This is a genomic window from Bifidobacterium apri (assembly GCF_009299485.1).
GTDB lineage: Bacteria > Actinomycetota > Actinomycetes > Actinomycetales > Bifidobacteriaceae > Bifidobacterium > Bifidobacterium apri.
In genome coordinates this window covers 1-57,671 of record NZ_WBSO01000004.1, presented here as the reverse complement: position 1 = coordinate 57,671, position 57,671 = coordinate 1, and the positions used below count along the sequence as shown (strand labels likewise).

Annotated in this window: 41 protein-coding genes (1 of these 41 running past the window's edge); 17 read left to right on the top strand and 24 right to left on the bottom strand. The window is 59.5% G+C overall.

Annotation, left to right across the window (positions count from 1 at the left end; translation table 11 throughout):
• The 4 genes from DSM100238_RS04080 to DSM100238_RS04065 form a co-directional block, all read right to left on the bottom strand.
• On the bottom strand, positions 1-1,152 hold the 5' portion of the coding sequence (locus DSM100238_RS04080; protein WP_205730687.1) for an ABC transporter ATP-binding protein. 723 nt of this gene lie to the left of the window's left edge; 1,152 of the gene's 1,875 nt are visible here — the first part of the coding sequence; its start codon is at positions 1,150-1,152; the stop codon falls past the left edge of the window.
• 99 nt (positions 1,153-1,251) lie between these two features.
• Positions 1,252-3,156, bottom strand: a complete 1,905-nt coding sequence (locus DSM100238_RS04075) for an ABC transporter ATP-binding protein (protein ID WP_152355435.1) — start codon at positions 3,154-3,156, stop codon at positions 1,252-1,254.
• Positions 3,157-3,679: 523 nt separating this feature from the next.
• Positions 3,680-4,351: a MarR family winged helix-turn-helix transcriptional regulator gene (locus tag DSM100238_RS04070; protein WP_152355434.1), complete on the bottom strand. Its 672-nt coding sequence runs from the start codon at positions 4,349-4,351 to the stop codon at positions 3,680-3,682.
• Between the two features lie 1,412 nt (positions 4,352-5,763).
• Positions 5,764-6,150 carry a winged helix-turn-helix transcriptional regulator gene (locus tag DSM100238_RS04065; protein WP_240812333.1) on the bottom strand — a complete coding sequence of 129 codons (387 nt, stop codon included), beginning with the start codon at positions 6,148-6,150 and terminating at the stop codon, positions 5,764-5,766.
• A gap of 177 nt (positions 6,151-6,327) precedes the next feature.
• Here DSM100238_RS04065 and DSM100238_RS04060 point away from each other — a divergent pair, with 177 nt between their 5' ends.
• Positions 6,328-6,903 (top strand): NADPH-dependent F420 reductase, encoded by a 576-nt coding sequence (locus DSM100238_RS04060; RefSeq protein WP_152355432.1) that lies wholly within the window; start codon positions 6,328-6,330, stop codon positions 6,901-6,903.
• 737 nt (positions 6,904-7,640) lie between these two features.
• Here the strand turns inward: DSM100238_RS04060 and DSM100238_RS04055 are convergent.
• Positions 7,641-8,900, bottom strand: coding sequence for an OFA family MFS transporter (locus DSM100238_RS04055; protein WP_152355527.1), 1,260 nt, complete (start codon positions 8,898-8,900; stop codon positions 7,641-7,643).
• 865 nt (positions 8,901-9,765) lie between these two features.
• On the opposite strand from DSM100238_RS04055, the gene DSM100238_RS04050 reads away from it, so the two are divergent.
• On the top strand, positions 9,766-10,986 hold the full coding sequence (locus DSM100238_RS04050; protein ID WP_240812332.1) for an ATP-binding protein: 1,221 nt from the start codon (positions 9,766-9,768) through the stop codon (positions 10,984-10,986).
• Positions 10,987-11,092: 106 nt separating this feature from the next.
• Here the strand turns inward: DSM100238_RS04050 and DSM100238_RS04045 are convergent, their stop codons facing one another.
• Together DSM100238_RS04045 and DSM100238_RS04040 are read right to left on the bottom strand one after the other, a co-directional pair.
• Positions 11,093-12,139: an aldo/keto reductase gene (locus DSM100238_RS04045; RefSeq protein ID WP_152355431.1), complete on the bottom strand. Its 1,047-nt coding sequence runs from the start codon at positions 12,137-12,139 to the stop codon at positions 11,093-11,095.
• A gap of 68 nt (positions 12,140-12,207) precedes the next feature.
• Positions 12,208-12,690, bottom strand: a complete 483-nt coding sequence (locus tag DSM100238_RS04040; protein ID WP_152355430.1) for a PhzA/PhzB family protein — start codon at positions 12,688-12,690, stop codon at positions 12,208-12,210.
• Between the two features lie 367 nt (positions 12,691-13,057).
• Between DSM100238_RS04040 and DSM100238_RS09750 the strand changes: the two genes are divergently transcribed.
• The 5 genes from DSM100238_RS09750 (at position 13,058) to DSM100238_RS04020 (ending at position 17,437) form a co-directional block, all read left to right on the top strand.
• The gene (locus tag DSM100238_RS09750; protein WP_446680555.1) at positions 13,058-13,330 is read left to right on the top strand and encodes a hypothetical protein; all 273 of its coding nucleotides are present in this window, start codon (positions 13,058-13,060) and stop codon (positions 13,328-13,330) included.
• Positions 13,331-13,483: 153 nt separating this feature from the next.
• Complete coding sequence (gene thiS, locus DSM100238_RS04035) at positions 13,484-13,678, top strand: sulfur carrier protein ThiS (protein WP_152355429.1); 195 nt, start codon at positions 13,484-13,486, stop codon at positions 13,676-13,678.
• A 132-nt stretch (positions 13,679-13,810) separates the two neighbouring features.
• Positions 13,811-14,524: a sulfur carrier protein ThiS adenylyltransferase ThiF gene (gene thiF, locus DSM100238_RS04030; protein ID WP_152355428.1), complete on the top strand. Its 714-nt coding sequence runs from the start codon at positions 13,811-13,813 to the stop codon at positions 14,522-14,524.
• Between the two features lie 113 nt (positions 14,525-14,637).
• Positions 14,638-15,522 (top strand): thiazole synthase, encoded by an 885-nt coding sequence (locus tag DSM100238_RS04025; RefSeq protein ID WP_152355427.1) that lies wholly within the window; start codon positions 14,638-14,640, stop codon positions 15,520-15,522.
• Positions 15,523-16,270: 748 nt separating this feature from the next.
• Positions 16,271-17,437 carry an ATP-binding protein gene (locus DSM100238_RS04020; RefSeq protein WP_152355426.1) on the top strand — a complete coding sequence of 389 codons (1,167 nt, stop codon included), beginning with the start codon at positions 16,271-16,273 and terminating at the stop codon, positions 17,435-17,437.
• A 116-nt stretch (positions 17,438-17,553) separates the two neighbouring features.
• Here the strand turns inward: DSM100238_RS04020 and DSM100238_RS04015 are convergent, their stop codons facing one another.
• Positions 17,554-19,212, bottom strand: a complete 1,659-nt coding sequence (locus tag DSM100238_RS04015) for an amino acid permease (RefSeq protein ID WP_240812331.1) — start codon at positions 19,210-19,212, stop codon at positions 17,554-17,556.
• Between the two features lie 167 nt (positions 19,213-19,379).
• Complete coding sequence (locus DSM100238_RS04010) at positions 19,380-19,670, bottom strand: DivIVA domain-containing protein (protein WP_152355425.1); 291 nt, start codon at positions 19,668-19,670, stop codon at positions 19,380-19,382.
• Between the two features lie 190 nt (positions 19,671-19,860).
• Here DSM100238_RS04010 and DSM100238_RS04005 point away from each other — a divergent pair, with 190 nt between their 5' ends.
• Both DSM100238_RS04005 and DSM100238_RS04000 read left to right on the top strand, forming a co-directional pair.
• Positions 19,861-20,589 carry a helix-turn-helix domain-containing protein gene (locus DSM100238_RS04005; protein ID WP_152355424.1) on the top strand — a complete coding sequence of 243 codons (729 nt, stop codon included), beginning with the start codon at positions 19,861-19,863 and terminating at the stop codon, positions 20,587-20,589.
• Positions 20,590-20,659: 70 nt separating this feature from the next.
• Positions 20,660-21,370: a hypothetical protein gene (locus DSM100238_RS04000; RefSeq protein WP_152355423.1), complete on the top strand. Its 711-nt coding sequence runs from the start codon at positions 20,660-20,662 to the stop codon at positions 21,368-21,370.
• Positions 21,371-21,690: 320 nt separating this feature from the next.
• Here DSM100238_RS04000 and DSM100238_RS03995 read toward each other — a convergent pair whose 3' ends face one another.
• The 3 genes from DSM100238_RS03995 to DSM100238_RS03990 all read right to left on the bottom strand — a co-directional run bounded on the left by DSM100238_RS03995 (position 21,691) and on the right by DSM100238_RS03990 (position 25,096).
• Entirely contained in the window at positions 21,691-22,617 is a 927-nt protein-coding gene (locus DSM100238_RS03995) for an extracellular solute-binding protein (RefSeq protein ID WP_476695618.1), read from the bottom strand.
• 9 nt (positions 22,618-22,626) lie between these two features.
• Entirely contained in the window at positions 22,627-23,046 is a 420-nt protein-coding gene (locus DSM100238_RS09745) for an extracellular solute-binding protein (RefSeq protein ID WP_476695617.1), read from the bottom strand.
• A 244-nt stretch (positions 23,047-23,290) separates the two neighbouring features.
• A complete protein-coding gene (locus DSM100238_RS03990) occupies positions 23,291-25,096 on the bottom strand; it encodes a glycoside hydrolase family 13 protein (RefSeq protein WP_152355422.1) in 1,806 nt (601 codons plus the stop codon).
• 306 nt (positions 25,097-25,402) lie between these two features.
• On the opposite strand from DSM100238_RS03990, the gene DSM100238_RS03985 reads away from it, so the two are divergent.
• The gene (locus DSM100238_RS03985) at positions 25,403-26,446 is read left to right on the top strand and encodes a LacI family DNA-binding transcriptional regulator (RefSeq protein ID WP_101451641.1); all 1,044 of its coding nucleotides are present in this window, start codon (positions 25,403-25,405) and stop codon (positions 26,444-26,446) included.
• A gap of 183 nt (positions 26,447-26,629) precedes the next feature.
• Here DSM100238_RS03985 and DSM100238_RS03980 read toward each other — a convergent pair whose 3' ends face one another.
• Complete coding sequence (locus DSM100238_RS03980) at positions 26,630-28,183, bottom strand: cation:proton antiporter (protein WP_240812330.1); 1,554 nt, start codon at positions 28,181-28,183, stop codon at positions 26,630-26,632.
• A gap of 154 nt (positions 28,184-28,337) precedes the next feature.
• Between DSM100238_RS03980 and DSM100238_RS03975 the strand changes: the two genes are divergently transcribed.
• Together DSM100238_RS03975 and DSM100238_RS03970 are read left to right on the top strand one after the other, a co-directional pair.
• Entirely contained in the window at positions 28,338-28,979 is a 642-nt protein-coding gene (locus DSM100238_RS03975) for a TetR/AcrR family transcriptional regulator (protein WP_152355421.1), read from the top strand.
• A 180-nt stretch (positions 28,980-29,159) separates the two neighbouring features.
• Positions 29,160-30,737 (top strand): amino acid permease, encoded by a 1,578-nt coding sequence (locus DSM100238_RS03970; RefSeq protein ID WP_240812329.1) that lies wholly within the window; start codon positions 29,160-29,162, stop codon positions 30,735-30,737.
• Positions 30,738-31,238: 501 nt separating this feature from the next.
• Here the strand turns inward: DSM100238_RS03970 and DSM100238_RS03965 are convergent.
• The 3 genes from DSM100238_RS03965 to DSM100238_RS03955 form a co-directional block, all read right to left on the bottom strand.
• Positions 31,239-32,483: an AGE family epimerase/isomerase gene (locus DSM100238_RS03965; RefSeq protein WP_152355420.1), complete on the bottom strand. Its 1,245-nt coding sequence runs from the start codon at positions 32,481-32,483 to the stop codon at positions 31,239-31,241.
• 1,062 nt (positions 32,484-33,545) lie between these two features.
• Positions 33,546-35,315 carry an ABC transporter permease gene (locus tag DSM100238_RS03960; RefSeq protein WP_152355419.1) on the bottom strand — a complete coding sequence of 590 codons (1,770 nt, stop codon included), beginning with the start codon at positions 35,313-35,315 and terminating at the stop codon, positions 33,546-33,548.
• Positions 35,312-36,184: an ABC transporter ATP-binding protein gene (locus DSM100238_RS03955; protein ID WP_376831110.1), complete on the bottom strand. Its 873-nt coding sequence runs from the start codon at positions 36,182-36,184 to the stop codon at positions 35,312-35,314. Before DSM100238_RS03955 ends, DSM100238_RS03960 begins: the two co-directional genes overlap by 4 nt.
• Positions 36,185-37,079: 895 nt before the next feature.
• On the opposite strand from DSM100238_RS03955, the gene DSM100238_RS03950 reads away from it, so the two are divergent.
• Both DSM100238_RS03950 and DSM100238_RS03945 read left to right on the top strand, forming a co-directional pair.
• A complete protein-coding gene (locus DSM100238_RS03950; RefSeq protein ID WP_152355417.1) occupies positions 37,080-38,006 on the top strand; it encodes a hypothetical protein in 927 nt (308 codons plus the stop codon).
• 121 nt (positions 38,007-38,127) lie between these two features.
• Entirely contained in the window at positions 38,128-38,823 is a 696-nt protein-coding gene (locus tag DSM100238_RS03945; protein ID WP_152355416.1) for a YesL family protein, read from the top strand.
• Between the two features lie 445 nt (positions 38,824-39,268).
• Here the strand turns inward: DSM100238_RS03945 and DSM100238_RS03940 are convergent, their stop codons facing one another.
• From DSM100238_RS03940 to DSM100238_RS03915, 6 genes are all read right to left on the bottom strand, one after another.
• Positions 39,269-40,300, bottom strand: a complete 1,032-nt coding sequence (locus DSM100238_RS03940) for a LacI family DNA-binding transcriptional regulator (protein ID WP_152355415.1) — start codon at positions 40,298-40,300, stop codon at positions 39,269-39,271.
• Between the two features lie 205 nt (positions 40,301-40,505).
• Complete coding sequence (locus DSM100238_RS03935; RefSeq protein ID WP_152355414.1) at positions 40,506-43,178, bottom strand: glycoside hydrolase family 2 protein; 2,673 nt, start codon at positions 43,176-43,178, stop codon at positions 40,506-40,508.
• A 98-nt stretch (positions 43,179-43,276) separates the two neighbouring features.
• The gene (locus DSM100238_RS03930) at positions 43,277-44,173 is read right to left on the bottom strand and encodes a carbohydrate ABC transporter permease (protein WP_152355413.1); all 897 of its coding nucleotides are present in this window, start codon (positions 44,171-44,173) and stop codon (positions 43,277-43,279) included.
• Entirely contained in the window at positions 44,170-45,234 is a 1,065-nt protein-coding gene (locus DSM100238_RS03925) for a carbohydrate ABC transporter permease (protein ID WP_240812328.1), read from the bottom strand. Before DSM100238_RS03925 ends, DSM100238_RS03930 begins: the two co-directional genes overlap by 4 nt.
• A gap of 144 nt (positions 45,235-45,378) precedes the next feature.
• Positions 45,379-46,770 carry an ABC transporter substrate-binding protein gene (locus DSM100238_RS03920; RefSeq protein WP_152355411.1) on the bottom strand — a complete coding sequence of 464 codons (1,392 nt, stop codon included), beginning with the start codon at positions 46,768-46,770 and terminating at the stop codon, positions 45,379-45,381.
• Between the two features lie 1,153 nt (positions 46,771-47,923).
• Positions 47,924-49,294: a GH1 family beta-glucosidase gene (locus tag DSM100238_RS03915; RefSeq protein ID WP_152355410.1), complete on the bottom strand. Its 1,371-nt coding sequence runs from the start codon at positions 49,292-49,294 to the stop codon at positions 47,924-47,926.
• Positions 49,295-49,467: 173 nt separating this feature from the next.
• On the opposite strand from DSM100238_RS03915, the gene DSM100238_RS03910 reads away from it, so the two are divergent.
• The 3 genes from DSM100238_RS03910 (at position 49,468) to DSM100238_RS03900 (ending at position 53,488) form a co-directional block, all read left to right on the top strand.
• Positions 49,468-50,529 (top strand): SGNH/GDSL hydrolase family protein, encoded by a 1,062-nt coding sequence (locus DSM100238_RS03910; RefSeq protein WP_152355409.1) that lies wholly within the window; start codon positions 49,468-49,470, stop codon positions 50,527-50,529.
• 1 nt (position 50,530) lies between these two features.
• Entirely contained in the window at positions 50,531-52,531 is a 2,001-nt protein-coding gene (locus DSM100238_RS03905; protein ID WP_152355408.1) for a sialate O-acetylesterase family protein, read from the top strand.
• A gap of 225 nt (positions 52,532-52,756) precedes the next feature.
• A complete protein-coding gene (locus DSM100238_RS03900; RefSeq protein WP_205730686.1) occupies positions 52,757-53,488 on the top strand; it encodes an SGNH/GDSL hydrolase family protein in 732 nt (243 codons plus the stop codon).
• Positions 53,489-54,040: 552 nt separating this feature from the next.
• Here DSM100238_RS03900 and ilvC read toward each other — a convergent pair.
• Both ilvC and DSM100238_RS03890 read right to left on the bottom strand, forming a co-directional pair.
• On the bottom strand, positions 54,041-55,093 hold the full coding sequence (gene ilvC / locus DSM100238_RS03895) for a ketol-acid reductoisomerase (protein WP_152355407.1): 1,053 nt from the start codon (positions 55,091-55,093) through the stop codon (positions 54,041-54,043).
• Positions 55,094-55,607: 514 nt separating this feature from the next.
• Positions 55,608-56,963, bottom strand: a complete 1,356-nt coding sequence (locus tag DSM100238_RS03890; protein ID WP_152355406.1) for an MFS transporter — start codon at positions 56,961-56,963, stop codon at positions 55,608-55,610.
• Positions 56,964-57,671 lie beyond the last annotated feature (708 nt).

Here is a 57,671-nt window from a genome sequence, read left to right as displayed (position 1 = left end):
AACATCGCCGCGAGCCCGGTCACCCAGAGCGTCGCTGGCATGCACACGGCCTTGCGCCGCCTCAATCTGGGCACGATGCTCGGCGAAACTCCCAGTCGCGTCAACACCCATCTCCGGCTCCTCGAGGAAGCCAAACACACGCTCGGACGCGGCGGCGCAACGCTGCAGGTTCTGGAAGGCCTGCGCGAACTGGGCGAGCGGCTGCGTGAACAGGCGAATGTACATGATGAACGCCACAATCACACCGAATTCGATGCGCCCGTCCATCGCAAGCGCGGCGCCCACCACGCATACGGCCACGTAGCCGAGATTGCCGACGAAATTCATCAGCGGCATCATCAGGCCAGACAAGAACTGCGACTTCCAACCGGACTCGTACAGGCTGTCGTTATAGCGTTCGAACTGACGGATCGAATCCGCTTCGCCAGAGTAAGCTTTGACGATCACGTGGCCGGCATACATCTCCTCCACATGCCCGTTGGTCTGGCCGAGCGCAAGCTGCTGCTGCGCGAAGAACCGCTGCGAGACCTTCATGATCACCATCATGATGATCAAGCCGATAACGCTGATACCCACCGCGGTGAGCGTCATAGTCACGTTGTTGGCGAACATCATGACGAGCGCGCCGAAAAACAGCGTGATTGAAGTGATCAGCGCGCCGAGGCTCTGCCCGAGCGTCTGCCCGATCGCGTCCACATCGTTCGTGATGCGGCTGAGCACGTCGCCGTAACTGGTGTTGTCGAAGTAGCGCAACGGCAGGCAGTTGATTTTCTTGGAGATGTCATCGCGCAGGCTTTGCGCGGTCCGCTGGCTGATGGTCGCCATGATCCAGCTTTGCACGTAGTTCAACAGCGCGTAGCCGACATACAGCGCAACCAACGTGAAGGCGATGCGGTTCACTGCCGCAAGGTCGATGCTGCCGACGACGGGCTTGCCGTGCACGATGGCCGGCATGCCTTTGGCGATTTCGTTGGTGATGTCCTTGATTTTGTCCGGTCCGACGATCTGGCAGATCGTACCGGCTGCGCCTAGAACAAGCGCGATGATCATCGCAGGCAGGTACCGTTTGCAGTAGTTGGCGAGTTTGCCCATGATGGCGTTGAAATCCTGCGGTTTTTCAACCGCGCCTCGGGCTCCCGGCCCGTGACCCATTGGTCCTGGCATGTGTGTGTCCTTTCGAAAGTATTGAAAACGTGGCGAATGCGGTGACTTCGGTGATTACGGCGAATCAGCGATTCGAGCCGATCGGCGTCAGGAGGCGAGCTCGGCTTCGCTCAGCTGGCTTTCAGCGATCTGCTGATACACCTCGCAGTCGCGCAGCAACTCCTTATGCGTGCCCTGACCCACGACACGCCCCTGATCAAGCACGATGATCCGGTCGGCGTCCATAATCGTGCCGATCCGCTGGGCGACAATGAGTTTCGTCGCATCCCCAGCCTCACGGGCGAGCGCCTCACGCACATCATGATCGGTACGGAAATCAAGCGCCGAGAACGAATCATCGAACACGAGAATCTCAGGGTGACGCCACACTGCACGCGCAATCGACAGGCGCTGCTTCTGCCCGCCGGACACATTCGAGCCGCCTTGCGCGATCGGCGCCTCATACGTGCCCTCCATGCGGGTGACGAACTCGTCGGCCTTCGCCACGGCGGATGACTTGCGCACATCCTCCATCTGCGCGTCGGTCAGACGGCTGATGGTATTGCCCTCGGCATCAGCTTGACGCAGTTCACGCTCATGCGCGCGGCCTTGCGGCGTGGACATGTCGATGAGCCCGACATCGCCGACACGCTCGCCCGCCACGGTTTTGCCGCCCTGGCTTTTATCACCGAACGCGATATTGGACGCGACCGTGCCCTTGAACATCACGGACTGCTGGGGCACGTAGCCGATCTTGTCGCGCAAGGCTTGCAGATTGTAGTCACGCACGTCCACGCCGTCGATCAGCACCTGTCCGTCGGTCGCATCATAGAAGCGCGGCACCAGGTTCACAAGCGTGGTCTTTCCAGAGCCGGTGGACCCGATGAACGCGACCGTCTGCCCTTGCTGCGCGGTGAAGCTGACATGCTCGAGCATCGGTTCGCGCGAATCCGGGTAGGAGAAGCTCACATCACGGAACTCGACGCTGCCGCGCATCGGCGTACCGTCAGCGTTCTTCACACCTTCCATACGCTCGCCGTCGGTGACGCGCGGCTTGGTGTCAAGCACTTCGAGAATACGCTTGGCGGACACGTCCGCTCGCGGCCACAGCACGAACACCATGCTCATCATCAGGAAGCTCATAATGACCTGGACCGCGTAGCTGGAGAACACCACCATGTTCGAGAACAGGGTGAGCTTGTCCATCAGGCCGGCATCGCTGATCAGGTAGGCGCCGATCCAGTAGACGGCAAGCATCAAGCCGTTCATCACCGTGTTCATCAACGGCATCATGATGGACATCGCGCGGTTCGTGAACAACTGGGTTTCCGTCAGGTCGCGGTTTGCCTTGTCGAATTTGCCCTGCTGATAATCCTCGGCGTTATAGGCGCGAACCACACGCAAACCGGTCAGATTCTCGCGGGCGACACGGTTGATATTGTCCGTCAGGGCCTGCATGCTGCGGAATTTCGGCATGACCAGCGACATGATCAGCGCGACCGCCGACATGACAATCACGACGGCGACACCCGTGGCGAGCGTCCAATCCGCCCCCTTGCCGGCGATCTTGCACACCGCCCACACGGCCATAATCGGCGATTTGACCAGCATGATCAGACCCATGGTGATGAACATCTGGATTTGCGTGACATCGTTCGTGGACCGTGTAATCAGGCTCGCCGTGGAGAACTTGTTCAATTCCTCAAGGCCGAAGGATTCCACGCGGCGGAATTCCAGCGAGCGCAAGCGTTGTGTGAAGGACGCGGACACGCGGGCGGCGATGAAGCCGACCGCCACTGTGCATAGCACCGCGCCCAGTGACACGGCGAGCATTTTGCCGCCAGCCACCCAGATGTCGTGCATTTTGCTGCCCGGGGTTTCCACGAGCCTGGTGATATCGGCCATATAGTCCGGGAGCTTGAGCTCGAGGAACACGCCGGCCACGATGAACAGGAGGCCGACGAAGAGTTGGAACCACTCGAATTTCGAGAGGTATTTGCAGATTCGTATCACGATGATCCTTTCAGATGTGCGGGTCTGTGCCCGCTCTGGGCGGGTGTGGGATGGTGGTTGCGGTCGGTTACTGGGACGGGGACGGAGTTGCGGCCGGGGTTGCGCGAGTTGCGCGGATGGTTGCGAGGACGGGGACGCGAACGGGGACGCGACGGAGCGCAACGCCAGAGATGAGGTGGGGTGCGCGCCGGCGATGGAACGGCGGGCGAGAAACGCGGTAGCCGAGCGGCGCAACGGCAAGACGCGGGACAAGACGCGGCGAATCAGCAGCAGATAGCGGCGAGGCAACGGCAATCCGGCGGCGAACCGACTGTAAGTGGCGAACCGACCGTAAGCTGCGGATCGACTGTAAGCTGTGGACCGACTGCAAACGGCGAACCAGCCACCAACGGCGAATCGACTGCCAGCGGCGAACCGGATCACGGCCGCGGCGACAGCCCCAGCAGACCACTCGCAGACGCGGCTAACGTAACTGGAAGCCATACCAGTCCAGTCACCTGCGGCGACAGCCCACGCGCGTCACTCACTCGCAGACGTGTTCTGACTGCCCGTCGGCACGCCCGCTGCGAAAGGTGCCTGCCGCATTGTCTCCTGCATCATCCCCTGCATCACCTCCCGTATCATCTTCCGTGTCATCATGCGAAGCGCACCGGCCAGCGCCTTGCAAAACATCCGCCAACTCGACATTCACACGATCCGCGGCAGGTTCATACGGAATGCCGTTCTTCTCAAAGGTCTTGGCGATAGTCGCATCATCGGGAATCGGAGTGCCCGGAGTGCACAAGCTCAGATATGTCACAAATCGAGCCAGCAAATCAAGAAACTCTTCGGTATTGCGCTCGCCCATCTGTCCGAACACCCAACGCATGCGTTTATCCCGCTCACGTTTATGCAGTTCGACCATGCGGCGGCCTTCAGGAGTGATGGTCACAATCACACGACGGCGATTCTGCGGATCGACGCGCCGCGTAATCATGCCCTTCTTCTCCAACGCCGACAGAATCGCGGAGATGCGGCCGGGACTGTTTCCCGTCGCCTCCACCAGCTGGCCGGGCGTGAGTTCACCGTGATGGTTGAGCTCACGCATGACTGCGGGTTCGCCGCGGTGGACGCGATTCATCTTCTCCATCATCGACGAGCGGCCGTCGGACATGATTTTGTGCATGCGTTCGAACGCTTCGTCTTCAAACGCCACAGCGACACTCCTTTCGGTTGCGGTTGGTTGGGTCTCGGTTGCTTGCGGGTACCGGTTGGTTGCGGTTGCGATTGGTGGGCCCAGTTGCTTGCGGTTTCCGGTTGGTTGGGTCCCAGCTGCCGACTACTTGGTTTCCGGCTACTTGATTCCCGGTCATCTGGCTGCCGACTGACTGATCTCCGACTGCCTGACTTCCGGTCGCCCGGTTCCCAATTGCCTGACCCAGAGCTGATCGACTGGCCGACTTTCGTCTGCCCGACCCCCGGTCACCCGGCTGTCCGATTCCCGACTGCCGGTTTCTAGTGGTCTGATTACCGGTCACCCGGCTACCCGACTTTCGGTTGCCTGATCCCCAGTTGTCCAATCATCAGTTGCCTGGCTTCCGATTATTTGGTTTTGGTTATTTGGTTTCCGACGTGATGGTCATGTAGGTATGACCACCACGCTATCAATCGTGATTGTTTATACTCTTCATATTTTACGGTGTCAAATATTGACGATAGAAAATATGCCTTGCGAGAAGCCAGTCGCGCGATTTGGCCGAGACACAAGCGGGACGCGACGCGCCCCACCATCCCCATACGCCGAACCGTCAAAACCCGCATGCCACGACATACACAACGCGCCAAACACCCCGCGGGAACACCCACAATCAGCGCTATCCGGCAGATTCCGCATGTCACGACATACACGACAGGCAAGGCAGGGCGGAACGAACGAGCTCAAGCGGCTCTGTATGCGAGGATTCACTCACACAACGCGCACCCACGACCACCGGACGGACCCAAAACCGACACGCCAACACCCACTTTGTGAGGATTCACTCACACAACCATGCCCGGCGACCGAAAACCAAACCCACCACGCACCCCTACACCCCGTTTTGCGAGGATTGGCTCACAAAGTGAGTGGTCGGGCGACCGGAACCGACAGTCTGACAGGTGCGGATAGCGTGTCGTGTGAGGATTCACTCACAAAGTGAGTGGTGCAGCTACCCCAAGGCGGCGGTTCGCGGTGGCCCAGGTACCGCTGTGTGAGGATCGGCTCACAAAGCGGGTGGTCGGGCGCCTGGAACCAGCAAGCTGACGGGGGCAGATGACGAGTCGTGTGAGGATTCGCTCACAAAGCGGGTGGTGCAGCTGCCCCAAGGCGGCGATTCGCGGCGGTCCGGGTACCGCTGTGTGAGGATTGACTCACAAAGTGGGTGGTTGAGTGTCTGGAACCGGCAGACCGACGGGTGTGGATGGCGTGTTGTGCGAGGATTCACTCACACAACGCACATCAAAGAGCGCCGGGAAACTCAGAAGGCAGCGTCGAATCGCAGACGACAACCACACAGCACGCAACCCAACAGCACCAAACAAGGAAGACTTATGCGGCTTTGTTCTCCGATGGCACAGCACCATCCGACATCACCCCATCATCCGACGACACGGCATCATCCCCATCGGCCGCCTGTCAACGATTTCGTCGAGCGCCCGATAGAGGCTGTCGAACAAGTCGAGGCTTTGCCGGGCGATTTGACGCCCAGGCTCGGTCAGCGAGTACGTCCCCGCGGCATCATCTTTGACAATCAGCCGGTCCTCCGCAAGCGCGGAAAGCGTTGCAGACAGCATGCGATCGCTGATGCCGTCGACCTTCTCACGGATCTGCCCGAACCTCAAAGAACCGTCAAGCAGCGCGGCGAGCACAAGAATGCTCCAACGCCGCGTCACGTCATTCAACAGCTTGCGTGACGGGCACGCCGAAGCGAAAACGTTGAAATGATGCGGGTTCTTCAGGTTCTCAGATGAAGTCATGCCAACTATTGTACCGGCGACACGCCGGAAGCGCTAACAAAAAGTAAGCGATAGCATCGTCTTAGCGCTAACAAATTGTTAGCAAGCCGCGATACCGCACACACGGGCACGGCAGACCCAGCAGACAACCGACAACCGGGCGGGCGGCAGAACCCCACCCCCACGAAAGGACCCACCATGGCAACCATCACGATCTTCGGCACCGGCAACATGGGCACCGCAATCAAGAGCGTCTTCGAAGACGCCGGCGCAACCGTCCAGTCGCTCGACTCCCACTCCGAAAACCCGACCATCGAAGGCGACATTGTGGTGCTCGCCGTCCCATACCCCGCCCTCGCCTCCATCGCCGAACAGTACGGCGACCAGCTTGAAGGCAAGACCGTCGTCGACATCACCAATCCGCTGGACTTCTCCACCTTCGATTCACTCGTCGTGCCGGCAGACAGCTCCGCAGCCGCCGAGTTGCAAGCGAAACTCCCCAAGTCGCACGTGCTCAAGGCGTTCAACACCGTGTTCGCCGCGAATATCGCCTCCAAGAAGACCGGCGACGCCCAGTCCACCGTGCTTGTCGCCGGCGATGACCATGCCGCTAAGGCCGCATTCATCGACCTGGTGAAGGCTGGCGGCCTCGACGCCATCGACGCCGGCTCTCTGAAGCGCGCACGCGAACTCGAAGCCTTCGGATTCCTGCAGTTGGCTCTCGCCGTGCAGAAGAAAATCAGCTTCACCGCCGGTTTCGCAGTGTACCGCTGACACCACTTGCGGTTTTCGCAGCCCAGACAGCGCACGGAAATCGCGTCACATATTCGACAGACCGTCTGCATCCCGCAAAGTACGGGGTGCAGACGGCCTGTCTGTTATTGCCGGGCGAGCGCCGACGACCGCAAGCGGCCACCGACACCGGTTCGGGGTCATGAGTCGACTTGTGTGTCTGGTGCAGGACGTGCGAGAGTCTTGATCATCGTTCCGGCCTGCGCGTGCACGTCCTGTATGCCGCGGCATGCGAAGCCGAACAGATATCGACGGAATACGGTAGCGCCGGGCCGTGCTCTGCGGGTTGCGCATGACCAGACATACACAACCCGACATACAGGTCTCCAGACAGGGGCAGAAACCCTCCATCCGGCGTGCGGCGCATGACCGGACATACACAACCCGGCATTTTGGTCTCCGGACAGTGCGCGTCACCTCCCATCCGGCAGGAAACGTATGCTGCGGCATACGCAACCCGACATAACGGTTCCCAGACAGGGCAGAGCAACCTGCATCTGATGTGTGACGCGTGCCGTGACATGCGCGGCCCGGCATATTCGAACCGCCAGCACGCCTTGCGCCGCGACGAGCTCGCGCGGGCTCCGAGCACGCATTCCTTCCGGACTCGAACGTGACGGCAGGGATCCAATACCTTGACACGCCCGACGACGCAACCCCTCACACCCGATTCCGGACACACAGGTTGACTAATACCCCCGTTCGGACATTCACGCCATTCACGCCGCGACGTTCACCGAATCGCCGCCATCCGCGGACTTGCGATCACGCATCACCAGCACAATCGCCACCAACGCAACCACATACAACACGGCAAGCACCGGAATCAATCCCGCATACCGGTGCGACTGGTCAGCGGCATGCGTCACCACAAACGACGCCAACTGGTTGCCCGACAAGCCAGCAAAAGCCCAGGCGCTCAACGCAAGTCCGTGCACAGTCGAGACGGAAGACATGCCGAAATGCTGCTCCAACAGCACCGGCAGCGTGGAGAAACCACCGCCGTAGCCCGCATTGACCAAGAACAGCATCATAAGAATCATCCACAATGTGCCGTTGTCAATCGAATGGAACACGACCTGCAGCAGGCAAACAGCGACCGACATCACGAAAATCACCACATAGCTGGTTTCACGGCGACGGCAGTGGTCGGACAGCGTGGAGAATCCCAGTCGGCCGACCGCGTTGAACACCGCGTCAACCGCGAGGACCGTGCTGATCACACCTGCCGTCGCAGCTGCGAAAGTCGTGGCATCAAGCCCGGCGAAGCGCGGCATCACCGCGAGCGCATCATGCAGAATGTCCTTCTCCTGCGAAATCAGCGCAAGACCACACGTGATATTGAGGTAGAAGGCGAGCCAGATCGCCCAGAACACGGGACGGCGCATCACCGTGCGACGCCTGACGCGCGCGGCGGCGGAATACACATAGCCCGCGGGACGGCGGATCAGCAGGAACCCGGCGAACATCATGACCGCATACACCACGGCGAGCACGTAGAACATGTTCACAAGACCAACAGAGGCGATGAGCCAGGTCATCACCGGGCTGGCAATCGCCTTGGCGAGGCCGAAGCCCGCGACCGCGATGCCCGTGGCCAGGCCTTTGTTGTCAGCGAACCAGAGCATCAGGTTTTTCACCGGCGTGAGATATCCGACACCAAGACCGACGCCCATAATCGCGCCATAGCAGATGAACACGCCCGGAAGCCAGCCGGCGGCGATGCTTGCGCCCGTGCCGGCGAATCCGGCGACAAAGCAGACCAGACTGATCAATGCGGAACGGCGGATGTCCTTTTCCACGACCGGGCCGAGGAACGCGGCGGACATGCCGAGGAAGAAGATGGCGAGCGAGAAGCCCCATTCGATGGTGCTTGGCGCAACATGCATCTGGTCGGCGATCAGCTGTTTGAACACGCTCCAGCAGTAGACGGTGCCGATGGAGATGTGGATGAGCAGCGCGGGGACGACCGCGCGCATCCAACGGTTGTCGAGGCGGCTCGGCGTATGGGCCGCCGGGTTCGACGCCGGGTTCGACGCTACGGCAGTGCTGCCTGCTGGGCGGGTGGATGACGGTGAAATCGGCTGGGTGTTGGTTGCCATGTATTCCTCTCCGCAGCGATGGCGGAGATGTTCGGTTAACACCTTCGCATCCCTGCGTGCACGACCATATCAGGCTTTTTCCGCGGGCGCAGGAATGTGAGTGGCGTCACATACGAACAATGGAAATGTTCGTTTTCGTGATGATTTTCGGGCTGATTGTGCGGTGCTGCGCGCTTTGGCCGAGCGATGATGTTCGATTGCGAGCGAGGGTTGCGTTATGGCGCGAACCGTGCAGAGTACGACAGCTTGACACAAAACAGCTCGAGGAGAATACAAACTAGCTACGCCAAGAAACCCACCAACGTAAACAGTTCGAGAAACCACACAAACCAGCCACACCAACAAACCCACCAACGTAAACAGTTCGAGAAACCACACAAACCAGCCACACCAACAAACCCACCAACGTAAACAGTTCGAGAAACCACACAAACCAGCCACACCAACAAACCCACCAACGTAAACAGTTCGGAGAGGGGCCCTAATGCCTAGCTCCGGCGTCGGCAGCCAAACAGACCCCACTCCACCACCCGACTTTTCACAGGCAGATCTACACTACAAGACTGATTTATACGGGCTTATACACCGCTATACACCACTATACAGCACTATACAGCACTATACAGCACTATACTTCGCTATACACCGCTATACAGCACTATACTTCGTTATACATTGCTATAATTTTCTATATTCAACGTCCGCATCGGCACAGACGGACGCCTCAAGGAGAATATGCACGATGACGAAGGAACAGAGCCAGTCAATGCTTCAGGCGCTCAATCCATTCATGCCCGGAGCCGGAATGCGCCCGCCGGAACTCGTCGGACGCGAAAAAGACCTTGAAATTATCGACCGCATGATTGCCCGCGTGAAGCTGCACGCTATGGACCGGGGCATCATCTTCAGCGGCTTGCGAGGCGTAGGAAAAACCGTGCTGCTCGTAGCTTGCCAAGAGCTTGTCGAACGCCAGGGCATGACCACCGCACGAATCGAAGCGACAGGCGATGCCGACACCGATTATGACGCGATGTTCGGCGCACTCAGCAGAGCCATGATCATGTCGGGGCACGGATCACTGTTCAGCTCCATCCAGAACAAACTCGCCAATATTGAATCGATTTCGTTGAATTTTCATGGTATCGGAGCAAGCCTCAATACCAATACACAAGACCGCCCAGGGACCAATTCCATGCGCCTTGAACTGCTCATCGAGTCAATAGCGCAACAATTGCAGAAGAAAGACTCGGGATTGTTCCTTTTCATCGATGAATTCCAAGAGATGGCAAGCGAGCCACTCGGCACGCTCATATCCCTGCAACATCGCATGGGGCAAGACAGTCTGCCGTTCTACATCATCGGAGCAGGTCTGCCGAATCTTCCAGGTGTACTCAGCAGGTCGAAATCCTATGCGGAGCGGCTCTTCGAATACCGCATTATCGGGCAACTCAGCGCAGAAGACACCGCCGAAGGCTTCCAGAAACCTGCGGCACGCGAAGGACGGCCGTTCCAAGACGATGCGCTTGAAGAACTGGTTAAAGTGAGCCAAGGATACCCCTACTTCATCCAGGCATACGGCAAAGCCGCTTGGAACGCGTCAGACTCATCACCTATCGCATTGCGCGCCGTCAAGGAAAGCGAAGCCGATGCACGAGCCGAACTTGACGAGGGACTCCATGCCTCCCGATGGCAACGTGCAACCGTTGCCGGCAGGGAATACCTGGCAGCTATGGCGGCAATCAGTGGAGACGAGCCGAGCTCTACATCCGAGGTAGCCCGCAGCCTCGGGAAAAACACGCAACAGGCTTCATCCATCCGGCAATCGCTCATCGAGCTGGGACTCATCTATTCGCCAGCCCGCGGGAAAGTCGCCTTCACCGTGCCCGACATGGGCGAGTTCATTCTCCGCGCATCTCCAGCATCAGGACAGACATATGACGGGAAGCGGCAGCCCGAGCGGTGACCTATGCGGCAATCACCGCGGGATGCTGCGGATCATCCATCGCCTTGGCGATGCACTCCTGCAACGTCCCGCAACGTCCCGCAACGGTTAACTCCCATGACAAGCGCTACAGCGCGGCGGCCATCGTCTGCCGCCGGACGGCGACCGAGGCGTTAAGACGGGCGAGGTCATCCGGGGCGAGGTCAAGTCGCGCTGCCGCGAAGGAATCGTGGATTTCCTGCGGGTTGCGCGCGCTGGGGATGGTGAACAGGCGCGGATATTGCGCCAGCTCCCAAGCGAGTGTCACCCGCTGGTGCGATACGCCGAGGTTTGCGGCGACCTCGCGGAACGGGTCGTAGGCATGTTGGTCGACCGGATCGAGGAATCCGCCGAGCGGACTCCAGCACACGAACGCCAATCCCAACTGCTCGCAGTATTCCAACGTATGCTCCGGGTCGGGGTGCGACGGCGAGAACTGGTTCTGCACGACGATCAGCTTGTCGCCGAGTATTCCCCGCGCGATATCGATCTGTCCGCGGTTCACCCGCGAAATACCGGCATACCTGATGACTCCCGCATCCAGCAGATCGCGCAGCGCGCCGACCTGATCGGCATAGGGCACCGCCGGATCCGGGCCGTGCGAGTACAGCAGGTCAAGCGCATCCACGCCAAGATGCCGCGCCGATTCCTTCGCATCGCGGATCATGGTTTCCGGCCGTGAATCTGCCATCCAACCGTAGCGGCTGCCCGCGGCCTGAAGATGTTGGCGCCCCGATGCACCGCCGGTCGAGGGTGTTTCATGTGAAACATCAGTGCCGCCGTCATCGGCCTGCCCTGGGACCGCTTCGCACGTGCGCCGATACCCGGTTTTGGTGGCGACCAGAACGTGCTCACGCGGACCATCCCACGAAGCGAGCGCGTCACGGACCAGCTGCTCGCCATAGCCAAGGTCTTCGGGCTCGCCGGTTCCCGGGCGGCTGGGCAGGTAATACGACCACGCAGTGTCCAGATATCGGACACCTTCGTCAAGCGCCGCATGAATCGTCTCAATCGCGGTCTCACGATCCGGACGACCCTCAATGGCGAGCGCCATCGTCCCCATACCGATGCGCGGAATCTCGTATCCTGCAAGCCGTCCGCCGCGGGCCTCGCCCGTCTTCTGCTGATCACTCATGTGCCTTGCCTCTCCTCATCTCCCCGTCTTCCAAGCGGCCGCCGCCAACATACCCGGCGACGCCCCGCTCAAGCACTCGGAAAATCGCCGAGTTCAATCGTCGGGGTCCGCATACCCAGCGCACGCATTTCAACAATCGGGTTCATGAACTCGCGCTCACGGTAAATCAGGCCGTCTCGCATTTCGAACGAGTAGATGAAATGGTTGCGGTAGAACACCGGATCGTGACCAGGAAGGTTGATATTGCCCTCGCCATCACACTCCGCCCACACGCGGTCAGGATCGTCGGTTGTCCAAATAGTGATATTGCTCCATGTCCAGTCGGGGAAATGCTGCGATGACCACACATCATATTTCGCGATATTCTCACGCCCCTGAGCGAAAACCGGCTCGCCGGAATCCGATGTCCACAATCCGGAAATCCCGTCCTCGCAGAACAGTTCATGCCGGTGCAGCAGCGCGTCGCCATGACCGGAATGCAAGTACTTGTCCACCACCGCACGATTGCGCTCGCGCCGGTTGCGCTTCCCCTGATCATCTTCGAAAGCCATACCACCACTGTTCCCACCGCGCCGGACAAGTCCGGCCATCGCCCTAACGCCGCGCATTGGGACAGTTCGCAGCGGCCGTCGCACCGGCCTGCCGATCATGGCGGAATACAGCCGCGACAACGCAAGCGACGACACAACGGCAATCGCCATATACTGCGCCGAACCGACCAGAATATGCACATCGCATCGAAACACCACCAGCTGCAGCCCCAGCAAATGGCCACAACGCCCGGCAGAATCGTCCGCCACGGAACCCGCTTTCACAGCACGCCTTCGTCTCTCAAACACATGCCATCCGCAAGCGGGCACAATCGTCAGCCCGAAATAGCTGAGGTTATTCCAAGCTTGTCCACGGGCGCTGCCTAGGATGACCTCACAACCGAACGGGAGCCCGCAAGGGCTGAGAGGAAGTCACGACTTCGACCGTCAACTTGATGCGGGTAATGCCGCCGTAAGTATGCGATTGTTCAGTTCCGTGATTCCCCTTGGTATTTGCGCAATCCCCGATGATCCGACCGATGGCCGGGCGACGCGCATGCGTCTCCTCTCCCGTCGCGAGGGCGGCGCCAACATCACCGCGCCGACTACGGGTCAGACGGATCCTGTTCGTGACAACAACTCCATAACAGAACAAGCATGACCGGGTCATGAAGGAGCGCACCGCCCAATAGGTACGATTTCTTCACTGACCCGTTTTTTGTTGCCTTCCATGCCATGACACCGGCTTGCGGACGCGCTTGCGACCCGGTCGGCGAGCTGCCACGGATGAGCAACACCAACGGGAGGGATCATCATGATCGTCAACGGACAGCAGGAAACGCTCGACACGCCGATCAGCGTCACGCAACTCATTGAACAGCGCGGGCTTCGCCCCGAGCGCGTGGCCGTCGAGCTCAACGGCGATATCGTGCCTCGCAACAAGCGCGGCGAAGTCATGCTGCATGACGGTGACACCGTCGAAATCGTCACGTTCGTGCAGGGCGGCTGACCGCAATCGTCCGCCGCACCGCCAGTGCCATAAGCGTTCACCGCCCGCGGCTGCACCAATCCACAACCATCGCGACCGGCCACAATCGGCCCCAACCAACTCTCAACTAATCCACAACCACCAGAGCACACCATGACATTCACACCATCAGCAACCCCAGAACAGACCGCCGCGCGCCAACAAGCCTTCGACAGCCTGCCCGACCCGACCACACTCGTCAGCCGCGAAGAAATCCGCGCGGCGCTGCTCGACCGCCATACCGCCGCCACACAAGACAAGCTCGATGCCGCGCACGTGGCGATTTGCGGGCTCGGCGGACTCGGCTCGACCATCGCCGTCGCACTGACGCGCATCGGCGTCGGGCACCTGCATCTCATCGATTTCGACCGCGTAGACATGACCAACCTCAACCGTCAGCAATACTTCCTCAAGGATCTCGGCCAGTACAAAACCGAAGCGCTGCGGGCGAACCTCAAACAAATCAACCCGTTCACTGACATCACCATCGACACCGTGAAAGTCACCGATGAGAACGTGCCGACCCTGTTCGAGCACGAAGACATCATCTGCGAGGCGTTCGACGTGCCGGAAAACAAGACCCTGCTCGTCAACTCGGTGCTCGAGAACCTGCCGGACAAAAAACTCGTATCCGCCAGCGGCATGGCGGGCTACCGCAGCTCGAACCTCGTGCACACCAAGCGGGTGTCCAAAAACTTCTACTTCTGCGGCGACGGGGAGACCGCGCCCAAGCCGGGAGCCGGACTGATGGCCCCGCGCGTCGGCGTGGTCGCCTGCCATGAAGCCAATATGATCACGCGGCTGATTCTCGGCGAAGAAGACGCCTGATATGCAAGCCGGGTGTGCGTCAGCCGGTTCGCCGCCGACGGCACGCATCCGGCATCGCGCACGGTACACACCCGGCATCACACCAATACCACATCACACACAGGAGCACACTCATGAGCACTACAGACACCGGCCACGAACCAAGTCTCGACGAGCTGATCGGCACCGCGACCAACACCGCAATCCTGCCGGAACCGGATGCGCACGCCTACGACGCGATCGCCACCGGCGAATCCGACCCGCTGATCCTCGGCGGCCACAAGTTCACCAGCCGGTTCATCCTCGGCTCCGGCCGCTACGATCTGAACCTCATCAAAGCGACCATCGAAAACGCGGGAACGCAAATCGTCACCATGGCGTTGCGCCGCTGCCGCACCACCGACAACAATCTGCTCGACTACATTCCCAAAGGCATCACCATGCTGCCGAATACATCCGGCGCGCGCAACGCGAAAGACGCAGTCCGCATCGCACGGCTCGCCCGCGAAGTATGTCAGACGGATTTCGTGAAAATCGAAATCGAGCACGAGACCAAATACCTGCTGCCCGACAATCGCGAAACCATCAAAGCCACGGAAATCCTGGCGAACGAAGGTTTCGTCGTCATGCCGTACATGTTCCCCGACCCGATTGCCGCACGGCAGCTCGAAGAGGCTGGCGCCGCGTGCGTTATGCCGCTCGGCTCGCTGATCGGCTCGAATAAGGGGCTGCGCATGCGCGATTTCATCGAGGTGATCATCGCCAATGCACATGTGCCGGTCATCATCGACGCCGGAATCGGGCGGCCGAGCCAAGCGGCGGAAGCCATGGAAATGGGCGCCGACGCGGTGATGGCGTACACGGCGATCGCAAGTGCCGGCAATATTCCGCTGATGGCGCGGGCGTTCAAACACGCGATTGAGGCGGGGCGCGAAGCGTATCTGTCCGGGCTGGGCACCGTGACCGAAGGCCATGCCGTGCCGTCGAGCCCGACGAACGCGGCGGATTACCTGCACTGAGCGCGCCGCTCAGACATGTGGCGGTGGCAGTCACTCAGCGTCGATTGCCCGCCACCGCTGCATGCTCTATGCCGTCCTCTTCCGGGTTGGAGTTGTGTTCACAGTGGCATCGCACACCGGATACTGCCCCTGCTCACATCCGGGTTGGAGCCGAGTTTCCGGCGGGCCATTGCACAACACAACATGCGTATCAGAGGGCACACTGGGCCAAGGCAGCAGAAGCACAGCGGGGACAAGCCGGCAGCACACCTGCCCGGCACAGCGGGACAAGCCCTGCAGCACACCTGCCCGGCACAGCACACGTCAAGGCATTGCACCCCGATTTGCGTCTATCTGCGTTATGTGTAGTACCTCGCTGAGGCTATCTCGCTTATCTGTGTTCGTCGGTACCCGATACCCCGAGTAGCGCCGTTGGAATTCCGCGGTCCATACATGCGATATCGGGCATTCACGAACACAGATAACGCAGATACAACTCGGGAAGTACTACAGATAGACGAGATACACGCTTCCGGTACTACAGATAGACGAGATACACACGCGAACACCTGCCAACCGCGGACACCTGCCAACTGCGGGCGCATCGTATGCAAATCGCGGATTAGGGTTTATGCAAATCATGGGTTAGTACTTATGCAAATCATAGGTTAGTACTTATGCAAATCGTGGGTTAGAGTTTATGCAAATCATGGGTTAGAATGGGGACGACATCGGCAAACAGCAATAATACCAAGGCAGGAGGGCTGTCATGATCAATAGGATGCTCGAGGCAAAACTCCTCTCATTGGCCGCCCAATTCCCGGTCGTCACCGTCACCGGGCCAAGGCAAAGCGGGAAATCAACGCTTGTGCAACACGCGTTCCCCGGCTACCGTTACGTCTCGCTCGAAGATGAGGACATGCGGGGCATCGCCCACGACGACCCACGGATGTTCCTCGAACGGTTCGACAACCATGTCATCTTCGATGAAGTCCAGCGGGTCCCCGAACTCTTCTCATATATGCAGGGCGTCATCGACCGTATGGATGCGCCCGGGCAGTATATTCTCTCCGGCTCACAGAATTTCCTGCTGCTGAAAAGCATCTCGCAATCATTGGCAGGCAGGGTTGCCATACTGCACCTTCTACCCCTCTCCTACAGCGAGCTGGAAGAAACCGAACACCGCCCTGCGAGCATCAATGACTTCCTGTTCAACGGCGGCTATCCGAGGCTGCATGTCAGGCACATCGCACCAAGTGATTTCTTCCCCAATTACATCAGCACGTATATCGACCGTGACGTGCGCCTCGAACTCGGCGTGCGGAAAATCGCAGAATTCAACACATTCGTGTCACTCTGCGCTACTCGCATAGGGGAAGTCCTGAACCTCGAAAGCCTTGCCAACGATTGCGACATCAGTGTTGACACCGCGCGCAGCTGGCTCTCCGTACTCGAATCCAGCTTCATCGCGTTCCGTTTGCATCCTTATCACAAGAATTACGGCAAACGCCTGATCAAGGCCCCAAAGCTGTATTTCTATGACACCGGTCTCGCAGCGAATCTCCTCGGCATCGAATCTGTCGATCAGCTCATCGAAAGCCAATACCGCGGCAGTCTTTTCGAAAACGCGGCCGTCCTGGAAATCATCAAACACGCGCAGGCGCTCGGACAAGAACCAAGGCTGTTCTTCTGGCGCGACAGCAATCAAAAAGAGGTTGATTTCATCACCGAACGCGGCGGACGCCCGCAATACGCGATCGAGGTGAAATCCTCATCGACATACCGTCCGCGGGCATTCGAGAATCTCGAAGACATCGCCCCGCTTATGGGAGTCGACGAACAGCACCGGTTCCTAGTGTATGCCGGCGAAGAATCATTTCCCACGAAACATGGGAAAGTATTGTCCTTCAGCGATTTGGGCACGCTTGCGCAATAAAGGAATCGCGGGGAACAGTACCGACACGACAATTCGGGCGGTGGGACGTCCCAGACGATTCGGACGCCCCACCATCCCGCGGTTTACCGGTGCACCCGCAAGCCGCACCGCAACGCCTACCGCAGCGCCTCCTCAAGGTCGCGGTTCTGGTAGCGTTCGTGCAGCAGGCAGTACCCGCCGAACACCAGCAGCCACACCAATCCGGCAACCGCCGGGCCGCGCGTATCGGCAGCCAGGAACAACGTCACATACACGAACACAAAGAATGCAATCGCAAGCGCATCGGTGAACCGGTAGGCGGGCATGAGGAAGCCATCCGCAATGAAGTCGGGTGAGCGGCGATAGCGTTCATGCGCAATCATCGTCAAAATGTAGATGAAAATAATCACCGCGCTGGAGGCACTGGCGAACAGCACGAACGCGCTGGACATCTTCGGGAACGCGTTGATGATCGGCGACAAGAGAATCAGCGCCGCCGAAACGAGAATCGCGCGGGCGGGCACACGGCGGCTTGACACGACGCCGAGCTTGTTGAGCTGCGGGGACGGCGAATCCACGGCGAGCTGGTACAGGTGGCGTCCCGCCGAGTAGAGCAGCGAGTTGAGCGCGCTGGACGCGGCGGTGATGACGACGAAGAACACCAGTGCGGCAGCCCAGTCGAGGCCCGCGTAGCGGAACACCATGATGAACGGCGAGGCGAAGGAGCCGTCGGCGTTGGGTTTGAAGCTGCGCCACGGCACAATGACCATGATCGCCACCAGGGCGCCCACATAGAAGATAAGCACGCGCATGATGATCTCGTTGATCGCCTTCGGCAGGACTTTGCGAGGGTTCTGGGTTTCCGAGACGGTGACGCCGACGAATTCGATCATTTCGTATGCGAAGAACACCATCTGGAAGCTCATGAGGAAAGCCATCCAGCCGTTGGGGGCGAAGGAGAAGCCGTTCCACAGGTTGTCGAAGCCGGCGTGACCGGCGGGACTGACACCATCAGACCCGGCAATATGGACGGCAGGGTAATGGTAGCTGATAATCACCATGACGATGGCTGTGACAATCATCGCAACGATCAACGTGATCTTGATCATCGAGAACCAGAATTCCGCTTCGCCGAACGCTTTGACGGCAATCAGGTTGATGGTGGTAAGCGCGGCGAGGAAACACAGCTCAATCAGCCATTTCCACGCGCCCAATTCAATGCCGAAGGTGCGGAAGAACGTGACGAAATACGTGCTGACCGCTGTGATTTCGGTCATGCCGATGAGCACGAGGACGATCCAATACGACCAGCCGGCGAATTTGCCCCAGCCACGGCCGAGATAGCGGTCGATGAAGTTGATGAAGGTATGCTGGCTGGGATCGCGGTACATCATTTCGCCGATCGCGCGCATCAGCAGGAACATGATCGCGCCGACCGCGATATACACGAGGATGATGCTCGGGCCGGTGAGCGCGATGGATTTGCCGGAGCCAAGGAACAGGCCGGTGCCGATTGTGCCGCCGATGGCGATGAATTGCACGTGGCGGTTGGTCAGGCCGCGCTCCATCTCGTTGCCCTTGTCCAGGCTTTCGACGGAGGCGATGCGGGCGTTGTCGCGGGGCTCGGATTCGATACCCGCCGGGCGACTGGACGCGCTGGCGGACTTTGCACTGGCGGTATGCGTGCTGCTAGGTTGCGTATGAGCGGTTTTCACGCCGCCGGCCTGTGCAGCGTCCGCCTTCGCGCCGCCGACGTTCGCGTTGCTCTCAGAAGAGGAATGTTCAGAAGAAGTCATAATGTTCTCAACCCTACTCCTGTCCGACGGCAACGGCGGCAGCACCAATTCGTGACGGCTGGCTACCGCGAGCGTAGGCCATTATGTAATGGCTGTATGCGATGGACATCTGCGATGGCTTACAGCGCCGAAGCGGTTCTGCAGACGACCTCACACAGCCCGTCACCTCAGTGGCACCTGTAGGTTTCGTAAAACTCCAACGTTTCTCTAGCTTCCTCGATGAACGCGTCGACACCGTCCTTCTTGTACGTCTCCCGGAAGCGCGCGACCGGCAGCTGGGACGGAACGAGCATGTCGGAGGTCACCGTCACGCTCTCAGGGTGATGCGTCTCCCACGCCGCAAGCGACTCGGCGATTTTGTCAAGCAGGGAATCGACGTCATCGATTCTGTACCCCTCGTTGAAGAAAGTGAGCTTGAAAACCTGGTTGCGGACCTTCTCGACCGTGAGCGTGTCCATAATCGCCTTTCTGTGGGTTCTGCGGGTAATTATCCACCATCATATCCATCGCAGGCGATGGACTCCGGGGCAACGATGGTCAAAAATATACGTATTCGCGAATAGTTTTGACTACCACCCGCCTAATCCAGAAATCTTGAGGCACGAATATTATATATTCTTCCGTAATCGGTATGATTATGTATATACTATGGTTATGAAGCAGATACGAACGGACGGAACATTCGTCACCGTCGCCCAAGCAGCCTCACGCCTTGGTATCAGCCCCAGACGCGTCCGCGCTCTGGCAGAACAAGGCACACTCAGTGTCGCCGACATCGAACAACACAGTCTGCTTATCAGCAATGAATCAGTGCTTGCATACAGAGCGCGCCCCCGTTCGGCAGGCCGGCCGCTATCCCCACGCATGGCCTTCGCCGCACTGTACCTTATTGCGGGGCTGCCCACAACGTGGATCACCCCGCAAGAACGGTATCGAATCCGCACCATGCTGAAGTCAACGGACGCGCGTCACTTGTCTGAAACCGTGCGAATGCGTGCCACTCGAACCTGCTTCTGGGCACATCACTCAGACATCCAGACAATCCGACGGTACATCGTTCCATCTGGATGCACCGGCCAGACCGCCCAAACATTCCAGCTGGAATCCCCCTCCATTTTGGAAGGCTATCTTTCGGCGGCAATCAGCGCCTCCCTGATGAAGCGCACCTTCATTCGCGAGAACGCTTCCCCGACGACCTTGATCATACACACTGCAAACTTTCTTCCCCCGCATGGCGACGAGATGCCTTTGAGCGTCTGCGCTGCCGATTTGGCACAGTCGCCGGATCCAAGAGAAAGCAACGCTGGACTCGACATGCTCGACTCGATGTTGCTCGATTTCAGCAGAAAGGATCATCATGCCATTACCAGTAGTTGATATCCCACATTCCACACCGTGGGAAACCGTGTTCCACCTTGCGCAGCTCACCGATGACCCGCATACGTGGATGCTGACCGGCGGCCTGATGACGCAATTGCACGCGCTGATGCATCACGTCGACATCCGCCCGACCACAGACGCCGATTTCCTCATCAACGTGCTCTCATACGAGCACTCGGTGATGCGCGTGCGCAATGACCTCATCACCTTGGGGTTTGCCATCCGACAAGGCAGCCTCAGCCAATACACAACCAGAATGGTCAGAGGCAACCAGACAGTCGACCTGCTAGTTGATAATCATTTATCACCGCGCCAACAACGACGGGCTTTTCTAGGGACCAGCCGAATGCTTGGAATGCCCGGATCACGCAAAGCACTCCAACGGCATATGCAAGTGGCGCTGGCATTCAACAATGAAAGCGCCATCATCGAAGTTCCCGATCTCCTCGGGGCGTTATTGATGAAAATCGCATCATGGCGGGAAGCCCCGCAGGGCAATATCGACCGTCACCTTGTCGACGCTGCAACGCTTGCCTCGCTGATTGACGCGCCGGAACAGGAGCTGCTCAGACTCAACAATGCAAGCGACAGCGACAGAAAAAATGTCCGAACACTTCACCAAGTACTGAGCGATCCCACCGACTACTGGTGGCGCAACATGCCAGAAGAGCAGCGCAACAATGGCTTACGCACCGTGGCGATACTGTCATTGCTGATTGAGATGCCGAGGAAAGCCGACATGCGCATGTGGCTCGATGAGCATTACGGTCTGTCGTGATTTGTCGTGATTCCCGCTAGAGGGCGGCGGCAACTAATCGCTCCGGGTATACTCGCCCGTCGTGCGACTAGGCAGTGGCATGGCCGGCAGGTATCAGCAGAACCAGCAATCCACCCAGCCACACCAGGCCGCCATGCAACCGCCAAGTCACACCGCGACGAGATAACCGCCACATAATACGCGGAATCCCGCCCCCGCAGCCATCTTGACGACAGTACGGGAACGGGAGGAGAGAAAAGGTCCAACAAGCGGCAGGTTCAGTCGGCCAGCCCTCCACTTCGGAAAGAATGCGGAGCCGGCCGACGCACCTGCATGGCAAGTCACTCGGATAATGCCGTAGCTTTCGGCAGCATTCCCAATTCGGCCTTGTTGTTCGCCCATTCGGTTGACCATCCGTTGACAAAGGCGTTGGACACCTTATTCCAATCGCCCGTCCCCTGCGCATACTCAACCAGCGCGTTGAAAATGTCATCCTGCCACTGCTGATCAGGGATCGTGAAGCTGCGAACCTCCTTCTTTCCCTGCTCGCTGTAGGCACGCGCCGCCGCGGTGAGCGGATTGTCCGGCTGATCGCTGTCACCGAAGGTGGTGAACGGCACCGAGAATCCCATATCCTTCGCGAAAGTCTTCTTGGCTGTCTTGTCGGTCACCAGCCACGCGATAAAGTCAAGCGTGGCCTTCTTGTCCTGTTCGCTCGCGTTCTTGTTGACCGCCCAGCTCGCGTCATAAACACCTGCGGGGCCGTAATCGCCTTCGCCCTTGATACCCATGTAGTAGGGAAGCATGCCCAAGTCGTCGTCGGCGACCTTGTTGCCCTTGATCTGCGAGTACGCCCACACGCCATTGGGATAGAACGCGACTTTGCCGAGCGCGAACTCCGACGTGCAGTCATCATAGGTCTTGGAACTGACCAAGCTGGGTTGCGTCGGGCTGTTCTTCAGTTCAAGGTCGAACAGGTTCTTGTAATTGTTCAGATACGTTCCCTTCAGCGTTGCGGAGAATGTGGTGTCGCGATCGCGATACTCGTAGAACAACGGCAGTCGCGCCATATGTGCGGTGAAGCGGTAGGTGTCCGAGGGGTCGAGACCCGGCGTGGCAATTGCGCCGTCGAGCCCGAGATCGCTCTTGTGCTGCTGGATGCTTTCGACCACTTTCTTGAACACGGCATAACTGGTGATGTCGTCAGCGGACTTGATAACCGCGTAATCCTTGGTGCAGTAGTCCTTGATGATCTTCTTGTTGTAGATGATCCCATATCACTCGGCAGCATATGGAAGCGTGTACACGTTGGACCCGTCCTTGTATGCGTAAGCACGGCCGTCCTTGCTGAGCAGGCTGTACGCCTTGGACGTCTGCAGCGGTTCCGCATAACGCTGGTACTTCGCGAACTGGTCGTATCCGGAGATATTGAACATAGTGGGGGCGTCAGATTTCGACATCTCGGATGCCATCGTGGTGTCGTACGTGCCGGATGCCGCGGTCTGAATGTCCACTTGCACGCCAGTTTGCTTGGTATAGCTGGCTGCAAGCGTTTTCAATTGGTTGACGATTTCCGGCTTGTTGTTCATGTAGCGCACATGGCCTTTATCGGCCGATGACTCTCCGCATGCAGCGAGGCCGACACTCATGGCGAATACCGCCACGGCTGCTGTGAGCTTCGTCAATGTGGTGTTCATGATGACTCCTTTGTTGCTGATGAACTGCGGTTGATGGCCGCACTTGTGGTGGACGGATAACGTAATAACGGCAGATTCGCCCGGCATCGTTGCCGTTGCGGACAGGAAGAGTGACAAATGTTGGCGATGGATATCAATTGCGGCCGAAGCGCCGATAATACGACAGCAGGGGCGCAACGGGGGCTGCCGGCCGGAGGAATGCCCTGATATGGGCATCAACCCCCAGCCAGCGATGAAAGCGCTATCAGTCCTGGTTCAACCGCAGCCAAACGGTGGTATCCTGCGGCAGCCGGCCATCGGCGCACAGCTCGCCAGAAACGAGCAGCACCTCCCCTGCCGGCAATGCGACCGGTTCCGCGCCGAAATTGGTGACGCTCGCCCAGCCGTTGGACCGGCGGTAGGCGATCACGCCGCCATGCTGGCCGTCAGCACCATCCGGCGCATCAGACGGGCGGTCTTCATCCAGCCAAGTCAGCGTTGTGTCGGCCGGCATCAGCTCATGGCGCAACGCCAACGCCCTGCGGTACAGATTCAACATCGACTCCGGCTGCGCGCTCTCACGGTCGGCGGCGAAATCAGCGAACCATGCGGGTTGCGGCAGGTGTGCAGGCTCCGACGGCTGCCCGGCCTGATCGGCGGAAACGCCAGCGCCCACGGATTTCACACGAGGCGAGAAGCCGAACGACCCCTCGACCCCGTCGGCGGCGACCCACGGCAGGGGGACGCGGCACCCGTCGCGCCCCTTGTCCTTGGCCGCACGTTCGCTATTGCGCGCGGTCGGATCCTCGAGCTTGTCCCACGGAATATCAGCGACCTCGAACAGACCAAGCTCTTCGCCCTGGTACAGGTACGCCGAACCGGGCAACGCAAGCTCCATCAAAATCGCGGCCCGGGCGCGGCGCGTACCGGCTTCGCGATCCTCGTGATAGCTGGTGCCGTCACGCAGCAGCCAGTCATGCGCCAACTGATGATGCCGCGTGCTCGGCACTTGCGGCAGTGCGTAACGGCTGGCGTGACGCGGAACATCGTGATTACTCATCACCCACGTGGCGGTAGAGCCAGAACGACGCGCCGCCTCGAGACCTTCCTCGATCGCCTGATGCATGTCGTCACGCACCCAGTTCTTCTTCGCGAACTCGAAGTTGAACACCTGACCGAGCTCATCGTCGGACGCATACAGATACTGCCGCGCGGGATTAACCCACGCCTCGGCCACGGCGAATGCCGGCGGATCATATTCGTTGAACACCTTGCGCCACTCGCGATAAATCTGATGCACGTCGTCGCGGTCGTACAGCGGATGGCTGCCGTCGGCGGGCAGGCTTGGCGGGGTGACGCTCCACTGGTCGAGATTGTCGCGGTCGAGGTCCTTGCACAGGCCGTGCGCAACATCGACACGGAAGCCGTCAGCGCCGTGATCAAGCCAAAAACGCAGGGTTTTGATGAAGTCCGCCTGCACATCCGGGTTCTTCCAGTTCCAGTCGGGCTGCTCCACGGTGAACAGGTGCAGATACCACTGGCCGTCAGGCACGCGCGTCCACGCGGGGCCGCCGAAATGGGACACCCAGTCGGTGGGCGGCAGTTCGCCATGCTCGCCGCGGCCGTCACGGAAGATGTAGCGGTCACGTTCCGGCGAGCCCGGACCAGCTGCAAGCGCGGCCTTGAACCAGGGGTGCAGGTTGGAAGAATGGTTGGGAACGATATCGACGACAATCTTGATACCGGCCTCGTGCGCGGTTTTGGCGAGTTTGTCGAAATCGTCCATCGTACCGAGTTTCGGGTCGACGTTGCGGTAATCATCGACATCGTACCCGCCATCGGCGAGTTGGCTCGGATAGAAGGGGCTGAGCCAAATCGCGTCGACGCCCAGCTGCTTGAGGTAGCCGATGCGGCTGGTAACACCGGCGATGTCGCCGAGGCCGGAACCGGTGGTGTCCTTGAACGAACGCGGATAGACCTGATAGACCACCGCTTGATGCCACCAGGCCGCTGCGGCGCGATCCGATGCCGTGGATTCTTGCGCGGACTGGGGGGACTTGCGTTCTGCCATGCGCTTTCCTTTCTACGCTAGGTCATGGTGATGGGCGCGTGACTCGACTGCGCCACCACGATGACAGCGGTTACATCCTTCGCCGGCCTCACTGGCCGGAAACGTACGTTTCTCGTGATTCTTGCGTCTTGCCGTGGGTGGTGTCGGGAAGTTGGAGAGCCGCCGTCACCCGTGACAAGTCGTTGTATTGCAACATAATGATAGCGCTTTCATTACAACCGCACAAATGTCTTAATTTCCGCCGCGTGTTGCCATGTTTTCCAACGGTTTCGATACGATGGAAGCGGTCAACAAGCAAGGAGTACCATGGCAAGGGCGACAATCAGCGATGTAGCGGCGGCGGCAGGCGTATCGCAAGCCACCGTATCCCGCGCGCTCAGGGGCAGCGCGAACGTAAGCCCCGCGACACGGGCAAAAGTCGAGCAGGCAGCGGAATCCTTGAACTTCACCCTGTCGAAAAGCGCGTCAACCCTCGCATCCGGCCGAACCATGCGCGTGCTGCTGCTCGTCTCCGGGCCGTTGAACACCTGGTTCAACGCATCAGTGCTGCAAGGTGTCTACGATGTCCTCGCTCCGGAAGGCTACGACACCATCCCGGCTTTCGTGACCAACCGCGAGCAGCTCGACCGCTTCTTCCGCGACCTGCCACGTGACCGCAACGCCGACGCGATCATCATCACATCCTTCGAATTCGACACCGCGCTGCACGACCAGCTTTCCGCGCTCGGCATGCCCGTCGTCGGGCTGAATTCGCCGTCAACCGCCGGATTCGACGCATCCATCGGCATCGACAACGCCGCCGCCATCACCTCGGGCGTGCAGCTGCTGCGGTCGCTCGGCCATCGGCGCATCGCCTTCGTGCACGACTACATCCCCCACGACATGGTCTACGGCACTTCGACGCGCGTGGCCGCGTTCCGGACTGCCGCCGCCCAAGCCGGGTACGGCGATGACGACATCGTGATGATCGGGGCCGACCACCACGACACGACCCCTGCCATGTTGGATGTGACCGCCGCTGGGATTGTGGCGAGGCTGCTGTCATGTGAGCAGCACCCGACCGGCATCATGGGCGAGACCGACGAGTTCACGGCCGCGGTGTACAAGGAGCTGCGACGGCAGCATCTGGCGGCGCCACGCGACTTTTCCATCATGGGCTTCGACGACGCGCCAGTCTCGCGCACCCTTGACCTGACGACGTTGCACCAGAATCCGGTCGAACTCGGCAATGCGGCAGCGCGCAAGGTCCTGGCGCTGTTGCGAGGCGAGGCACCGGAGCGGACCCATGAGCTCGTGCCGGCGACCTTGGTGCTGCGCGAAACCACCGGCCGCGCGCCGAACGGGCGGTAGGTGCGGCCGGGGTTGCGGACGCGGGGTGCGGTAGACGCGGCAATCGCCCAACGGACGGGTGGAAAACGCGGCAACTGGACTTTGTGAGGATTGACTCACACGGTGGCGGATCAGACGGCCCAGACCAAGGTTCCGGGCATTGTCAGGGGACGTTGTGTGAGGATCCACTCACAAAGTGCCAGATCAGGCGGCACCCCCGGAAGCACCAGCCCCGGACGCACTGCCACCAGTACCACCCGCACCCGCAGCACCACCAGCCCGCTTACTCGCCGCCTGCCGCCAGCGCTTCACCGTGTCCTCCCGGTACTCCTGCGCGGTCGCCGGATCGATGCCCAGCTCACGCAAGCACCGGTCGCGCTCCCGCTCGGCGCGCTGCACCAATTCCGCCCGCAGTTTCGCATCCGCGGCACTCGCAGCCGGCGGCAACGTATCCATGCGCGCGACGAACACGTCCATCCGTTCCGCATGCCGTAGCAGATGCGCCATCTCGATATGTTCGTGCAGAATCTGCCGGTAATCGTGCGGGTCGTGCGCAATCTCGCCGATCGCGGTCACCGGGTGCACATCCGCCACGCGGTAGGTCAGCCCGGCGAGCAACGGCATCAAGAACACCGTCACCGCACCGGCGGCGACCAGCGTGGACGCGGTCATCTGCTGCATCGTACCCGCCTTAACCGCGACTGTCGTCACCGCAACAATCAACGGCAGCGCAGTCGCACAATACACAGCGACGGTCACACGGTGATGCGACGACATCGGGTTCGCCTTGCGGTCCAAGGACATGGCGATATACACAGGCACCGCACGAATCAGCATCAGCACGACGATGAACACAATCAGCAATCCCGGATTGCCGCCGACGGCCTTCAAATCAATCGCCGCGCCAGAAACGACGAAGAAAATCGGGATGAAGAAGCCGTACGAAATCCCGTCAAGCCGCGTTTCCAAGGTCTGCGAGCCTTCCGGAATCACGTATCGCAGAATGAATCCCGCGGCAAACGCGCCCAGCACCACATCGAGGTCGAAAATCGCTGACACCGTCACCAGTGTGATGAGCAGCAGCACAGTCAGACGCATGAGCACCTGCTCGGAAATGTTCGAATGCTTGGTCACGAGCCTGTAGAACCGGTTGCCCGCCTTGCGTGCCTTCGCTGGCACAAGCGCTGCGACCGCGCAAATCACGGCGAATACGGCGAGGGTGAGGAAAGTCTGCCATTGCGAGCGCGTGGACAGCAACACCGCCATCATCAGCACCGGGCACAGCTCACCCCACGTGCCGTAGGCGACCACCGCGTTGCCAACCGGCGTGCCTTCGAGTCCGCGTTCCTTGAGAATCGGCATTAGCGTGCCGAGCGCGGTCGTGGTGAGCGTGATCACCGCGGCCATTCCAGTCATGTCATGCCGTTTGAAGTACGGCACGAAGGTAATCACCGCGAACGCAAGCACAAATGTCGCCACCCACGTCGCCAACCCCACGCGGCCCTGATGCCCGCCCAACTGCTTGGGGTCAATCTCGTACCCGGCCAGCAGAAACAGAAACGCGAGACCGAGCTCGCTGAGCAACTGCACCGATTCACTGACCTGAATCACCCCGAACATATGCGGCCCCAGCAACGCCCCGGCGAGCAGCAACAGCACGGTCTGCGGCACGGGTTTGCCGGGAATGAGCTGCACGATGACTGGGCACAGCACCGCCACGAGCATGATGATAGTAAGCGAGACAAGATCGACGGTCATACCGCCATTATCGTCGCGATGGCGGAAAACCGCCGATTTGCGCCTTGAGGCGAGATGGGCCATGTATCGTGCTTCCGATTGCACATCGGCGCTGATGGTGGTAGCTCAGAAAGTACACGCGTGACCGATACAATGCTTTTGGGGGGTGGTCACAATGCCACGCGAACGCACAGACAATGCTCGGACAAGATTCACTCGTCACGTTCTGCAGGATACCGTCATCAAACTGTTGCAAACCCAGCCGTTGCAGTCAATCAGCGTGAAAGAGGTTTGTCAGCGGGCCGGGATTAACCGCTCAACGTTTTACAGCTATTACGACAACATCCAGGATCTGGTCGCGGATATTGAAAACGAGACGCTCACATGGCTGGACCACGCAATCGCCACGGCGTTCAAGACCACGCTGCGGGCCGATCTGGAGCCGGTCATCACCAGTATTTGCCAATACGCAGCGGACAACAAGGATCGCGTCCGGATTCTGCTGAGCCTGAAAACCGATCCGCAATTCCAGCGCAGGCTCATCTCCATCATTCTCGATTACAGCAATTGGCAGTCCCGCGCGCAGTCCGACGGGGCAGACCCCACTCTTGCCAATATGCGACTGCTGTTCTGCATCACCGGCGGGCTCGGGCTTGTGCAGTCGTGGGTGGATGACGGGTTTTCCGCCACACCTGAAGCGATTGCGCACGTGATTTACACGCAGTCGTTGCCGCCGGTGTTGCACGCCATGGCGCAGAGTTCGGCGGAACCACATGGAGAGGCTTCGCCGCGTGAACGCGACCGTCACGCGAGATGACGCCACGTGCGATATGGCGGCAGGACTATGGCTTCTGCGATTTTGCGCACCAGGTCGGGCGCGAACGCAACCGTCGCGTGAGATGACGGCGGGATACCTCGTGTCTGCGCGCTACAATGTCACCGTCGCAGCGCCGCACCGATGTGCCGGCGCACGACCTGAGCGATCAGAGAGGAAAGCATGAGCATCAAGAACACTGAGCCAGTGCAGGCGGAAACGCATGACGAGGCGTCGGCACAGCAGCAGGCAACTGCCTCAACCGCCGCAGCAACCGACGCAACCGCAGCAACCGACAACCAGCCAAGTCTGCACAAATCATTGAAAAACCGCCATATCCAGCTCATTGCGCTGGGCGGAGCCATAGGCACAGGCCTGTTTTACGGGTCGAGCGAATCGATCAGCCTTGCGGGGCCGAGTATTCTGCTTGCGTATGTGATCGGCGGTCTCGCGATTTTCCTGATTGTGCGCGCGATGTCTGAAATGAGCGTCGAGGAGCCGAAAGCCGGCGCGTTCAGCTATTACGCAACCCGCTACTGGTCGAAGCGCGCTGGTTTCGTATCCGGCTGGAATTACTGGTTCAACTACATTCTCGTGTCGATGGTCGAGCTTGCGGTGGTCGGCTCGTTCGTGAACTACTGGTTCCCGGCGATTCCGCAATGGGTGTCCGCGGCGTTCTTCCTAGTGCTGATCACCGCGATGAACCTGATGGGCGTCTCGAAGTTCGGTGAATTTGAGTTCTGGTTCGCGATTATCAAAATCGCTGCGGTTCTGGCGATGATTGTCGGAGGCATTGCGGTGATCATCATGGGGATTCCGGGAGTGTCCGGCGTGCGGGCGTCCTTCGCGAACTGGTTCACGATCGGTGGCGGATTCATGCCTCACGGCCTGCTGTCCCGCGGGTCTGACGGTCAGTGGACCGGCCTGCTGATGGCGCTGTGCGTGGTCATGTTCAGCTTCGGCGGCACCGAGCTCATCGGCGTGACCGCGGGCGAGGCGGAGGATCCGCGCACCACCATTCCGAAGGCGACGAACGGCGTTATCTGGCGCATCCTGGTCTTCTATGTCGCCGCGCTCGGCGTGATCATGGCGGTGGTGCCGTGGAACACAATCGACGGCAAGTCAAGCCCGTTCGTGCAGATTTTTGATTCCGTGGGCGTGCACGCGGCCGCCGGCATCCTCAACTTCGTGTGTCTGACCGCGGTGATGAGCGTCTACAATTCTGGCTTGTATTCGAACTCGCGCATGCTGTATTCGCTTGCGAAGCAGGGCAACGCGCCCGCGTATCTCGGCCGACTGAACAAGCGCGGTGTGCCGGCTGCGGCAGTGCTGACCTCGGCAGCGATCACGGTGATCGCTGTGGTTGTGGTGTTCCTGTGGCCGCAATTCGCGTTCAACTACCTGATGAGCATCGCGACGATCGCCGCGGTGATCAACTGGTCAATGATCATGCTCACCGAAATGCACTTCCGCAAGGCCGTCGCCGCGGGTGACGGGCCGAACGAGCTCGCCGGACGCAGTGGGCAGGACGCGCTTGACGCGATTCACTTCAAGCTGCCGCTCGCCAAGGTCACGCCGTGGCTGGTGCTCGCGTTCATGGCGCTCGTGGTTGTGCTCATGTGCTTCTCCCCCAGCTACCGTGTGGCCGTGGTGATTGGGCCGATCTGGCTCGCCGTGCTGCTGATCGCCTATCAGTTGACCGCTTCCCGCAAGGGCGATGCTGGCGACGCAGACGCGAATGTGAGCGCGGCGCAAGCCTGAGCCCGCGCTGTCTGGCTCCCAGGCCGCCGTACCCCCTTCCCAAACTGGTTACGCTAAGGACCCCCTTAGCGTAACCAGTTTGTGTTTTCCGGGGCTCCGCCCTGCTTCTGCCGACGGTGAGAGGGCGCTCAGCGTCGGCAGAGGATCGCCGCCCAGCTTCTGCCGACGCTTACGGCCTTGTCAACGTCGGTAGAAGGTTGGAAGGCGCACATCGGGAACAACATCGAGGCACGACACCCCGGACAATCTTCTACAAACTAGCTACGCCGACAACGGCCCCAGCATAACCAGTTTGTAGAAAATTGGCCACAACGACACCGCGAACAACAACACCATACAAACCAGTTACGCTGACAACGGCCCCAGCGTAACCAGTTTGCAGAAAATTGGCCACAACGACACCGCGAACACAACAAAGTGGGCCGCATCCCGATTGGAGGAAGCGGCCCACTTTGTGGAAGAAGGAATCAAAGAAGATGGTGATGTAGCACTGGTCTTATTTCAGCCTTCTTTCGTCGCAACGGATATGGACAGACTCGGGTCGCGCAGCGGAATCATCATCGACTGCGTGGCATGATACAGATCGGACTTGCCCGGCCACACGGTCGTCATCAGCTTGTTCTCACGATCAAGCTGATGGAACCATGAACCGTTCTTGTGGTCGATCACGTCGGCGTCAAGATACTTCAGGAAGGTCGCGCACCAAGTGCGATACACGTCCTTGCCGGTGACGCGGGCGAGCGTAGACGAGGTGTTAATCGCTTCAGCGAGCGTCCAGTGCATCCGGTCGTGAACCACCGGCTTGCCCTGCCAATCGGTGGTATACACGATGCCGGGTGCGCCATCCGCATTCCAGCCGTCGGCGACAGCCCGCGAGAACAGGTGCTCGGCAATGTCAATCAGCCGTTGCTTCTCGGCCTCGTCGATCTTCGCGCTTAACGCATATTGCGTAATCAGGCGCACCCATTCGATGCCATGGCCCGGAGTCGCGCCATATGGCTTGAACTGATCGTCAGGCTTGTCACGGTTGAATTCAAGCGCCGGCTCCCAGTCAGAGGTGAAGTGCTCTGGGATGCGCCACTCGTTCTGCGACGCCCACTTGGTCACATGCGCGATGATACGCCCCGCACGGTCGCGCCAGCCTTCGTCGCCGGTCACATCAGCGACCGCAAGGAACGCCTCAACCGAATGCATGTTCGCGTTCAAACCGCGATAGGGGTCGAGTTTCGTGAACTCAGTGTTCCACGTGTCCACCGAAAGGCCCTCGCGAGAATCCCAGAAACGCTTCAGGAAGACCTCCTGCGCATTGTCCAGCAGTTCGCGGGCGCCCGGTCGGCCTATCAAGGTCGCCGACGATGCCGCGAGCAGCACGAACGCGTGCGCATACGCCTGCTTGTCGGCCACATGACCACCGTCAGGAGTGACCGCCGGATACCAGCCACCGTTCTCGTCATCGTGCAGCTCGCCGCGCAAGCCCTTCAGTCCGGCATCAACAAGCTCTTCGGATCCCGGGTGGCCGACCAACACACCCAGCGAGTACACATGGGTCATGCGGCAAGTGATCCAGGTTTCGCGGTTGCGATCGGTCCACGGGGTTCCGTCATCGCCGAGCCAGTATGAGCTGCCGCCCGGGGACGGGAATCGATGGCCGAATGCCATGAGGCTGTCCCGCTGTTGGTCGAGGAATTGCTTGTTTTCAGGCGTTCCGAGTTGATATTTTGCTTCGAACGATGTCTGCTCTGTCATATCTTGCGTTCCTTTCACTCTTGCTGATGGTGTTATTGACGATTGGCGTTCTTGCGGGGTGCGTTGCGCAGTTCCACAAGCATCGAGGCTGCGAGGATGCAGGCTGCGTGTCCGACAGCTGCAACGATTAAGGTCATGCCACACACTGAAATGATTGCCGCAATCGACGCAGTAACGTGCGATGCCGCGAACAACAATGCCAAGCCAACCAGCAGCGACCCTGCGGGCAGCGCAAACCATGAGGCCCTCGGATGGGGAAGTACTATGCCGTTCATGTCAGGTCCTTTCCTTCGAGACTGGCATCATCACCAGCTGAACCGCTTAAGCTAAGCATACGTCAACTTAACCGGTTACGCAACAAGAGAAATTCGGCGTTTCTTCCAATCCCGCAATCCGGGACATCACGCGGCACCCCGGACAACACCATACAAACTAGCTACACTGACAACGGTCCAAGCGTAACCAGTTTGTGTTTCCCGGGGCTCCGCCCTGCTTCTGCCGACGGTGAGAGGGCGCTCAGCGTCGGCAGAAGGTCACGGAGGCGCACATCGGGAACAACATCGCGGCACGACACCCCGGACAATCTTCTACAAACTAGCTACGCTGACAACGGGCCTAACATAACCAGTTTGTAGAAAATTGGCCGCAGCAACACCCCGAACACAACATCGCGGCACGACACCCCGGACAACACCATACAAACTAGCTACACTGACAACGGCCCCAGCGTAACCAGTTTGTAGAAAATTGGCCGCAACGACACCGCGAACAACAACCCCATACAAACCAGCTACACTGACAACGGCCCCAGCGTAACCAGTTTGTGTTTTCCGGGGCTCCACCCTGCTTCTACCGACGCTTACGGCCTTGTCAACGTCGGCAGAAGGTTGGAAGGGGCGCATCAACGCATCACGCGGCACGACACCCCGGACAACCCCATCACCATACAAACCAGCTACGCTGACAACGATCCTAGCGTAACCAGTTTGTGTTTTTCCGGGCTCTGCCCTGCTTCTGCCGACGCTCACAGCACACTCAGCATCGGCAGAGGGGAGACAGCGCCTACTGGAGTGACGCGAAATCCCGCAAATGGACGAGCACCGTCAGCTGTCGTTCGCCCAGCACAATGCCGCCCAGCCACATCCCCAACACAAGCACGCCGACACCATTGAGCAGCGCGGCAAGCACAACCCCCAACAACAAGCCGAAGCCCTCGACGCCAGTCACCACAATCGCAATCGCAATCAACACCGTCGGCAACAACGCCATCATGGAAACAAAAACATGAATCAGCGGAATCAGCACCTGACTCGCCGCATGACCCTGAGGCGTGGAAAACGGCCTGTCGGCAGGAGCAATCGGATACATGAACACCGGCGAAATCACCTCAGCCACACCGATGGCACATAGCCCAAGCCCCACACTCAACGCCCAGACCATCACCGACATCCCCAGGCTCGTCTCATGCCTCCACGTGCCAGTCATCACCATGCACACCGCCGAAAGCAGCGTCAGATACGCGAGCATAATCACCACATGCACACGCACACGGCCACGGCGGTCATCGATACCCCGCACTCCGCTGAGCACTTCAAGCGTGAACCCCAACCCGTCATAGGCGACGCCGTTGCCTTCGATCGCCGCGAGCATCAGCCCGCCCATCAAGGGAGCGCACCAGACCACGTTACGCACGCCTTCCGGCTGCAACAGCATCGCCACCAACACCAGCAAAGGCGCCGCATACATGACCAATTGTCTGGGATCCCTGCGCAGATATGTCGCCAAACGCGCGGAAATGGCGCCGGATACGCTGTCGGGCACGCGGGCGAAGATACCGATGCCACGGCGCATCTGCGCAGCTCCGGCCCTGCCGCCGACCCTGCGTTCCCTCCGCAGACACCACAGGCAGGCACGGTAGCATAACAGACAGGTGACGGCGATCATCGCCAGACGCGCGACAAGCAGCCCCCATCTTCCCTGCCCCGCGTCGAACGGCAGCTGGAAGACCGCGCCGAACGGCGTCCAGGCGGCGACCGCCGCATATTTCGCGTACGTGACTTCCTTGACACCGGAACTTATCAGCATATTCGGCAATTGCAGCACAAAGAAGCACAACGGCATACTCACGATGTACAGCCAACCGCGGGCTCGCCGAGAATCCGCGAGGAGAGTGAACAGTGAAATCAGTGCTTTTGACATAGCCAAGAGCACAGCAACCGTCACCGGGGCCGATACGGCCGCCACCACTGTCATCGCCGCGCTCGTCCCCCGGTATATCGGCGCGAACGCGAAAAGGGCGAGCATACCGCATATCGCAGGCGACCCGCACATGCCCGCAATGAACAAGCCACGCGTCAACGCGCCGTCATCAATGCCGAATAATTTGAATTTCTGCGGGTCCATGGCGCTTGCCTGACCGACGTACATCAGTTGGAACAGCAGGACGCCCAGCATGGCGACGGCGCCGCCCAGCACCACGCTTGTGTTGAGCAAATCGCCGGCATGGGTGCCCGCAGGCATGGCATTGCCGCCGAATCGCATCGCGGTGATGGTGGCCGCGGCGACCAGGCACACAGCGAATATCAACGACGCCACGGTCGCGATCACGCGCTGCGGGGCGTGCTTGAGCGAGGCGAATGTCAGCATCCAACGCAGGCGGATCAGCGTGACGGTCGTATTGGATGCGCCCGGGATCCCGCCGTTTTCGCCGTTTTCGCCGTTTTCGTCTGTCTTGCCCATCCGGCCGGTTTTGTCGATCCGGCCGGCTTTCGCTGTTCCTGCCGTGACGCCAGATGGCGTGCCGATGTCGGGAACACGTTCGGGTGCGGTCATTGCGCGCCCCCGTCCAGCCAAGCGATATGCGCTGCACCGTGCCGACCACCGACCAGCTGCAGGAATCGTTCTTCAAGATCCCCACCGTCGGCCACTTGGCTGATCGTCCCCGCCGCACAGACCACGCCTTGATTGATGATCGCGACATGCGTGCACATTTTTTCAACGAGCGCCATCACGTGTGAGGAGATGATCACCGTGCCGCCCGTTGCCACGTATTCGATGAGAATGTCCTTGAGATTGGCGCTGGAGACGGGATCAACCGATTCAAACGGCTCGTCGAGCACCAGAATGCGTGGACTGTGGATCATCGCGCATGCGAGGCAGATTTTCTTGGTCATGCCTGCTGAATAGTCAGCGACCATGATGTTGGCGGCATGCGACAGGTCGAACGCGTCGAGCAAATCACCGGCGCGCTGCAACGCTTGCGACCGTTTCATCCCGCGCAACATACCGCAGTAGACCAGCAGCTGCATGCCGGTCAAGCGGTTGAAAATCTCATCGGGCTGCGGCATGACACCAATCGTGCGTTTGATGGCGTTTACGTCGCTCCACACGTCACGCCCGAGTATCGTCACGATGCCGCCATCCGGGCGCAGCAGGCCGGTGACCATGTTGAGCGTGGTGGTTTTCCCCGCGCCGTTGGGGCCGACGAGGCCGTAGAAGGATCCGACGGGGATGTCAAGCGACAGACCGTTGACGGCGACTTTATCCCCGAAATGTTTCAGCAGGCCACGAATAGAGACGGCGGCCGCGGGGTTAGGCGGCATGAGTTGCACAGGCTGCGTAGGCTGCGCGATGGGTACGGGCTGCGTGAGGGGCACGGGCTGAGCCGCGAGCATGGACGACGTCGGCGCGCCAGGCTGCATCATTTCAGACGGGGCAGCGCCGGGAACAGGGGGTTCTGCGCCGGGGAAATGGACAGAATGTCCCGCATTGTCTAGTCTCATAAATTCAGGCTATCACGAGGATGCAAGGATGATTGGCAACCCGGCACTGTGTCTAGGTATTGCGCAAACGGCGGTCTCAATCACCAGTCAGGAGGAAGTCATGCGGCACTCCTTGAGCCCCTCCCCCGCATCCTGCTTCTGCCGACGCTCACGACCCACTCACCGTCGGTAGAAGGTCGCCATCCAGCCTCCACCGACGCTCACGACCACCTCAGCGTCGGCAGAAGGTCATGGCTCTGCTTCTACCGACGCCTACGACCCAGTCAGCGTCGGCAGAAGGTTGGAAGGCGCACATCGGAAACGGCATCGCGGCGCGACACCCCGGACAACACCATACAAACTGGTTACGCTGACAATGGTCCCAGCGTAGCCAGTTTGCAAAAGATTGCCCGCAGCGACACCGCGAACACAACGAAGCGGGCCGCGAGTGGGGCGCAAACGTGAGTCCGCGCTGTCTGATCCCCTCAGGCCGCCGTACCCCTTTCCAAAACTGGTTACGCTAAGGACCCCCTTAGCGTAACCAGTTTGTGCTTTCCGGGGCTCCGCCCTGTTTCTGCTGACACTGAGAGACCAGTCAGCGTCGGCAGAAGGTGGATGTGATGGTTCAAAAAGCGGAGGCGCTCAAGCTTTGGGCAAACAAAGGTTAATCGGTTCACAGCATCGCGGATCCTGGCGTATACTTGTCCACGTCCACGGCGACACACGAGACAAGCGCAATGCCGCAGCCGCAATATGCCACAGTACGACAACCGACGACATGCGCGGCCGCCGTCCACCATGCCAATGACGCCGACACCCCGCGAAAGGAGCCAGCATGACATCCGACCGGCGAACGGACGCACTCCAGGACACCGCACACACTGCAGATGCACTCCGGGACACCGCAAACACCCTCCAAGACACCACGGACACCACACGCACTGCCGACACCACACACACCGCAGACACCACACAAGAGACACAGCCGAATCAAGCCCACACCGCCGAACCGCACACGCGACTGCCGCTCGACGACCGGGAACGCGAAGCCGTCCGCCAGCTGTCCCAGCACAATCCGTATCAACGCATGTCACGCATTGCGATATTGCGCTCCTTGCCGAGCGACAAGCAATGGGAGTACTTCCGCCAGAACCTCCTCGCCCCCATCGCTGCCATTGTTGCCGGCGTTCTTATCGCCGTCCTGCTGATTATTCACTTGCTGACCCCCACGCCAACGCCGAAACTTTATGTCGCCGTCATCAACGGCGCCTTGGGATCACAGGACGGGTCGGCGCTGCAAGCCGCCACCGCCAAAGCCTTGAATCTCCCTGACGGCCGTGCGGGCGGCGTGAGCATCGACACCTACTTCAACCTCGACGCGGATGGTCTGACCAAGCTGCAAACCATGCTCCGCGCTGGGGATATCGATGTCATCATCGCCAAACCCAAAGATTTCCAACGCATTGCCGGCTACGGATACTGCAAGCCGCTCAACCGCGTACTGAGCAAGACCAGGCAACGTCAGCTCGCTGCAGCATACGTATCGGCGAACGGATTCGACGACGGGCATGACGATGATATGGAGTACAACGGCAGCGGCAAAGGCGCCCGTCAGCCGTTCGGCCTGTCCATGACCGATTTCCGCAACTGGCAGTCGCAGCATAGCGCCACGCGTGATGCGGTCATCGCTTTCGCACAGGATTCGCGCAACACCAACATCGCTGTGAAATTCATCGATTATCTGCGCGGAGCCAAGGTCTGAACCGATTAATACGATATGGTGAGACGCATTCTGCACAACCGGCAGCAGACGGCGACGCGCAGAATACGCCCGGACACCGCAGCCCGGCGACCAATCGACCTCAGCGAAGGAGCACAAGCCCATGTCCATCTTCCAACAAGGCAACTCATTCAACGAATTCATGTCTCACGTCGGCGACATGGCACTGGCGAATGTCGCCTGGACAGTGTGCAGTCTGCCGGTAGTGACCATCGGCGCGTCTACGCAAGCCCTGTATGAGGTCGCACGCGCAATCGACAACGGCGAAGACAACCATGTACTCAAACGCTTCTGGACCGCGTTCACCCGACGATTCGGCACGAATCTGGCGATCGGCGTCATACTCCTCGCGTTCTACGCCCTCATCGGTTTCGACATGTGGTACACATCAAGCCAGTCCGCGAACGGCGACATGAATGCGATCAACTATGGCGTATGTGCCGCAATCGGTATCATCGGCGCGATCTGCACGGCATACGTGGTGCCGCTGGCCTCGCGCAGCTCACGACCGGTCAGTCAGCAATTCCGCTGTTCGGCGGCTCTGGTCGCCGCACACCCCATCCCCGCCCTGGTCGTCGTCGCTTTGGCGGCGATACCCGTTGCGATCGCCGTATGGGTTCCTGGAGGATTGTTCTTCGTCGGCTTCTTCTGGGGGCTGCTGCTCACCGGATGCAGCAGCTGGCTGGGTGTCGTGGTTATGCGGCGTCAGCGCGTATTCGACGACCCGCTTGTCACCGCAGATGAGGCGCACAACCCTCTCAGCGCGCCGTCACCAACCTCCCGCCCCTCCACAAACTAGCTACGCAAACCGCACCCCCAGCGTAACCAGTTTGTAAGAGCACCCCACAAACTAGCTAAGCAAACAGCCTCCCCAGCGCAACCAGTTTGAAAGAACACCACGCAAACCACCCGCCCAGCGTAACCGGTTTGTAAGAGCACCACGCAAACCAGCTACGCAAACAGCCCGCCCAGCGTAGACAGTTTGAAAGAACACCACACAAACCAGCCACGCAAACGGCCCACCCAGCGCAACCAGTTTGCGAAAGCACCACACAAACCAGCCACGCAAACTGTCTACGCAAACGACCCGCCCAGCGTAACCAGTTTGTGAAAGCACCACACGAACTGTCTACGCAAACGACCCACCCAGCGTAGACAGTTTGTGAGAACACCACACAAACCAGCTACGCAAACGGACCGCCCAGCGTAACCAGTTTGTGGGAGAAAGGCCAGGCTACTCCGCCTCACTCGGCGCTGGGCGCGGCAGTCGAATCGCGGGCGATGAGACGATATCCGGGTTCGAACCGATTGGCGACAGACTTACCTTCGATCAGCGCATAGAGCATCGGGACAACCAACTTGCCGAGAGAAGGGATATTGCGGGCGAGCGCAGTCAGTTTCGGTTCAGCAACCGTGCACAGGTAGGAATCATCCCACGAAATCAACGACAGATCATCGGGCACGCTGATTCCTTTAGCCGCCGCCACATGCAAGCCTTCCACGGTCATCACGTCATTGTCGTACACGATTGCCGTAGGCGTTTGCGACAGGGTCAGCAGGCGCTCTGTGCAATCGCGGCCTTCCTTCGGCGAATAGTCGGCGTGCAGGCAGTCATACCGCATTCGGTATTTCGAGGTTTCCTCACTGAAGACGCGGTCGCGCAGATAGGTGTGGCCGAACCGTTCAGGACCTGCTACACGCGCGATATGAGTGTGTCCCAAGTCATGAAGGTATTTGACGATCGCCCTGGTCCCGTCGGCATCGTTGCTGCTGATGGTCGTCAGACCGCCGGATACGGATGAATCGGAAAACACCAGTGCCGGCACTTCCGGATGCTGCCGATACAGCTCGACACGTCGATCCCCGATTTCGACGTTGAAAATCATCACCGCATCAACGCTTCCGGCCGCGATCCAGTTGCGGTGCACGCGAAGCGCCTCGTCATCATCACGGGCGAAGCGAAGCAACAGGGAGTAGTCCTCTTTTTCAAGCTCAACACCGACGCTGGCGAACAGTTCCATGAAGTAGGGTTCCACGCCGAGCAAGGTGCTGCTTGCATTCAGGACCACGCCGATAGTGTGCGTGCGCGCCACCGACAACGCTTTGGCTGCGCTGTTGGGCTTCCACCCCATGGCATCGGCGACTTCCAGCACTTTCTTACGTGTTTTCTCGGAGACGCCGGGCTTGCCATTCAAAGCGTAGGATACTGCGCTGTTGGAAACCCCTGCGGCTTTTGCCACATCGGTGATGGTCACCTTCGACTTTCCACTGCCCATGGATTGGTCCTTCAGTAACGTAGATATGTACGGGTTAACCCCTTCATATTACAGCGGCTTGACCCCAACATTCCCCGACGCCCACAACATGGGATACGGCAGATGGCATCGCAACCATCGTCATGATGACGACAGGCCGCATATACGGCATCGTGCCGGCACTCCCGCACAACGTAAGAGTACCGGCACGACGAGCTGGCTTCCGCTACCGCTTCAGATCATTGGCGCTGCGTAGCACATTCGCGGCGGCGAACCGCTGCGGTTCAACATCGGCGTCACAGTCGATCGACCACGTCACCGATTCTCCCGGCAGCAAGGTCACCATGCCGCCGTCGATGGACGCTTCCGCATCGACCTTGTCAACCATGCAGAACACGTCACGTGCGTAGGCGCGCGCGGTCAGCGTCATCGTATACCCGTGCTCCGCCTTCGCGACCTGCACATCAAGCGGATCAGCTTGGAGCTTCTGGTCTACGACTTCGGCGGCGTTGTAGATGACGCGCGCGAAGCCTGGCTGATCGGCGGTCGCAACGATGATTTCGTCAGATGCGTCGCGGAACTCAGCGATATCGGCGTCAAGATAGACGGTGGTGTGGCTGATGGCGTCGAGCGAAACGTTGACCTGCTGACTGGCGAGCACGTCGCCTTCCAGCGTGCGGCGTTCAACCGTCCATGTACCCGTCCACGGTTCACGCGTGTCGTTGAGCACGACGAGCGCCAGCTTGTCGGCAGCGGGGCGTTTGCCTTCCCAGCTGCGGTCATCCCACTGCTTGTCGGAGATACGCGGCTGGATGGTCGCCAGGCGCGGCGCGAAGAAATCGCGGGACGCATACCACATGGGCTTGCGGTGGCCGTCATAATCGACCGCTGCCCAAGAAACGACAGGCCAATCGTCGTTGAGCTGCCAAATCAGCGCGCCCGCGTTGACCGGTTCCAGCGAGCGCATATGCTCGACACCGAAACGGATCGCCTGCGCCTGCTGAAGCTGGCACGCCCAATGCCAATCCTCGATATCATCCCACCGGTCGGTGGGGATCAGCCAGTTGCGGGTGCCGTCAGCGTTGAAGCTCACGTCGTCGATATCGCCTGGGGTCAGGTGCGAGCGCATGCCGCGCGCCAGCTTGTAGTTGCCGCCCATAGCCTTCTGGTGCACAAGCATCTGCTTGCCGAACGGATCAAGCGGTTCATCATGGACGACGCGCGTCAGCGTGCTCCATGCCGGAGGCGCCTGATAGCCGAATTCGTCGGCGAAGCGCGGCGTGTAATCCGCATACTTTCGGTAATCCACGCGGTTCCACACATCCCAGATGTGCATGGTGCCGTCGGTGTCGAGGTTCGCGTCGGTGAACTCGGTGAAGCTCATCGGGGAACTGGGCAGGTAAACGTGCGTCGGGTCGAGTTCGGCAAGCAGTTGCGGGAACAGCTGCGCGTAATAGTAGTTGCCCCAGCCCTTCTCACCGTAACCGTAGGCGTTGGCGGGTTTGTCGTCGTCGCGCAAAGCCTGCTTGTAGCCGCCCCACTGCGCGTAGGCGACGTAGTTCTCATTGGACCCGTTCCACACGACGAGGCTCGGGTGCGGGCACAGGCGGGTGATCTGCTCGCGGGCTTCCGACTCGATTTCGGCGCGCGTGGCCGCATCTTCAGGGTAGGCGGCGCAGGCGAGCATGAAGTCCTGCCAGACCATAATGCCGAGCTCGTCGGCGAGATCGTAGAAGTCGTCGGACTCGTAGATGCTGCCGCCCCAGGCACGCACCATATTGGAGTTGGATTCGACCAGATCGCGGAAGCGCTTGGCGTAGAACGCCCGGTCTGCCCGTGACATGAATGCGTCGATGGGCACCCAGTTATAACCGCGGGCGTGCACCGGCACGTTGTTGACGTAGATCTGGAACGGGCGGCCGACCTCATCGGCGCGCGTGTCCACGCGGATCGTGCGGAAGCCTACGCGTCCGGACCAAGCTGCCTCGCCGTCATCGGTCGCGACTCGGATGTCGTACAGCGGTTGGTCACCGTATCCCACTGGCCACCACAATTTGGCGTCCGGAACGGCAACGCTCACGGTTGCGCTGTCGCGACCGGCTTCGACCGTACCTGAAACGGTTACGTTCGTGCCATGGCCGTCGAGCCGCACGCTGAACGGAACCGGGGTCTGACCAGCATGGGCATCCATCGGGTTCATCACTCGGCCGGCGCCCGCACGCTCGATTTCCACGGTGCAATTCAGCACACCGGTGCCGTCGGCGAGCACATCGACAAGCGGACGGACCGCCTTCAACCGTTCACCTGACCACGAATCGATGCCGATCTGCTGCCAGATGCCAGCGGCGGAGACATCGATACCCCAATCCCAGCCGAACTGGTATGAGGGCTTGCGCAACTGATTGAACGCATGATGCTCCGTGTGCGGGTAGTAGCCGAGCTCCTGCTCACGGCGGTCGGATTCGCGTACAGACGAAGCGAAAGTCACGACCAGCAGATTCTCGCCTTCGCGCAGCTGGCCGCGGATATCCCAACGGTAGGTGCGATGGTAGTTTTGCGCGGTGCCGACCAGTTGGCCGTTCAGCGTTATCGTAGCAACGGTATCAAGCCCATAGGCGACCAGGTCGTGGCGCGTTTTGCCGTCATCATGCCAATCGAACACCAGCCGGTATTGCCAGTCGATATCGCCGATCCACTGCTGATGTTGTTCGTTGTCGCCGTCGAACGGCTCGTCGATCAATCCGGCGGCTACCAGGTCGAGCGTCACTTCGCCCGGCACGTTGGCGGGAATACCCGCCGCGATGCGGTCGCGCACGTTTTCCGGTGCAAGTTGCGGGTTGAGCGCGCGGACGTTCCAACCGTCAGTGAGCGCTGCGAACGTTTGAGGAGTGTAAGTCATGATATTCCTTCGCATATCCACGGGCTGTACCGGTTAAGTAAGGTACGTAGGTCAAGCAGTACAGCCCGCGATTCCAGTGGACAATGAGCGAATGCCGGTCAGCCCTTGACCGCGCCCGCCGCGATGCCGTTGTAAATCTGCTTCTGGAAGAGCAGGAACAGAATCAGCATCGGCAGCAGCGTGATAATCACGCCAGCGCAAATCAGATTGTATCGGCTGCCCATCGGGCCAGTGAACGAATACAGGGCGATGGCGACCGTCTTCAAACTGCTGTCCTGCAAGTAAAGGTTCGAAGCGTAGTACTCGTTGTACACGCCCACGCCCTTCAAAATCATGCATGTGACGATAGCAGGCTTGAGCAGCGGCAACAGGATCCGCGAATACACCGTGAAGTAGCTGGCGCCGTCCACAATGGCCGATTCATCAAGCGACACCGGGATGTTCTCGAAATACTGGATGAACACGTAAATGGAAATCACATCCGTGCCGCACATCATGATGATGTAGCCCCACAAGGTGTTCACCGCGTGCATCCCGACCATCATCTTGTACAGGGAAACCTGCATCGCGATGCCAGGCAGCAGCGCAGCAAGCGCGAACATGCCGCGGATAAGCGCATTGCCCGGGAAACTGAAGCGGCTAAGCACATAGGCGAGCTGGGTACCAATGATAGTGGTGACCACCAGGACGACAATCAGCACGATAAAGGAGTTGCGGAACGCCACACCCATATTCGACGCCTTGAACGCTTCGACATAGTTGCCGAAATTCAGCCAGTTCTTCGGCATCTGCATCACCGTGGTCGACTGGTATTCCTTGTCGGTCTTTGCGGCCGTGATGAAGCAGCTGACCACTGGCAGCAACGCCCAAAACGCCACGAACACGAGGCTGAAATACTTCAGGAAGACGAAGAAGCCAACTTTGAACTTGTACCAGGGCGTCGTGCCCCGATCCACTTGCTTCTGCTTGGCCTGTGCAACTACGTCAGTCATCATGCCACCGCCTTTTCTGTCTTGCTGCCCGAAGCACCGTCACGGAACAGGGGAGCGTTCTTGCGCTGCATCTTGCGGCGCTGACGCTCGATCTTCTTGGCCTTCTTCTTGGCTTTCTCGGTTCCGTCATCAGCATCCCTGAACACGTAGGCGAACAGGATCTTCTGCAGCAGCGCGCAGATCAAGATGATGATCAGCAGGACGATCGCCATAGCCGAAGCCAGACCGACCTTCTGGTTGGTGTGAGCCAGATGATCCATCAGGACGAAGTAAGTCGCCGTGCCGTTGGCGCCGGTCGTGATCACGAACGGGGCTTCGAAGGCGGACAGCGAACCCGTGATGGACAGAATCACATTCAGCACGAGAATCGTTTTGATACCGGGGAGAATGATGTGGCGGAACTGCTGGAACTTGTTCGCACCGTCAATCTCAGCCGCCTCACACAGCGAGGAATCGATGGACATCATCGAACCGATGAACAGAATCACATTCTGGCCCAGATAGCGCCAAATCGAAGTGCCCACCAGAGACCAGTTGTTGATGCGCTGGTCCTTGAGCCAGTACGGCAGATGTTGCAGATCGAAGCCGCACCATTGCAGTACAGAATCGAACACGAAACCGCGGGTGAAGAAGAACTTGAAAATGAAGCCGATGGCGATGCCGTTGATCAGGTAGGGGAAGAAATACACCGCTTTGAAGAAGTTCCCCGCACGCACCTTGAAGGTCAGGATCGTCGACAGGTACAACGCGAGCGCGACCTGGATCAGAGCGCCCACCATGTAGTAAAGGCTGAGTTTGAGCGATGACAACGTGTCGGGACGGGTGAATACCTGGATGTAATTGTTGAATCCCACCCAACGCGGCGTTCCGATGTACTTCATCTTGTAGAAGCTGTAGCCGACCATGTTGGCGAACGGCACATAGGTGAAGACCACCAGAAGCGTCACAGGAATCAGGCAGAACAGGACGATGATCACGCCCCTGCGCCAATCCCGAGGCTGTGTATTGAACGGCACATCGGTCCGGGTCTCATCAACCGTTGCGCCTGCTGTTGTTGCAGTCAAGGTATCCCCCTTGTTCATCGGGTTGTTGTTGATTGCCGTGCGATGTCTGACATCGGATGGCGGTATACGAACGGCCGGCCCGCAACCTGTCTGCACTATGGGCGGGCCGGCCGTTCGGGAATGATGTTTGGTTTACGTGGCGATTTACTTGGCGACCGTGGTGTACTTCACGCTCACATCTTCGGTCTTGAGCGCTTCGTTCCACTTGGAGTTCCAATCCTTGACGATGTCGTCATAGGATTCGTCACCATTGGCGGCGTGCTCGACAATCGCCTGGACGCGCTTGTCACCGCCGGCGTTGATGGCGAGCTCGGAATCCGAATTGAGGTCATTGAACAGGTCCTCCTCGCCGGAGACCGCAGGCTCGTCCTCAAGGAACTTCACGTTGTTGAACTCGGCATAGGTGTCGGGCAGCTTGGTGTCGTTCTTGGCGACGCCGATGCCGCCTTCGTTGTAAGCATAGCCGGACTTCTCGGTCATCCACTTGACGAAGATCATCGACGCTTCCTGATTGTCGGCGGAGCTGTCCTTGTTGATGCCGTAGGAGTAGTCAGCGGCGGAAGTGGCGTACTGCTTGCCCTTGATCGAAATCGGGAACGGCATGTAGCCGATGTCGTCGGCGTTGCTGCCGGCCTGCTTGATCTGGGAAACCGCCCAGGAGCCGAGCACCATGGTGGCGATCTCGCCGTTGTTCATCTTGGACTTGGAGCCTTCCCAGTCAGTGGTAGAGTAGTCGTCCTCAGTGAGCTTGTCCTTGACCGCGTCATAGAGGATCTTGTAGACGTTGTACGCGTGGGTGCCGTCCTTCGGATTGGAGAACGGGTCCTTGGTGTGCAGGAGTTCCTGGTTCATGTACTTGGCGTCGCCGGTCGCGGTGCCGCCGATGTAGGAATCCCAGGCGCCCATGGTCCAGCCGGCTGCGTAGTTGGTGTACAGCGGGGTGGCCTTGGTCTTTTCCTTGATGGCTTTGAGGTCCTTGATGAACTCATCCGGAGTGTTCGGCAGCTTGTCAACGCCCGCTTCCTTGAAGACCTTCTTGTTGTAGACGATGCCGACCGCGTTGCCGTTCGCGGGCACACCGTAGACGTCGCCCTTGTATTCCCATGCGTGCACGTACTTGATTTGCTTGTCCATATCGGAGGTCTTGCCGTAGGACAGGAAGTAGTTGCCGAGTTCGGACTTATCGACTGCCGGGATCATCATGATGTCGCCCCAGTCGCCGCCCTGCAGGCGGGTGAGGGCGCTGTCGGCGTAGTTGGAGTTGGTGGTCACCTTGACGGTGATGTTCGGGTACATCTTGTTGAATTCGGCGATGTACTCCTTCCACGTGGTCCCGTTGTAGGAATCCTGCGCGAGATCGGTGCGGTGGCTGAAGAGTTTGATGGTGGTCTTGATGTTCTTGCCGGTGGTGCCGAGCTTGATCTGCGGATAGGTGACGTTAGTCGCCTTGCCCGATCCACTGCCGCCGCATGCCGCAAGGCTGACCGCGCAGACCGCTGCTACGGCAGCCGCTGCAATCTTGGTGATGGCTTTCATTCTGGTCTCCTCATTGATGGTGTTGGCATTGGGACTGTATGTTCCGATGCCGTGTCTTGTGCAATGATCATCACTGATCCGTTGCACCAGGCGTGTCGGAAGGCTCCGTTGCTGGTGTCTTCGTATTGACAATGCCCAGCATAATGAAACGATTGCGTTTTGTCAACCGGTTAAGTTCACAACACGCCGTAAAACGGGATATAGGCGACAGCGCAACGCCGCGGCGACGGTGGCAAGCAGATGGGTTGCGCCTTGAAAAAAGCTGATATATCAAGGGTTTTAGGTCATCGAGCGAAGACTCAGATAGTATGTAAGCGGCACGGATCGTGACGAGTCAAAGTCACAGATAAAGATGAAGCGATTAAGCGATATGGGGCTATTGCTGGCATGAGGGCACTGGTGACAGAGGTTGGTGACGGGGGTTGGCGCGGGGAGGTTTGATGACAGAAGGTATTGATGATGGGGAGTATTGGTGATGGGGAGGTTTGGCGACAGAGATTGGCGACAGAGGTTAGTGACGGGGAGATTTAGAGCCGGGGAGATTTGGTGACAGAAGTTAGTGACAGAAGATATTGATGACGGGGGCGCGGATGACGGAAGGTATCGGCGACGGGGAGGTTTGATGACGGGAAGTTTTGGTGTATAGAGGAAAGCTGACACTGTTGCGATGCCGCTCGCTTCGCCGCACGGGGTGATCCGACACATCCTCAACGAATCCGGAATCTCATTCCGCCGGCGAAAATCAAGCACATCCGCCGGGGTGCGTATGCCTTGGCATGCGCAAATTCAGAAACCACTGCCCCAAACCGCAGAATCCCAACGGATCCAACACACCACGCATCCCCAGACATACACAAACCCAGAAACCACCACCCAAACCACAGAATCCAACCACAACCCACGAACCACGCATGCCACAACATACGCAACCGACCACACCACCCCACACAACACAAACTGGCTACGCTCAGCAATCCGCCAGCGTAGCCAGTTTGTGGAAAATTGAAAATCCAAGGACCAACACCTGAAACCGGAAGCCGCATAGGACAGTCTCCGACCACCCGCCATACACAAACTGGCTACGCTCAGCAATCTGCCAGCGCAGCCAGTTTGTGAAAAATCAAACCTGAAACCGGAAGCCGGAAGCCGGAGGCTAGGCCTCAGGCAGTTCGCGGTCGGCGATCACCTGGCGATACCATGCGAAACTGTCCTTGGGCACACGGCGGCAATCATCCTCGTAATCGACGCGCACAATGCCGAAGCGCTTCGTATAGCCGAACGCCCACTCGAAGTTATCCATCAACGACCACAAGAAGTAGCCTTCGACCGGCACACCCGCGCGAATTGCACGCCCGACCGCCGCCAAATGCCGCTTCAAGTACTCGATGCGCCGATCATCATGCACCGCGAACGTACCATCCGGCTCCTTGACTTCGACATCATCGCACGCCATGCCGTTTTCCGTGACAACCAGCGAGACGGAAGGGTAATCGTTATGCACCCGCACCAGCAGGTCGGTCAGCCCTTGCGGGTCGATATTCCACCCCATCGCCGTATGCTCGCCAGGGGTCGGCAGCCAGTCCACGTTTTCGCAGCACGGCCATGCGGTCGCGCCACCGTCATCATGCGGGGTCTTGGCGAGCGCCACTAGATTGGAGCTGTAATAGTTCACGCCCAGCACGTCAATCGGCTGGTTGATGAGTCTCAGATCACCGTCGCGCACAAAACTCCAGTCGCAGACCTTGCGTGTCACGTCAAACAGTTCGGCAGGATAGTACCCGCGCAGCATTGGATCGAGCCACACGCGGTTGCCAATCAGATCGGTGCGGTGTACTGCATCCGCATCGCCGCGGTTGAATTGCAGATTCAAGGTGACCGAGACCTTGCTGCCGGTGCCGACTTCGGCCCGAACCGCTTCAGCCATCAATCCGTGGGCGAGATTGAGATGGTGCACCGTCGGGAAACACTTGTCGCCCAAGCCCAGTCCAGGCGCATGTTCGGTGGCGCCATAGCTCAGGTATGACGAGCACCACGGTTCGTTGAGCGTGGTGTACGTGTCTACGCAATCGCCGAGCCGCCGCGCGACTATCCGCGCATAATCCGCCATGCGGTAGGCGGTGTCGCGGTTCAGCCAGCCTCCTTGTTCGCCCATGTATTGCGGCAGATCCCAATGGTAGAGCGTGACAACCGGGCGGATGCCCCGGTCGCGCAGCGCGTTGACGATCCGCTCATAGTGGTCGAGTCCCGCCTGATTCGGCGCGCCGTCCGGGGTCGGAATGATGCGCGGAACCGAAATCGACAGACGGTATGCGTCAACGCCGAGGTCGGACAGCAAGTCGAGGTCATCTTCCCAGCGCCGGTAGGAATCGCAGGCGACATCTCCTGTATCGCCGTTGACGGTTTTGCCCGGGGTATGGCTGTAGGCATCCCAGATGGACGGCGTCCTGCCTTCGGCGGTCGGGGAACCTTCGATTTGGTAGGCGGCGGTTGCCGTGCCGAACATGAAACGCTGCGAAACGTGCATAAGAGGCCTTTCTCTTGATGGCGACACGCGCCGATACTGGAGCGTCGGTTGCACCAGCGGCGATGACGCGCTACGATTCTGAATCGGTTAAGTACAATAATACAGCACTCTTTGGTGTTGTCCAATCGGCTAGACAGCGATGCCAGCCGAACGGCACGACGGAAGGACCACAGATGTCTCGAATCATTTCCCCACGCGATCCAGCGCTGCGCACGATGGGGCGAATCGACACCAGCAACCCGGACCGGCCGATCTGGGTGTTCCCATACACGCAAATGGCGTTCAGATTCTCAGGCACCACACTGAGCATGACCGTCATCAACCACCACCATTACGGAAACAGCCGAATCGGCGTCATCATTGACGGCATGCCGGCTTCGATCCCCATCCCCGCCAACGAGCGTCCGGTCACCGTCACCCTCGCCAGTCAACTGCCCGACATCGAGCATGAGGCGATCATCTACAAACGCCAAGACGGCCAGCATTATCTGGAAATCCTGCAACTCAGCATCGATGACAACGCCGAACTGCTTCCACCTGCCTCCCCCACGCCCACACGGCGTATTGAGATTTACGGCGATTCCGTATCGGCAGGCGAACGCAACGAGGCGATCCTGTATGCCGGCAAGCCCGACCCCGATGTCGATTTGAGCCCGTACAGCAACTCGTGGCTGTCCTACGGGGCGATCACCGCGCGCAAGCTCGGCGCCCAACTCCACGACATCGCGCAAGGCGGAGCCTCCCTGCTCGACGGTATCGGATGGTTCTGCGAGCCCGACTACATCGGCATGGAAAGCATCTGGGACCGCATCGAATACAATCCCGAACTCGGGCCAAGCAAACCATGGGATTTCTCCGCGTACACGCCGCACGTGGTCATCGTGGCGATCGGGCAGAACGACTCCCACCCCGAGGACTTCATGGCGCACGACTACAACGGCGAGCAAGCACGCCACTGGAGAGCCAGGTACGTTGACTTCCTTCACGCCCTGCGCAAGCACTACCCGTGGGCACTGATCATCTGCACAACGACCGTGCTGCAACACGACCCAAGCTGGGACAGCGCCATCGGCGAAGCCGTCGCCACGGTCGATGACCCACACATCATCCATTTCCTTTACTCACGCAACGGATCTGCGACTCCCGGTCACCCGCGCGTACAAGAGCATGAAGAGATGGCCGAGGAATTGACCAATCTCATCCGCAGTTACGGGGACGACATCTGGAGCGATTAACATGAACGCACGTATTGTGACCGGCCCTGCACCGGGAACCACATCCACGACAACCACCGCGACGACGACACAGCCAGTGACCGGGCCCGCGCCCGGGTCGGACGCCGGCGGCGCAAACGCAACAGTTGCGCGCGCCAACAAACCGCAAGGCACCGCCGATTTCAGCGTGGCAGCGGTGTTCTCCCACCATATGGTATTGCAACGGCACCGCCCCATCCCCGTATTCGGGCATGGCAAGCCGGGCATGCAGCTCCGCGTGCGGCTGCTCGACACCGCACCGGCCGCCGACAGCGGCGCCGCAGCCCTGATTGCCGAGGCAGCCGGCCAAATCCTGCCAGACGGGTCGTGGCGCATCCTGCTGCCATCACAGGAAGCAGGCGGTCCCTACCAGCTCGAAATCAGGGACTTAACCGGTACACAACTGGTGTTTCACGACGTCATGATCGGCGAAGTATGGATCGCCAGCGGGCAAAGCAACATGGAATTCGAACTGCACAGCACCCGCGAAGCCGCCCAAGCCATCGCCCAATCCGCCGACCCAATGCTGCGCTTCTACAACACCCCAAAAAGCGGCGATATCAGTGACGCGCTGTTCGAAGCGGAGCGCGAATCCTCATGGCAGGCGTGCTCGCCAGACACCACCGGCACCATGAGCGCGGTCGCCTACTATTTCGCCGCCCGCCTGCGCCGGCAATTCGGCACCGCCATGCCGATCGGCATCATCGACTGCTATATCGGCGGCACCTCCATCACCTGCTGGATGGATCAGGCAACCATCGAATCCAGCGACGCGGGGCGGCCTTACTGGCAGCGCTACCAGCAGGCTCTTGCCGGGCATACCGAGCAGGATTTCCACGACATGACGCTCGCGTGGAAAACCAAATTCGACCATTGGAACGCGCAAATCGAATCGGCACGAACCGCGAACCCGAACGTCAGCTGGGACGAACTCAACGCAGCTTACGGCGAATGTCCTTGGCCGCCGCCCGTCACCCCGCACTCGCAATACCGTCCGACCGGCGCCTTCACCGCGATGGTCGCGCGCATCGCTCCATACGCGGTACGCGGGGTCTTGTGGTATCAAGGTGAGGAAGACGCGCCATACAGCGCCTCCTACGCGGTGCTGCTGCGGCAGATGATCGCCTTGTGGCGGCGCGTGTGGCGGATTGACATCGGGGCGGACGCGGATCAGCACAGTTCCGACGCATGCACCGAACACACAGCGTATACCGCGTACACGGCCGAGCTGCCGTTCATCATCATCCAACTGCCGCAATGGATCGACCGCGCGACCGATGAAGCGCACGCCGACCCGCTCGACTGGCCGGTCATCCGCGACACGCAATGGTCAGCAAGCCGCGATATTCCAGGCGTCACCACCGTATGCACCATCGACTGCGGCGAATACGACAACATTCACCCCTACGACAAGCGCACCGTCGGCGAACGCGCCGCCGCCATAGTGTTACGCACCATGTACGGATACCGCCAGATCGCCGCGTGGGGGCCGGAACCGCTGGAAATACAGTCATACGGCAACACCGATGATGGCGGCGGCGTACTGATCCGGTACCGTCACGCCACCGGGCTCCGATTCAACGGGACTGTGCCCGGCACGGGGAACACCGACACACTGGATGCGGTGTCCCGCGCGGCAGGACAATCCGGATTCGAACTCGCCGGCGCGGATGGCATTTTCCATGACGCCACTGCACAAATCGTGCCTGCTGGCATAAAAATCGGCGGTACTGCTGGCATCTTCGGCAGGGAAAACAGCGTCGGCAGGGCAGACGACGGCACTCCGCTCAACCACGCGACGGTCAGCGACACGCCAATCAGCCACACGCCGATTGACGACAGTACCGCCATCCGCGTCTATAGCCCGGATGTACCGCAACCTGCCGCCATCCGGTACGCGTGGAAAAGCTGGGGGCCTGCGCCCGTGCGCAACGCTGCCGGATTGCCGGCCATTCCCTTCCGCGCCAGCGTGTCGCGACTCTAAGCGGCACCTCGCCGCCGCGATTCTCGATTACGACTCGAGGCGACGACACTAGACTTGGCGCGCCCGGAGGTTGTTCCCCCTTGTCCCCCGGGCGCGTCATCTTCGTTGTTCTCTCCGTTTGCGGCAGATTGAGCTCATCAGCGTCCGCCCGTCAGGCGTAAACCGACGAAACACCGGAGCGACTACAGCGTAGGATAAAACACAAATCAACGCAAAGAGCACATCATGACCACACCAATGCGAGCAGTACAAACAGCACAAGCGACCATCACCTACCCCGCCGAACTGCATCCAGGAACCGACGGACAGCCCGGTAACGCAGTCACCTACGATTTCAGCAGTATCACGCCGATTGATGGCAATCCGTGGCAAGGCAAGACATTAGCGATCTTGGGATCCTCCGTCGCGTATGGGGCATGTTCGCTCGCTGACGGGCCAGGGGAATACATCGCGCGGCGGCTGGATATGCGTCTGGCCAAGGAAGCGGTGAGCGGCACCACACTTGCCGACCTCGATGACAGCTCTTACGTGCATCGGCTGGACACTCGTCTTCCGGCAAACCTGCCAGTCGATTTGTTCATCTGCCAACTGTCTACGAACGACGCATCACATGGTGTGCCGCTTGGGAATGCCGGCGATACCGATACACATACGGTGGCAGGCGCGCTGAATCATATCGCCGCGACTGTGCGCGAACGCTGGAATTGCCCGCTGATGTTCTTCACCGGCGCGTATTTTGACAGCCCGCGGTATCAGGCGATGGTGGAGCTGCTGTTCGAAATGCAGCGGATTCATGGCTTCGGCATCATCGATTTGTGGAATGATGCCGCGTGGAACGCGATTCCCGATGACCGCCGCGCACTGTACATGCACGATCCGGTGCACCCGACCCGAGCCGGATACCGCGACTGGTGGGGCCCGGAAATGGTTCGGCAACTGCTTAATCTCACGCGCTGACCGGAGTGGTCAGCTGGTCCGCGGATCCGCGTTGGCTGTTGGTTCGCGGATTTACGTAGGATAGCGGTCCGCGGATTCACGTTGGTTATCGGGTCGGCCAGTTCACATCACAAACTGGCTACGCTGGCGACCTCCCCAGCGTCACTAGTTTGAGAGAGAGATACAAGCTGAGACGCCCGTCAGCGTCGGTAGAAGGTCACCGCCCTGTTTCTGCCGACGCCCAGACCTCGCTCAGCGTCGGCAGAAGGTTGAAACGCGCACGCGTGCATGCGTTTGTAGCCCCGCCCACCCATCACAAACCGGCTACGCGGACAACCTCCCCAGCGTCACTAGTTTGGGAAAGAGAGACACAAGCAACCCGCCCGCTCACCACAAACTGGCTACGCTGACAACCTCCCCAGCGTCACCAGTTTGGGAAAGAGAGATACAAAGTCACTCGTTTGGGAGAGAGATACAAAAAGGCCGCCGCCCGGACAAACCGGACGACGGTCTCATTCAAACGCTATGCGGAACCTCGACTAGCCGATGAAGCCGCCGAAGCGCCGCCCGCAATCACTGCACCTGGGTACGAGCGATCTTGCCGTTGAAGGACTCAGTCATATCGGCGTCAGCATCCTTCTGGTTGTTCCAGGAGAACATAGCGCGAAGCTTCGGGCCGACAGTCTCGAGGTGCGGGTGAGAGTACTCTTCCTGCAGCTCCTTGAACTTCGGGGCGCCAGCAGCCTGGTCGTCCATGAACTCCTTGGCGAAGGAGCCATCCTGAATGCGCTTGAGCTGATACTCCATGCGCTTCTTGGTTTCTTCGTTGATGACGGTGGAGGTGTAGTCGCCGTACTGAGCGGTGTCAGAGCAGGACCAACGAGCCTTGTTCAGGCCACCCTCGTTCGCGAGGTCAACAAGCATCTTCAGCTCGTGGAACACCTCGAAGTACGCGATCTCCGGCTGGTAGCCAGCCTCGGTCAGCACGTCGAAGCCCATGTCGCACAGGTGGTTGATGCCGCCCATGAGGACATCCTGCTCGCCGAAGAGATCGGTCTCGGTCTCTTCCTTGAAGGTGGTCTTGATGGCACCAGCGCGCAGAGCGCCGAGAGCCTTCGCGTAAGCCAGGGTGATGTCCCAGCCGTCGCCGCGAGGATCCTGCTCGACAGCCACAACCACCGGGACGCCACGGCCGTTGGCGTACTCACGACGCACAATGTGGCCCGGTCCCTTCGGGGCAACCATGAACACCGGGTGATCCTCGGTCGGCTTGATGTAGCCGTAGTGGATGTTGAAGCCGTGAGCGAAGGCCAGTGCAGCGCCCGGCTTCAGGTTCGGCTCAACCTGCTCCTTGTAAACCTGAGCCTGGTACTGATCAGGCAGCAGGATCATGACGATGTCAGCCTCGGCGACCGCTTCCGGCACGGACTTGACTTCGAGGCCCTGCTCCTTGGCATAGTCCACGGACTTGGAGGTCGGACGCAGGCCGACGACGACGTCAACGCCGGAATCACGCAGGTTCAGCGCGTGAGCGTGGCCCTGGGAGCCATAACCGAGAATGGCGACCTTCTTGCCATTGAGCACGGAGAGATCCGCATCCTTCTCATACCAGATAGTTGCTGCCATATGTAGCACTCCTTGTTTTGGGAAAATCCCTTGCCGACTTGTGCCGGCGTTTTGCTGTGTAACTCTTGCAAAAAGGATTTTGTCCTTGATTGATGCCCATCATACTAGAACTGCCGTCCTGAATCGAACGCGTTCCACTAGTTGAACATCTCGAGGAAACTTTTTGCAAGCCATCAGCAGATGGGTAGTTGGTCTCCGGACCGTAGTGCGGAACCGGGACGCGGCGGGCGGACATCCAACCGCCACGCCTCGGAACCGCGCCAAAATCCAAAGCGAAATCGATATTCAATTATTGGTCTTTCATTATTCGTCTTCAGTTATCAATCTTCAGTTATGTAGTTATGTGTAGTCAGATATGTGTCTTCAGATATCTCAGGTATCGATATCGAATTGCATGGAAAAACCTGCGATTCGCAGCGACATCCATGACAGGGAGCCGGCAATCCGCTGACCGCCAGCCGAAAGCCAAGGCCGCGACAGCCGACTCCGCATAACCGACATCACTTCGCGAACATCACTTCGTGAAATCGGTGTCCTTCGTCTCACGGCAGCTGATCACCGCAACCAGGCAGCACACAGCCATCACGCCGAGATACAGGCCGACCGAACGCACGCCCCAATGATGGGACAGCCACGTGGCGATCGTCGGAACAAACGCAGCGCCAACGATTGCAGCGAGATTGTAACCGATGCCAGAACCCGAATACCGCACATTCGCATCGAACAGCTCAGGCAGGAACGCGCCGATCGGGCCGAACGCGATACCCATCAGAGCAAAGCCGACGCACAAGAACAGCTCAACCTGGAAGAAGTTGCGATGGCCCATGAGCAGATACGGGAAGACCAGCGCGAACACCACCAGCGCGACCGAGGAGAACACGAGCACGCGACGACGACCGATACGATCCGCATACACGCAGGACAGCACGATGAACAGCGCGAACACGCAGATGGCGATCATCAGCATAAGCAGATACTCGCGGTTCGTGAAGCCGAGGCCGCCGCCACCCTGGGCGACAGTCTTCGTGCCCCAAGCAAGCGACCACGTGGCGAGCGTGTAGAACAGCGTGTAAGTCACAGCGACGATGAAGGTCGCCTGGATCACCTGACGCCAGCTCTTGCGGAACACCTCAGTAAGCGGGGACTTGACCACCTTATGCTGCTGCTGGGCGAGACGGAAGACCGGGGTCTCCTCCATCTGAACGCGCACGACAAGACCGACGATCACCAGCACGCTCGACAGCAGGAACGGCACGCGCCAGCCCCAAGAGACCATCGCAGCGTTATCGTTGAAGCTTTCGAGCAGGAAGTACGTACCGTTCGACAGGAAGAAGCCGATCGGGGCGCCCAACTCCGGGAAGGAGCCATACAGGGCGCGCTTACCTTCAGGCGCATTCTCAGTCGCCACCAGCGCGGCGCCGGACCATTCGCCGCCCAGGCCGATGCCCTGGACGAAGCGGCACAGGCACAGCAGCGCGACCGCGGCGATGCCCCACATGTCATAAGTCGGCAGGCAGCCAATCAGGAAAGTGGCGATACCCATCGTCAGCAGTGACACAACCAGCGTGGTCTTGCGACCCATGCGATCGCCGAAATGGCCGAAAATCAGGGAGCCGACCGGGCGAGCGATGAAGGCGATGGAGAAGGTGAGCAGCGACATCAGCAGCGCGACCGTCGGATTGGTCGTGTCGCTGAAGAACACCTTCGGGAAATAGTTCGCAGCGGCGGTGCCGTATGCGTAGAAGTCATAGAACTCGATGGCTGTGCCGACCATGGAAGCGGCAATGACGGTACGCACCGAATCGCGCGTCATCTGTTCCACTTTGCCGGCGGCCTGTTGAAGGCCAGTCGTCTGTTCGACTGCTGTCATGATTGCTCCTGGATTGCTCCTGGATGTGCCGACGTTGTTCGCGTGCGACACGGTTCCATCTGTTATTTTTCTGAGCTGGATGCTAGTTGCGGATCTGTGGTAGTCCTTGTGGGATGTGCAGCGCAACAAAAAAGCCCCGCGATGCATGCAGGGCGAATGATTTGTCCGGCCCCGCATTCGTCAGCGGGGCTCAGCATGTACCGAATCAGACCGCCAACGAAGACGGGCTAATAATTCGTGCGGAAACTCGCAGCAACAGCAGACCGTTCATCGTGGCGTCCTCCTTTCGGTTCTCCTTGGGATGTGTTCCCAACTGGTTTGTAACCATAGGAGGGTTCGTCCGTCGCAAGGAGACGATGTCCACTATGTGGACATGTCGGGAAGTCTGTAATTTCAACGGGTCAAACGTTTGACTTTGATGGGGTGGGACGGGGCAGACTCGGCGGATTCATCGCCAGCGGTTTCCGGATGGATGCGACCGGATGCGGACGAGCGCGGATGAGCCAGATGCGGTCGCGGCTGTGGGAGATTGCGGCAAATCGTCCGTCAGGCGCATAATCTCCCGGGAGAACGGTGGGATTGGGGAGTGTCCCTATGTAATTTGTCAAGTGCGTCTGATGCGGGGGTGTGTCGTGTCTTGTCGTGGTCTGGGGGCGTGTGCGGGGGTTGTTTCGGTTCGTGGTGGTGTCGTTGTGGTGGTGTGGGTTC

What these genes read in the sequence shown, in the direction of transcription:
- DSM100238_RS03955 (WP_376831110.1), bottom strand. Translation starts at nt 36,184, where the DNA reads ATGCAGCCTGGCGCGCCGACGTCGTCCATGCTCGCGGCTCAGCCCGTG.
- DSM100238_RS03940 (WP_152355415.1), bottom strand. Translation starts at nt 40,300, where the DNA reads ATGGGCAGTGGAAAGTCGAAGGTGACCATCACCGATGTGGCAAAAGCC.
- DSM100238_RS03960 (WP_152355419.1), bottom strand. Translation starts at nt 35,315, where the DNA reads ATGACCGCACCCGAACGTGTTCCCGACATCGGCACGCCATCTGGCGTC.
- DSM100238_RS04015 (WP_240812331.1), bottom strand. Translation starts at nt 19,212, where the DNA reads ATGACTTCTTCTGAACATTCCTCTTCTGAGAGCAACGCGAACGTCGGC.
- DSM100238_RS03990 (WP_152355422.1), bottom strand. Translation starts at nt 25,096, where the DNA reads ATGGCAGAACGCAAGTCCCCCCAGTCCGCGCAAGAATCCACGGCATCG.
- DSM100238_RS04060 (WP_152355432.1), top strand. Translation starts at nt 6,328, where the DNA reads ATGGCAACCATCACGATCTTCGGCACCGGCAACATGGGCACCGCAATC.
- DSM100238_RS04040 (WP_152355430.1), bottom strand. Translation starts at nt 12,690, where the DNA reads ATGGCTTTCGAAGATGATCAGGGGAAGCGCAACCGGCGCGAGCGCAAT.
- DSM100238_RS03930 (WP_152355413.1), bottom strand. Translation starts at nt 44,173, where the DNA reads ATGATGACTGACGTAGTTGCACAGGCCAAGCAGAAGCAAGTGGATCGG.
- DSM100238_RS04055 (WP_152355527.1), bottom strand. Translation starts at nt 8,900, where the DNA reads ATGCGCGCGGTCGTCCCCGCGCTGCTCATCCACATCTCCATCGGCACC.
- DSM100238_RS09745 (WP_476695617.1), bottom strand. Translation starts at nt 23,046, where the DNA reads ATGAACACCACATTGACGAAGCTCACAGCAGCCGTGGCGGTATTCGCC.
- DSM100238_RS04045 (WP_152355431.1), bottom strand. Translation starts at nt 12,139, where the DNA reads ATGAGTGATCAGCAGAAGACGGGCGAGGCCCGCGGCGGACGGCTTGCA.
- DSM100238_RS04005 (WP_152355424.1), top strand. Translation starts at nt 19,861, where the DNA reads ATGGTTATGAAGCAGATACGAACGGACGGAACATTCGTCACCGTCGCC.
- DSM100238_RS04025 (WP_152355427.1), top strand. Translation starts at nt 14,638, where the DNA reads ATGAGCACTACAGACACCGGCCACGAACCAAGTCTCGACGAGCTGATC.
- DSM100238_RS03890 (WP_152355406.1), bottom strand. Translation starts at nt 56,963, where the DNA reads ATGACAGCAGTCGAACAGACGACTGGCCTTCAACAGGCCGCCGGCAAA.
- DSM100238_RS03935 (WP_152355414.1), bottom strand. Translation starts at nt 43,178, where the DNA reads ATGACTTACACTCCTCAAACGTTCGCAGCGCTCACTGACGGTTGGAAC.
- DSM100238_RS04000 (WP_152355423.1), top strand. Translation starts at nt 20,660, where the DNA reads ATGCTGACCGGCGGCCTGATGACGCAATTGCACGCGCTGATGCATCAC.
- DSM100238_RS03900 (WP_205730686.1), top strand. Translation starts at nt 52,757, where the DNA reads ATGACCACACCAATGCGAGCAGTACAAACAGCACAAGCGACCATCACC.
- DSM100238_RS03905 (WP_152355408.1), top strand. Translation starts at nt 50,531, where the DNA reads ATGAACGCACGTATTGTGACCGGCCCTGCACCGGGAACCACATCCACG.
- DSM100238_RS03910 (WP_152355409.1), top strand. Translation starts at nt 49,468, where the DNA reads ATGTCTCGAATCATTTCCCCACGCGATCCAGCGCTGCGCACGATGGGG.
- DSM100238_RS09750 (WP_446680555.1), top strand. Translation starts at nt 13,058, where the DNA reads ATGACCTCACAACCGAACGGGAGCCCGCAAGGGCTGAGAGGAAGTCAC.
- DSM100238_RS03920 (WP_152355411.1), bottom strand. Translation starts at nt 46,770, where the DNA reads ATGAAAGCCATCACCAAGATTGCAGCGGCTGCCGTAGCAGCGGTCTGC.
- DSM100238_RS03970 (WP_240812329.1), top strand. Translation starts at nt 29,160, where the DNA reads ATGAGCATCAAGAACACTGAGCCAGTGCAGGCGGAAACGCATGACGAG.
- DSM100238_RS03915 (WP_152355410.1), bottom strand. Translation starts at nt 49,294, where the DNA reads ATGCACGTTTCGCAGCGTTTCATGTTCGGCACGGCAACCGCCGCCTAC.
- DSM100238_RS03965 (WP_152355420.1), bottom strand. Translation starts at nt 32,483, where the DNA reads ATGACAGAGCAGACATCGTTCGAAGCAAAATATCAACTCGGAACGCCT.
- ilvC (WP_152355407.1), bottom strand. Translation starts at nt 55,093, where the DNA reads ATGGCAGCAACTATCTGGTATGAGAAGGATGCGGATCTCTCCGTGCTC.
- DSM100238_RS03950 (WP_152355417.1), top strand. Translation starts at nt 37,080, where the DNA reads ATGACATCCGACCGGCGAACGGACGCACTCCAGGACACCGCACACACT.
- thiF (WP_152355428.1), top strand. Translation starts at nt 13,811, where the DNA reads ATGACATTCACACCATCAGCAACCCCAGAACAGACCGCCGCGCGCCAA.
- DSM100238_RS03980 (WP_240812330.1), bottom strand. Translation starts at nt 28,183, where the DNA reads ATGACCGTCGATCTTGTCTCGCTTACTATCATCATGCTCGTGGCGGTG.
- thiS (WP_152355429.1), top strand. Translation starts at nt 13,484, where the DNA reads ATGATCGTCAACGGACAGCAGGAAACGCTCGACACGCCGATCAGCGTC.
- DSM100238_RS04010 (WP_152355425.1), bottom strand. Translation starts at nt 19,670, where the DNA reads ATGGACACGCTCACGGTCGAGAAGGTCCGCAACCAGGTTTTCAAGCTC.
- DSM100238_RS04065 (WP_240812333.1), bottom strand. Translation starts at nt 6,150, where the DNA reads ATGACTTCATCTGAGAACCTGAAGAACCCGCATCATTTCAACGTTTTC.
- DSM100238_RS03945 (WP_152355416.1), top strand. Translation starts at nt 38,128, where the DNA reads ATGTCCATCTTCCAACAAGGCAACTCATTCAACGAATTCATGTCTCAC.
- DSM100238_RS04050 (WP_240812332.1), top strand. Translation starts at nt 9,766, where the DNA reads ATGACGAAGGAACAGAGCCAGTCAATGCTTCAGGCGCTCAATCCATTC.
- DSM100238_RS04020 (WP_152355426.1), top strand. Translation starts at nt 16,271, where the DNA reads ATGATCAATAGGATGCTCGAGGCAAAACTCCTCTCATTGGCCGCCCAA.
- DSM100238_RS03975 (WP_152355421.1), top strand. Translation starts at nt 28,338, where the DNA reads ATGCCACGCGAACGCACAGACAATGCTCGGACAAGATTCACTCGTCAC.
- DSM100238_RS03985 (WP_101451641.1), top strand. Translation starts at nt 25,403, where the DNA reads ATGGCAAGGGCGACAATCAGCGATGTAGCGGCGGCGGCAGGCGTATCG.